This window comes from Agromyces sp. NPDC029043 (assembly GCF_055564615.1).
Genome location: NZ_JBVHVX010000006.1, coordinates 1 through 56,005, shown reverse-complemented (window position 1 = coordinate 56,005; position 56,005 = coordinate 1). Strand labels below are relative to the sequence as shown.

General features: G+C 72.5%; 52 protein-coding genes and 1 pseudogene (1 of these 53 cut by a window edge). 17 read left to right on the top strand and 36 right to left on the bottom strand.

Features of this window, described 5'->3' with window-relative positions:
* The 3 genes and pseudogenes from ACZ4TW_RS09640 to pip form a co-directional block, all read right to left on the bottom strand.
* Positions 1-597 carry the 5' portion of an alpha/beta hydrolase gene (locus ACZ4TW_RS09640; RefSeq protein ID WP_465542420.1) on the bottom strand. 162 nt of this gene lie to the left of the window's left edge, so only the first 597 of its 759 coding nucleotides appear in the window; the start codon lies at positions 595-597; the stop codon falls past the left edge of the window.
* Positions 597-1,475, bottom strand: coding sequence for a KPN_02809 family neutral zinc metallopeptidase (gene ypfJ / locus ACZ4TW_RS09635; protein ID WP_465542418.1), 879 nt, complete (start codon positions 1,473-1,475; stop codon positions 597-599). The genes ACZ4TW_RS09640 and ypfJ overlap by 1 nt, the downstream gene beginning before the upstream one ends.
* Before the next feature lie 515 nt (positions 1,476-1,990).
* Positions 1,991-2,941, bottom strand: a pseudogene (gene pip / locus ACZ4TW_RS09630) (prolyl aminopeptidase); the annotation flags it as partial.
* 257 nt (positions 2,942-3,198) lie between these two features.
* Between pip and ACZ4TW_RS09625 the strand changes: the two are divergent.
* Together ACZ4TW_RS09625 and ACZ4TW_RS09620 are read left to right on the top strand one after the other, a co-directional pair.
* Positions 3,199-3,693: a DUF427 domain-containing protein gene (locus tag ACZ4TW_RS09625; protein WP_465542416.1), complete on the top strand. Its 495-nt coding sequence runs from the start codon at positions 3,199-3,201 to the stop codon at positions 3,691-3,693.
* A gap of 45 nt (positions 3,694-3,738) precedes the next feature.
* Positions 3,739-4,752, top strand: a complete 1,014-nt coding sequence (locus ACZ4TW_RS09620) for a malate dehydrogenase (protein WP_465542414.1) — start codon at positions 3,739-3,741, stop codon at positions 4,750-4,752.
* Between the two features lie 20 nt (positions 4,753-4,772).
* On the opposite strand, the gene ACZ4TW_RS09615 is transcribed toward ACZ4TW_RS09620, so the two are convergent.
* From ACZ4TW_RS09615 to recQ, 4 genes are all read right to left on the bottom strand, one after another.
* Positions 4,773-6,890, bottom strand: coding sequence for an acyl-CoA dehydrogenase family protein (locus ACZ4TW_RS09615; protein WP_465542412.1), 2,118 nt, complete (start codon positions 6,888-6,890; stop codon positions 4,773-4,775).
* Positions 6,891-7,071: 181 nt separating this feature from the next.
* Positions 7,072-7,503 (bottom strand): hypothetical protein, encoded by a 432-nt coding sequence (locus tag ACZ4TW_RS09610; RefSeq protein ID WP_465542410.1) that lies wholly within the window; start codon positions 7,501-7,503, stop codon positions 7,072-7,074.
* 4 nt (positions 7,504-7,507) lie between these two features.
* Positions 7,508-7,930: a hypothetical protein gene (locus ACZ4TW_RS09605; protein WP_465542408.1), complete on the bottom strand. Its 423-nt coding sequence runs from the start codon at positions 7,928-7,930 to the stop codon at positions 7,508-7,510.
* Between the two features lie 122 nt (positions 7,931-8,052).
* Entirely contained in the window at positions 8,053-10,092 is a 2,040-nt protein-coding gene (recQ, locus tag ACZ4TW_RS09600; RefSeq protein WP_465542406.1) for a DNA helicase RecQ, read from the bottom strand.
* A gap of 161 nt (positions 10,093-10,253) precedes the next feature.
* Here recQ and ACZ4TW_RS09595 point away from each other — a divergent pair, with 161 nt between their 5' ends.
* Entirely contained in the window at positions 10,254-10,955 is a 702-nt protein-coding gene (locus ACZ4TW_RS09595; protein WP_465542404.1) for an SDR family NAD(P)-dependent oxidoreductase, read from the top strand.
* A 24-nt stretch (positions 10,956-10,979) separates the two neighbouring features.
* Here the strand turns inward: ACZ4TW_RS09595 and ACZ4TW_RS09590 are convergent, their stop codons facing one another.
* The 4 genes from ACZ4TW_RS09590 to ACZ4TW_RS09575 form a co-directional block, all read right to left on the bottom strand.
* The gene (locus tag ACZ4TW_RS09590) at positions 10,980-11,672 is read right to left on the bottom strand and encodes a copper resistance CopC family protein (RefSeq protein WP_465542402.1); all 693 of its coding nucleotides are present in this window, start codon (positions 11,670-11,672) and stop codon (positions 10,980-10,982) included.
* 1 nt (position 11,673) lies between these two features.
* Positions 11,674-12,417: a YcnI family copper-binding membrane protein gene (locus tag ACZ4TW_RS09585; RefSeq protein WP_465542400.1), complete on the bottom strand. Its 744-nt coding sequence runs from the start codon at positions 12,415-12,417 to the stop codon at positions 11,674-11,676.
* Positions 12,418-12,519: 102 nt separating this feature from the next.
* Positions 12,520-13,137, bottom strand: coding sequence for a hypothetical protein (locus ACZ4TW_RS09580; RefSeq protein ID WP_465542398.1), 618 nt, complete (start codon positions 13,135-13,137; stop codon positions 12,520-12,522).
* Between the two features lie 81 nt (positions 13,138-13,218).
* Positions 13,219-15,252: a bifunctional metallophosphatase/5'-nucleotidase gene (locus ACZ4TW_RS09575; RefSeq protein WP_465542396.1), complete on the bottom strand. Its 2,034-nt coding sequence runs from the start codon at positions 15,250-15,252 to the stop codon at positions 13,219-13,221.
* A gap of 235 nt (positions 15,253-15,487) precedes the next feature.
* On the opposite strand from ACZ4TW_RS09575, the gene ACZ4TW_RS09570 reads away from it, so the two are divergent.
* A complete protein-coding gene (locus ACZ4TW_RS09570; RefSeq protein WP_465542394.1) occupies positions 15,488-16,435 on the top strand; it encodes an EamA family transporter in 948 nt (315 codons plus the stop codon).
* Positions 16,436-16,510: 75 nt separating this feature from the next.
* Here ACZ4TW_RS09570 and ACZ4TW_RS09565 read toward each other — a convergent pair whose 3' ends face one another.
* The 9 genes from ACZ4TW_RS09565 to ACZ4TW_RS09525 all read right to left on the bottom strand — a co-directional run bounded on the left by ACZ4TW_RS09565 (position 16,511) and on the right by ACZ4TW_RS09525 (position 25,184).
* Positions 16,511-19,081: a DEAD/DEAH box helicase gene (locus tag ACZ4TW_RS09565; RefSeq protein ID WP_465542392.1), complete on the bottom strand. Its 2,571-nt coding sequence runs from the start codon at positions 19,079-19,081 to the stop codon at positions 16,511-16,513.
* 190 nt (positions 19,082-19,271) lie between these two features.
* Entirely contained in the window at positions 19,272-20,045 is a 774-nt protein-coding gene (locus ACZ4TW_RS09560) for a DUF1353 domain-containing protein (protein WP_465542390.1), read from the bottom strand.
* Between the two features lie 65 nt (positions 20,046-20,110).
* Complete coding sequence (locus tag ACZ4TW_RS09555; protein ID WP_465542388.1) at positions 20,111-21,031, bottom strand: AEC family transporter; 921 nt, start codon at positions 21,029-21,031, stop codon at positions 20,111-20,113.
* Positions 21,032-21,116: 85 nt separating this feature from the next.
* Positions 21,117-22,106, bottom strand: a complete 990-nt coding sequence (locus ACZ4TW_RS09550) for an aldo/keto reductase (RefSeq protein ID WP_465542387.1) — start codon at positions 22,104-22,106, stop codon at positions 21,117-21,119.
* Between the two features lie 123 nt (positions 22,107-22,229).
* On the bottom strand, positions 22,230-23,090 hold the full coding sequence (locus tag ACZ4TW_RS09545) for a PhzF family phenazine biosynthesis protein (protein ID WP_465542386.1): 861 nt from the start codon (positions 23,088-23,090) through the stop codon (positions 22,230-22,232).
* Positions 23,091-23,157: 67 nt separating this feature from the next.
* The gene (locus ACZ4TW_RS09540; RefSeq protein WP_465542384.1) at positions 23,158-23,679 is read right to left on the bottom strand and encodes a metallophosphoesterase family protein; all 522 of its coding nucleotides are present in this window, start codon (positions 23,677-23,679) and stop codon (positions 23,158-23,160) included.
* 115 nt (positions 23,680-23,794) lie between these two features.
* Positions 23,795-24,247 carry a VOC family protein gene (locus ACZ4TW_RS09535; protein ID WP_465542382.1) on the bottom strand — a complete coding sequence of 151 codons (453 nt, stop codon included), beginning with the start codon at positions 24,245-24,247 and terminating at the stop codon, positions 23,795-23,797.
* Between the two features lie 107 nt (positions 24,248-24,354).
* Positions 24,355-24,840 (bottom strand): SRPBCC family protein, encoded by a 486-nt coding sequence (locus tag ACZ4TW_RS09530; protein WP_465542380.1) that lies wholly within the window; start codon positions 24,838-24,840, stop codon positions 24,355-24,357.
* Positions 24,837-25,184, bottom strand: coding sequence for an ArsR/SmtB family transcription factor (locus tag ACZ4TW_RS09525; RefSeq protein ID WP_465542378.1), 348 nt, complete (start codon positions 25,182-25,184; stop codon positions 24,837-24,839). The genes ACZ4TW_RS09530 and ACZ4TW_RS09525 overlap by 4 nt, the downstream gene beginning before the upstream one ends.
* A gap of 217 nt (positions 25,185-25,401) precedes the next feature.
* Here ACZ4TW_RS09525 and ACZ4TW_RS09520 point away from each other — a divergent pair, with 217 nt between their 5' ends.
* Together ACZ4TW_RS09520 and ACZ4TW_RS09515 are read left to right on the top strand one after the other, a co-directional pair.
* Complete coding sequence (locus tag ACZ4TW_RS09520) at positions 25,402-25,857, top strand: VOC family protein (RefSeq protein WP_465542376.1); 456 nt, start codon at positions 25,402-25,404, stop codon at positions 25,855-25,857.
* A 106-nt stretch (positions 25,858-25,963) separates the two neighbouring features.
* Complete coding sequence (locus tag ACZ4TW_RS09515; RefSeq protein ID WP_465542374.1) at positions 25,964-26,284, top strand: DUF7882 family protein; 321 nt, start codon at positions 25,964-25,966, stop codon at positions 26,282-26,284.
* Positions 26,285-26,330: 46 nt separating this feature from the next.
* Here ACZ4TW_RS09515 and ACZ4TW_RS09510 read toward each other — a convergent pair whose 3' ends face one another.
* The 4 genes from ACZ4TW_RS09510 to ACZ4TW_RS09495 are packed head-to-tail and all read right to left on the bottom strand — an operon-like array spanning position 26,331 to position 27,812.
* Positions 26,331-26,720: a TFIIB-type zinc ribbon-containing protein gene (locus tag ACZ4TW_RS09510; protein ID WP_465542372.1), complete on the bottom strand. Its 390-nt coding sequence runs from the start codon at positions 26,718-26,720 to the stop codon at positions 26,331-26,333.
* A gap of 31 nt (positions 26,721-26,751) precedes the next feature.
* Positions 26,752-27,441 (bottom strand): UdgX family uracil-DNA binding protein, encoded by a 690-nt coding sequence (locus ACZ4TW_RS09505; RefSeq protein ID WP_465542371.1) that lies wholly within the window; start codon positions 27,439-27,441, stop codon positions 26,752-26,754.
* Between the two features lie 9 nt (positions 27,442-27,450).
* Positions 27,451-27,594 (bottom strand): hypothetical protein, encoded by a 144-nt coding sequence (locus ACZ4TW_RS09500; RefSeq protein WP_465542369.1) that lies wholly within the window; start codon positions 27,592-27,594, stop codon positions 27,451-27,453.
* A gap of 14 nt (positions 27,595-27,608) precedes the next feature.
* A complete protein-coding gene (locus tag ACZ4TW_RS09495) occupies positions 27,609-27,812 on the bottom strand; it encodes a cold-shock protein (RefSeq protein WP_092668238.1) in 204 nt (67 codons plus the stop codon).
* A 335-nt stretch (positions 27,813-28,147) separates the two neighbouring features.
* Between ACZ4TW_RS09495 and ACZ4TW_RS09490 the strand changes: the two genes are divergently transcribed.
* A complete protein-coding gene (locus tag ACZ4TW_RS09490) occupies positions 28,148-28,966 on the top strand; it encodes a sulfite exporter TauE/SafE family protein (RefSeq protein WP_465542367.1) in 819 nt (272 codons plus the stop codon).
* A gap of 54 nt (positions 28,967-29,020) precedes the next feature.
* Here ACZ4TW_RS09490 and ACZ4TW_RS09485 read toward each other — a convergent pair whose 3' ends face one another.
* Genes ACZ4TW_RS09485 through ACZ4TW_RS09475 form a run of 3 tightly spaced genes read right to left on the bottom strand, consistent with a single transcriptional unit; the run spans position 29,021 to position 32,181 of the window.
* Positions 29,021-30,433, bottom strand: coding sequence for a hypothetical protein (locus tag ACZ4TW_RS09485; protein WP_465542365.1), 1,413 nt, complete (start codon positions 30,431-30,433; stop codon positions 29,021-29,023).
* Complete coding sequence (locus ACZ4TW_RS09480) at positions 30,423-31,142, bottom strand: TIGR03943 family putative permease subunit (RefSeq protein WP_465542363.1); 720 nt, start codon at positions 31,140-31,142, stop codon at positions 30,423-30,425. Before ACZ4TW_RS09480 ends, ACZ4TW_RS09485 begins: the two co-directional genes overlap by 11 nt.
* 4 nt (positions 31,143-31,146) lie before the next feature.
* Positions 31,147-32,181, bottom strand: a complete 1,035-nt coding sequence (locus tag ACZ4TW_RS09475) for a permease (protein WP_465542362.1) — start codon at positions 32,179-32,181, stop codon at positions 31,147-31,149.
* A gap of 41 nt (positions 32,182-32,222) precedes the next feature.
* Here ACZ4TW_RS09475 and ACZ4TW_RS09470 point away from each other — a divergent pair, with 41 nt between their 5' ends.
* The gene (locus tag ACZ4TW_RS09470) at positions 32,223-32,759 is read left to right on the top strand and encodes a GNAT family N-acetyltransferase (protein WP_465542360.1); all 537 of its coding nucleotides are present in this window, start codon (positions 32,223-32,225) and stop codon (positions 32,757-32,759) included.
* A gap of 230 nt (positions 32,760-32,989) precedes the next feature.
* Complete coding sequence (locus ACZ4TW_RS09465; protein ID WP_465542358.1) at positions 32,990-34,012, top strand: TerC family protein; 1,023 nt, start codon at positions 32,990-32,992, stop codon at positions 34,010-34,012.
* A gap of 9 nt (positions 34,013-34,021) precedes the next feature.
* On the opposite strand, the gene ACZ4TW_RS09460 is transcribed toward ACZ4TW_RS09465, so the two are convergent.
* Both ACZ4TW_RS09460 and ACZ4TW_RS09455 read right to left on the bottom strand, forming a co-directional pair.
* Positions 34,022-35,281, bottom strand: coding sequence for an RNA polymerase sigma factor (locus ACZ4TW_RS09460; protein ID WP_465542356.1), 1,260 nt, complete (start codon positions 35,279-35,281; stop codon positions 34,022-34,024).
* The gene (locus tag ACZ4TW_RS09455) at positions 35,278-35,661 is read right to left on the bottom strand and encodes a YciI family protein (RefSeq protein ID WP_465542354.1); all 384 of its coding nucleotides are present in this window, start codon (positions 35,659-35,661) and stop codon (positions 35,278-35,280) included. The genes ACZ4TW_RS09460 and ACZ4TW_RS09455 overlap by 4 nt, the downstream gene beginning before the upstream one ends.
* A 231-nt stretch (positions 35,662-35,892) precedes the next feature.
* On the opposite strand from ACZ4TW_RS09455, the gene ACZ4TW_RS09450 reads away from it, so the two are divergent.
* The 6 genes from ACZ4TW_RS09450 to ACZ4TW_RS09425 all read left to right on the top strand — a co-directional run bounded on the left by ACZ4TW_RS09450 (position 35,893) and on the right by ACZ4TW_RS09425 (position 46,466).
* The gene (locus tag ACZ4TW_RS09450; protein WP_092675329.1) at positions 35,893-36,066 is read left to right on the top strand and encodes a CsbD family protein; all 174 of its coding nucleotides are present in this window, start codon (positions 35,893-35,895) and stop codon (positions 36,064-36,066) included.
* A gap of 229 nt (positions 36,067-36,295) precedes the next feature.
* Positions 36,296-38,029, top strand: a complete 1,734-nt coding sequence (locus ACZ4TW_RS09445; RefSeq protein ID WP_465542351.1) for an ABC transporter ATP-binding protein — start codon at positions 36,296-36,298, stop codon at positions 38,027-38,029.
* Complete coding sequence (locus ACZ4TW_RS09440; RefSeq protein ID WP_465542349.1) at positions 38,026-40,161, top strand: ABC transporter ATP-binding protein; 2,136 nt, start codon at positions 38,026-38,028, stop codon at positions 40,159-40,161. The genes ACZ4TW_RS09445 and ACZ4TW_RS09440 overlap by 4 nt, the downstream gene beginning before the upstream one ends.
* Before the next feature lie 183 nt (positions 40,162-40,344).
* Positions 40,345-43,515, top strand: a complete 3,171-nt coding sequence (locus ACZ4TW_RS09435) for a M14 family metallopeptidase (RefSeq protein ID WP_465542348.1) — start codon at positions 40,345-40,347, stop codon at positions 43,513-43,515.
* Positions 43,516-43,625: 110 nt separating this feature from the next.
* On the top strand, positions 43,626-44,978 hold the full coding sequence (locus tag ACZ4TW_RS09430) for an MFS transporter (RefSeq protein WP_465542346.1): 1,353 nt from the start codon (positions 43,626-43,628) through the stop codon (positions 44,976-44,978).
* Between the two features lie 87 nt (positions 44,979-45,065).
* Positions 45,066-46,466 carry a maltokinase N-terminal cap-like domain-containing protein gene (locus ACZ4TW_RS09425; protein WP_465542344.1) on the top strand — a complete coding sequence of 467 codons (1,401 nt, stop codon included), beginning with the start codon at positions 45,066-45,068 and terminating at the stop codon, positions 46,464-46,466.
* Between the two features lie 60 nt (positions 46,467-46,526).
* On the opposite strand, the gene ACZ4TW_RS09420 is transcribed toward ACZ4TW_RS09425, so the two are convergent.
* The 7 genes from ACZ4TW_RS09420 to ACZ4TW_RS09390 all read right to left on the bottom strand — a co-directional run bounded on the left by ACZ4TW_RS09420 (position 46,527) and on the right by ACZ4TW_RS09390 (position 54,652).
* Entirely contained in the window at positions 46,527-46,994 is a 468-nt protein-coding gene (locus ACZ4TW_RS09420; RefSeq protein WP_465542342.1) for a methyltransferase family protein, read from the bottom strand.
* 194 nt (positions 46,995-47,188) lie between these two features.
* On the bottom strand, positions 47,189-48,919 hold the full coding sequence (locus tag ACZ4TW_RS09415; RefSeq protein WP_465542340.1) for an acyl-CoA dehydrogenase family protein: 1,731 nt from the start codon (positions 48,917-48,919) through the stop codon (positions 47,189-47,191).
* A 54-nt stretch (positions 48,920-48,973) separates the two neighbouring features.
* A complete protein-coding gene (locus tag ACZ4TW_RS09410) occupies positions 48,974-49,510 on the bottom strand; it encodes a GNAT family N-acetyltransferase (RefSeq protein WP_465542338.1) in 537 nt (178 codons plus the stop codon).
* 61 nt (positions 49,511-49,571) lie between these two features.
* Positions 49,572-52,592 carry a DEAD/DEAH box helicase gene (locus ACZ4TW_RS09405; protein ID WP_465542337.1) on the bottom strand — a complete coding sequence of 1,007 codons (3,021 nt, stop codon included), beginning with the start codon at positions 52,590-52,592 and terminating at the stop codon, positions 49,572-49,574.
* Between the two features lie 52 nt (positions 52,593-52,644).
* On the bottom strand, positions 52,645-53,118 hold the full coding sequence (locus ACZ4TW_RS09400; protein WP_465542335.1) for a GyrI-like domain-containing protein: 474 nt from the start codon (positions 53,116-53,118) through the stop codon (positions 52,645-52,647).
* Between the two features lie 10 nt (positions 53,119-53,128).
* Positions 53,129-53,836 carry a hemerythrin domain-containing protein gene (locus ACZ4TW_RS09395; protein WP_465542333.1) on the bottom strand — a complete coding sequence of 236 codons (708 nt, stop codon included), beginning with the start codon at positions 53,834-53,836 and terminating at the stop codon, positions 53,129-53,131.
* 120 nt (positions 53,837-53,956) lie between these two features.
* Positions 53,957-54,652, bottom strand: coding sequence for a nucleoside/nucleotide kinase family protein (locus ACZ4TW_RS09390; protein WP_465542332.1), 696 nt, complete (start codon positions 54,650-54,652; stop codon positions 53,957-53,959).
* A 162-nt stretch (positions 54,653-54,814) separates the two neighbouring features.
* On the opposite strand from ACZ4TW_RS09390, the gene ACZ4TW_RS09385 reads away from it, so the two are divergent.
* Both ACZ4TW_RS09385 and ACZ4TW_RS09380 read left to right on the top strand, forming a co-directional pair.
* Complete coding sequence (locus ACZ4TW_RS09385) at positions 54,815-55,249, top strand: hypothetical protein (protein ID WP_465542331.1); 435 nt, start codon at positions 54,815-54,817, stop codon at positions 55,247-55,249.
* A 35-nt stretch (positions 55,250-55,284) separates the two neighbouring features.
* Positions 55,285-55,893: a DUF4232 domain-containing protein gene (locus ACZ4TW_RS09380; protein WP_465542330.1), complete on the top strand. Its 609-nt coding sequence runs from the start codon at positions 55,285-55,287 to the stop codon at positions 55,891-55,893.
* Positions 55,894-56,005 lie beyond the last annotated feature (112 nt).

The window sequence follows — 56,005 nt, the reverse complement described above, 5'->3', positions numbered from 1 at the left end:
AGCCGGCAGGAACTCGGCGCGTGCGGCGACCTCGTCGGGAGTACTCAGCCCGTCGTGCTCGGCCACGATCGACAGGGCGGCGAGGCCCGAGCCTGACAGGTCGTCCACGCAGTAGCTGCCGAACAGCATCACCCCGACCAACCCTGGCTCGTCGTCGGCCGCGGCCGCCGCTGCGAGCTGGCAGGCTCGCACCCCGCCGAGTGAGTGACCGCCGACGAACCAGCGGTCGACCTGCGGCGCCTGGGCCGTGAACGCCGCGAGCGGACGCGAGTCGAAGAACGCCAGGTTGAGCGTGGGCTTGGTGATGACCACGGTCATCCCGGTCGCCTCGACCACGCCGCTCAGCTTGTACAGGTAGGCCGACGGTTCGACCTTCGCACCTGGGATGAACACGAGCCCCTCGCCGCTGCCGCCCGACGCCGGCTCGATCACGAACGACGAGTCCGTCGTCGTGATGGTCACGGCATCCGACCGCCACGCGTCGAGGGACGCCTCGCGGTCGCCGGCGAAGATGAGGTGCGCGTACACGAGGAACGCGACCACCGTGAGCACCAGTGCGCCGGCGACGCCGATCAGCACGGCGCCGACGCGACGCATCAGAGGTCGTTCCCGCTCACGCTGAACGTGTCGCAGGCGCCGACGCCCTGCTCGTAGCCGGCCTCGAACCACCGCACCCGCTGCTCGCTCGAGCCGTGCGTGAACTGGTGCGGGGTCACCTGGCCCTGCGTGGCCTCCTGGATGCGGTCGTCGCCCACCGCCGCGGCTGCGCTCAACGCCTCGGTGTACTGCTCGGGCGTGATCTCCTCCAGGAAGGGAACGCCCTCGGGATCGTCGGTGTCGGAGGCGCCGGCCGCCCACGCGCCGGCGAAGCAGTCGGCCTGCAGCTCGACTCGCACGGCGTTGGACGTCGGACCGGTCTGCCCGTCGCGCGTCGATTCGAGGATGCCCGCGAGGTTCTGCACGTGGTGCCCCCATTCGTGGGCGACCACGTACATCTCGGCGAGCGGGCCGCTCTCTGCTCCGAAGCGCTGCTCGAGCTGGTCGTAGAACGACGTGTCGATGTAGATCGTCTGGTCGGGCGGGCAGTAGAACGGCCCGGTCGCCGATGAGGCGTTGCCGCATCCGGTCGCCACCGACTGGCTGAAAAGGATGAGGTCCTGCGGACCGGTGTAGTCGAGCCCGATCTGCGGTCCTGCCTCCACCCAGTAGTCCTCGAGGGATGCCGCGGCGCCCTTCATCCGGCAGTCGATGCGCTGGTTCGCATCCTCGCCGGTGGTGCACTCCTCCAGCGCGGTGTCCGGCCCCGCCGGCTCCGACTGGCCTCCGCCGATGATCCCCGTCAGGTCGACGCCAAGGAACTGCGAGAGCAGCACCAGCGCCAGCGCGCCGAGACCGCCGCCGACGGCGATGCCGGTCGTGCGGCCGCGTCGCGAAGTCTTGCCGCCACTGATGTCGGAGTTCGGGTTGAACGTCATGACCCGACGCTACTCCGCTCGCGCCGCGGCGACATCCGACTTCCGTTCGGACGTGTCGGGCGCTACGCTTCCCGGTCGCCTCGATTCAGCGGAGCGGGCTCGTCCTCGTCGTCCTCGTCGTGGTCGTCATCGTCGTCGTCGTCTTCGTCGTCTTCGTCGTCTTCGTCGTCTTCGTCGTCTTCGTCGTCTACGTCGTCTTCGTCGTCTTCGTCATCGTCGTCGTCGTCCGCGTCATCGTCGTCCGCGTCGTCATCGTCATCGTCATCTTCGTCGTCGCGGTCCCCGTCGTCGCGGCCGTCGCCCTCGCCATCCGCATCGCCGGATTGCCGGTCGCCCGCCTCGGGGTCCTCTGCGTCCTCGGCCTCCGCCCCGGCGGCTTCCGCGTCTTCGGAGTCCGCGTCGGAGCCCTCCGCGCCGCCGGTCGTGGTCGCATCCGCGTCGTCCTCATCGATCCGGTCGCCGACCTCGCCGACCTCGCCGACGGGCGGGGCGATCCCGGCGCCCTCAGGAGGCGCGGCGAACCGGTCGGTCGCGGCGATGAGCGCATCGAGGATCCCGGGCTCGTCGAACGCGTGCCCGGCGTCGTCGATGATGCGCAGGTCGGCCTCGGGCCACGCCCGGTGCAGATCCCACGCGGTCATCATCGGCGTGCACATGTCGTAGCGCCCCTGCACGATGACGGCGGGGATGGAGCGCAGCCGGTGCGCGTCGCGGATGAGCTGCCCCTCGTCCCACCAGCCGCCGTGGCGGAAGTAGTGGTTCTCGATGCGCGCGAACGCGGTCGCGTACTCGGGGGCCGTGAATCGCGCAATGGTCTCGGCGTGGGGCAGGAGCGTGATGGTCGACGATTCCCAGCGCGACCACGCGATCGCGGCGGGCTGGTGCACGGCGGGGTCGGGGTCGGACAGGAGCCGGTGGTACGCCTCGATGAGGTGGGCGCGCTCGCCCAGGGGCACGGGAGCCAGGAACTCCTCCCACAGGTCGGGGAAGATCGCCGACACGCCGCCCTCGTAGAACCAGTCGAGCTCCTGCCGGCGGAGCGTGAAGATGCCGCGCAGCACGAGTTCCGTCACGCGCTCGGGATGGGTCTCGGCGTAGGCGAGCGCGAGCGCGCTGCCCCAGGAGCCGCCGAAGACCTGCCAGCGATCGATGCCGAGGTGCGCGCGGAGCCGTTCCATGTCGGCGACGAGGTGCCAGGTGGTGTTCGCCGAGAGGTCGGCGCCCGGCTCGGATGCGTGCGGGATCGAGAACCCGCACCCGCGCTGGTCGAACAGCACGATGCGGTACCTCGACGGGTCGAACAGGCGACGGTGCGCCGGTGTGGTGCCGCCGCCGGGACCACCGTGGAGGAAGACGACGGGCTTGCCCTCGCGGTTGCCGGAGACCTCCCAGTAGATGTGCTGTCCGTCGCCGACGTCGAGCATGCCCGTCTCGAGCGGCTCGATCTCCGGATACAGATCCCTCATGGCAACCCCTCCGCGTTCACGCCCCCTCCTGCACACGCTATCGACGGCCGGATGTCGCGCAACGGGGGGGGGGCGCCGGGGGGGGGGGGGGGGGGGGGGGGGGGGGGGGGGGGGAGTGGGGGGGGGGGGGGGGGCCCTCCCCCCCCCTCCCCCACCCCCCTCCCCCCCCCCCCCCCCCCCCCCCCCCCCCCGGGGGGGGCCGCGGCCCGCGGCGTCCGGTTCGGCGTGCTCTCAGGCGCGGGTCCTACCGTGCCGCCATGCGACCGACTCCGGATCCACTCGGCCCGGGGCAGGAGTCCGTGTGGGACTACCCCCGCCCGCCGCGCATCGAGCGCGTCGACGCACGTGTCACGATCGACCTCGGCGGTCGGCGCGTGGTCGACACGCGCGATGTCGTGCGGGTGCTCGAGACGAGCCATCCGCCGGTGTACTACCTGCCGATCTCGGCGTTCGTCGACGGCGCGCTGTCGCCGGCCGCGGGCGCGTCGTACTGCGAGTTCAAGGGTGCCGCGCGCTACCTCAGCGTGCACGGCGGCGGGCGGACCGCGGCGCGTGCGGCCTGGAACTACCCCGATCCGTCGCCGGGGTTCGAGCAGCTGCGCGACCGCGTCGCCGTCTACGCCGGCTCGATGGATGCGTGCACCGTCGACGGCGAGCTCGTCGTGCCGCAGCCGGGCTCGTTCTACGGCGGCTGGATCACCTCCCGCGTGGCCGGTCCATTCAAGGGCGGCCCGGGCAGCATGGGGTGGTGACGGCGCCGGATGCCCTCGGATGGGCGCCGGGCGTAGGCTCGCCCCATGAGCCGCACACCGGTCACCGTCACGATCACCGGCGCCGGCGGGCAGATCGGCTACGCGCTGCTGTTCCGCATCGCGTCGGGCGCGATGCTCGGCGCCGACACGCCCGTGCGCCTGAACCTGCTCGAGATCCCGCAGGGCCTGCGCGCCGCCGAAGGTGCGGCACTCGAGCTGCAGGACTCGGCGTTCCCGCTGCTGACGCACGTCGAGATCACCGACGATCCCGCGGTGGCCTTCCGCGACGCGAACCTCGCGCTGCTGGTCGGCGCGCGCCCGCGCGCGGCGGGCATGGAACGCGCGGACCTCCTGCAGGCGAACGCCGGGATCTTCGGCCCCCAGGGGCAGGCGATCAACGAGCACGCCGCCGACGACATCCGCGTGGTCGTGGTCGGCAACCCGGCCAACACGAACGCGCTCATCGCCGCGTCGAACGCGCCCGACGTGCCGAAGGACCGCTTCACGGCGCTCACCCGGCTCGACCACAATCGCGCCCTCGGGCAGCTCTCGGCCGCGTTGCAGGCCCCGGTCGGGGGCATCCGCGGCGTGACGATCTGGGGCAACCACTCGGCGACCCAGTTCCCGGATGTCGCGCACGCGACCGCCGACGGCGACTCGGTGCCGGCGCTGCTCGCCGCCCGGATGGGCGGCGCCGACGCCGCACGGTCGTGGCTCGAGGACCACTTCATCCCGCGCGTCGCCAAGCGCGGTGCCGAGATCATCGAGGTGCGCGGGTCGTCGTCGGTCGCCTCGGCCGCCGCAGCCACGATCGACCACGTACGCGACTGGGTGCTCGGCACCGACGACCGCGGGTGGACCAGCGCCGCGATCTGGTCGAACGGCGAGTACGGCCTCGCCGAGGGCGTCATCTCATCGTTCCCGGTCGTCGCCGAGGACGGAACGTGGAAGGTCGTCGAGAAGCTCGGGGTCGACGACTTCGCGCGCCGGCGCATCGAGCGGTCGGTCGCCGAGCTCGTCGACGAGCGCGAGGCGGTGCGATCGCTCGGCCTGATCTGAGCGGCCCGCGCGGCTCGGAGCTAGCGGGTCGCCTTCTCGGGCATCGGGAGCGTGCCCGCCTCGCGCTGTGCGGCGAAGTAGGCCCGCGCCTCGTCCTGGCGCTCCTGCTCGGCCCCTGTCGCGATCGATGCCCGGAGGTGCTCGGGCGCGAAGCCGAACGCGTCGACGAGGTCGAGCGCATAGGGGCGCAGGCGCTCGACGAGCCGGTCGATGTAGGCCGACACCGCCTGCGCCCGCTGCGGCGACAGGCGACCGTGGATCAGGTACCACGCGAGGTGCTTCTCCAGCAGGCCGAGGCCGAACAGGTCGCGCAGCCACGTGAGCACCTGCCGGGTCCCGGCGTCCTCGGTGCGGGCGAGTCCGCGCGTGAACGCCTCCCACTGGAGCAGCTCGGCGTGCGCGCGCGCCGCCTCGATGAGCTCGTTCTGGTTGCGGTTGAACAGGGCGGCCGCCTCGGCCTTCGAGAGCTTGCGCATGTCGCGCAGGCGGCCGGCGATCTCGGCGATCATCGCCTCGACGCGGTCGGTGAGGAGCTCGCGCTGGGTCTCCTCCTCGCGGAGCTCGTGCACCGAGCGGGCGGTCGAGCCGAAATCGGCGATGGTCTGGGCGAGCCGGCGAAGGCCCGTGCCGTGGTAGGCGCGATCCGCGGTCTGCGAGACCACGAAGCGCGCCATCGCACCGGCATCGGCCTTGGCGAACTGCTTCGAGTAGTCGGTGAGCAGGCGCTTGGCGACCAGCTGCAGCAGCACGTTGTTGTCGCCCTCGAACGTCACGTAGATGTCGAGGTCGTGGCGCAGGCCGACGATGCGGTTCTCGGCGAGGAAGCCCGCGCCGCCGGTGGCCTCGCGCGCCTCCTGCAGGGTCTCGAGGGCGTGCCACGTCGAGAGCGGCTTGAGCGCGGCGGCGATGGTCTCGAGGTCCTGCCGGTCGTCGTCGGTGTCGGCCTCCCCGGAGAACACGGCGTCGAACTTCCGCAGGAACTCGTCGTGCGCGAAGTACTGGGCGTAGGTCGTGGCGAGCTTCGGCAGCAGCCGGCGCTGGTGGCGCTGGTAGTCCAGCAGCACCTCCTCGTCGGTGTCGCTGCCCGCGTTGAACTGGCGACGCTGCGTGCCGTAGGTGATCGCGATCGCCAGGCCCATCGCGCTCGCGAGGGTCGCGGCTCCGTCGAGCGAGACGCGGCCCTGCACGAGCGTGCCCAGCATGGTGAAGAACCGCCGGCCCGGGCTCGCGATCGGGCTCGAGTAGGTGCCGTCTGGCGCGACGTCGCCGTACCGGTTGAGCAGGTTCTCGCGCGGGACCCGCACGTTCGTGAAGTGCAGCCGGCCGTTGTCGATGCCGTTCAGGCCGCCCTTCAGCCCGTCGTCCTCGCCGCCGACGCCCGGGAGGAACGCGCCCTGCTCGTCGCGCAGCGGCACGTAGAACGCGTGCACGCCGTGGTTGACGCCCTTCGTGATGAGCTGCGCGAACACCACGGCGGCGATGCCGTGCAGCGCCGCGTTGCCCAGGTAGTCCTTCCACGCGCCACGGAACGGCGTGTGGATCACGAACTCCTCCGTCTCCGGGTCGTACGTGGCGGTCGTGCCGATCGAGGCGACGTCGGATCCGTGACCGGTCTCGGTCATCGCGAACGCCCCCGGCACCTCGAGCGACATGATGCCGGGCAGGTACCGCTCGTGGTGCGGCGTCGTCCCGAGGTGGAGCACGGCGGAGCCGAACAGCCCCCACTGCACGCCGGACTTGATCTGCAGGCTCGGGTCGGCCAGCACGAGCTCCTCGAACGCGGCGATGTTGCCGCCGTGGTCGTCCTGACCGCCGAGCTCCTTCGGGAACGCCTTGTGCACGGCGCCGGACTCGACCAGCAGCTTCAGCTGGCCGAGGACGCGCTCGCGGTGCTCGGCCATCGACTGGCCCTCGATGCGCTGGAACGCGGGGTCGGCGGCGCGCTCACGCGCGGCGAGCCGGGCCTCCGCCCACGTGCCGAGCAGCTGGCGGCCGAGCGCGGCCACGTCGACGACGGGCGCGGCGTTCGAGTCGATCGGGGTGTTCGCCGGCGTCGCCTCGGAGGCGCGCGAGGCGCTGCTCGGGCGCTCGACCTTGGGCGCAGGAGTGGAATCGGTGCGGGATGCCGTGTCGACCATCGTCGGTTCGTCCTTCGTACGCGGATCAGGGCTCGACCCCACGGTATGGCGGCCCGCTGCGGGGGCCGAAACCGTCCGTCAGCGGCCTACAAACCCGCGTTCGCGCCATCCGGCGGGCATTGTGGGAACCCACAAGGCACGCCGCGCCGAACGTTGGAGGATCGACAAGACGCGGCCGGGGTCACCGCGTCGGCTGGTCGGGCGCGAGGTTGCGGAAGAACCTCGTGGACTCGGCCGACCAGAGCAGCACGATGACCGCGAGTGCGACGAGGGCGCTCACGATCTCGTTCGTCGCGCTCGACGGGTTGGCGATGGCGGCGCTGACCGATCCGGCGATCGAGATCAGCTCGATGGCCGTGATGGCGATGCGCGCGACGGGGTTGCCGCGCATGAGCCCGAACGCGATCACCGCGGCGAGTGCGCCCACGAGCAGCGAGACCGAGCCCATGACCGCCCAGGTCGTGCGAGTCGCCTGGTCGTCGCCGCCGATGGTCGCGCCGATGAGCAGGACGAAGCCCGCGAGCAGGTCGAGTGCCGCGTTCACCCACACCAGGGCCCCGACCACGGTGACCGCGGTCGGTCGAGTCGCGCGAGTGAGGTTCCGATCGCTCATCGCGTCACGAGACGGCAGCCGAGTCGAAGAAGCGGCTCGCCTTCGGCGTCCAGAGGAGGATCAGCAGGACGACCGAGACCGCGAGGCCGAGCCACTCGCCGATCACCGACGGATCGCCCATGTACGCGACCGCCAGGAACAGCGACCCGAGGATCGAGAGCACCTGGAGCACGGTGACGATGAGCCGGGCGGGGTTGCTCCCGCGGAGCAGGCCGCCGCCGAGCACCGCCGTGATGAGGCCGACCACGATCGATCCGATCGCTGCGGTGATGAGCCCGCCGGAGCCGCCGTAGCTCGCGACGGCCTCCGCATTCGGCAGGCGGAAGAACAGGAGCACGCCGGAGATCATGTCGATCGCACCCGCGATGAACGCGAGCCCTCCGATGAGGGTGATCGTGACCGGGCGATTCACCTGGGGTGTGGACATGTCGGCTCCCTCTTCACGTCCGCGCGACCGCGGCTCTTGGCGCGAGGCTAGCGAGCGGGTGCGCGGTGCCGCAGTCCGAAGGTCCCATGCGGCGAGCGCCCGCGATGGGAGGCGGGCGTCGCTCAGCCCGCGTGCTCGCCGACGACCCGGACGAGCGCGTCGCCGTACGCCTCGAGCTTCTTCGCGCCGATGCCGGAGATGCCGTCGAGCTCGCTCCGGCTCGTCGGGCGTCGCGCGGCGACGGCGCGCAGGGTCGCGTCGCCGAAGACGATGTAGGCGGGCACGCCCTGCTCGCGCGCCTCGCCGGCGCGCCACGCGCGCAACGCCTCGAACAGCTCGGCGTCGGCCGGCTCGAGGTCGGCCGCGGGCGGCGTCGCCGCGCGGGCCGAGCGCGAGGAGCGGACCGGGCGCTCGGGCTCGGTGCGGAACGCGACCGTGCGGTCGCCCGAGAGCACGCCGGCCGAGGCATCGGTCAGCGCCAGTACGCCGTACTCGCCCACCGACTGGAGCAGGCCCTGGGCGAGCAGCTGGCGGATGACGCCGCGCCACTGCGCCTCGGAGAGGTCGGCGCCGATCGACCAGGTGGCCAGCCGGTCGTGACCGTACTGCTCGACGCGGGCGGTGCGCCTGCCCCTGAGAATGTCGACGAGGTGGCCCGCCCCGAAGCGCTGGTTGCGTTCGCGCTGCAGCCGCACGATGGTCGACATGACCTTCTGCGCGGGCACCGTGCCATCCCACGACTCCGGCGGTTCGAGGCAGGTGTCGCAGTTGCCGCACGCGCCGCTCTGCTCGCCGAAGTAGGCGAGGAGGTTCTGGCGCCGGCATTGCACGGTCTCGCAGAGTGCGAGCATCGCATCGAGGTGCGACGCGAGCCGACGTCGATGCGCGAGGTCGCCCGGGCTCTCGTCGATCATGCGTCGCTGCTGCACGACATCCTGCAGGCCGTAGGCGAGCCACGCGGTGGCGGGCAGGCCGTCGCGACCGGCCCGGCCGGTCTCCTGGTAATAGCCCTCGACCGACTTGGGCAGGTCGACGTGCGCGACGAAGCGCACGTCGGGCTTGTCGATGCCCATGCCGAAGGCGATCGTCGCGACGACGACCACGCCGTCGTCGCGGAGGAATCGCTCCTGCGTACGGCGGCGCGTCTCGGCGTCGAGGCCCGCGTGGTATGGCATCGCGTCGACGCCGTTGGCCGCGAGGAACGACGCGAACTTCTCGGTGCTCGCGCGCGAGAGCGCGTAGACGATGCCAGCCACCGGGTTGCCGTCGGCGTCGCGGCCCTCGGTGCGGACGAAGTCGAGCAGTTGCCGCCGCACGTCGAGCTTCGGCGCGATCCGGTACTGGATGTTGGGCCGATCGAAGCTCGAGACGAAGTGCCGGGCCTCGCCGAGCGAGAGCCGGTCGGTGATCTCGCGGTGCGTGGCCTCGGTCGCGGTCGCGGTGAGCGCGATGCGCGGCACGTCGGGCCAGCGCTCGGCGAGCTCGGCGAGCGCGAGGTAGTCGGGCCGGAAGTCGTGGCCCCACTGGGCCACGCAGTGCGCCTCGTCGATGGCGAACAGTGCGATCGTGCCCCGCTCGAGGAAGCGCTTGGTCTGCTCGGACCCGAGCCGCTCGGGTGCGACGTAGAGCAGGTCGAGCTCACCCGCGACGTAGGCACGCTCGACCTGCGCGCGCTCGGCCGGCGACTGCGACGAGTTCAGGTAGCCCGCCCGGACCCCGTTGCGGACGAGGGCGTCGACCTGGTCGTGCATGAGCGCGATCAGCGGCGACACCACGACACCCGTGCCCTCGCGCAGCAACGACGGGACCTGGTAGCAGAGGCTCTTGCCGCCGCCCGTGGGCATGAGCACGACCGCGTCGCCGCCGCCGGCGACGTGCTCGATGATCGCGGCCTGCTCGCCGCGGAACGCGTCGTACCCGTAGACCGTGCGGAGCGCGTCGAGCGGTGACGCGAAGCGCGCGGGTGCCGCGGACGGCGCCCCGAAGGGGTGCGGCACCGACCCGCCCGGCGCACGAGGCGTGACGGATGCGTCGTTCCACTGCGCCTCGGACGGCGGCGGCGGCGCCCACTCGTCGTCGGGCGGAACGAGCTCGTCGGGGTCCCACGGGGCGTCGCTCCACGCATTCACGGAGGCCGCCGAGGGCTCGTCGTTCCAGGTCACCCGTCGACCCTACCCGGCGGCGGCGACAGCCCGGCTGGAGGGATGACGCGGCCGATCCCGAACCTTCGGGCGCCGACCCATGTTGAGGAACGGTGGGCGGGCGGTGCGAGACTGCTGTGAACACCCGCGCGGCGGCATCCGCTCGATCTACCCTCGGCTGCATGACGCAGATCGATGGCAGCCGCGCACTCGTGATCGGCGCGACCGGCGTGCTGGGGACGCTGGTCGCCGCGCGGCTTTCGGCGGGCGGCGCCCGCCTCGCGCTCAGCGGGCGCGACGAGGCGAGACTCGCCGAGCGGTCGTCGCACGGCGCCGGCATCCCGGCGGACCTCACCGACCAGGACGCCCCCGAGGCCATCGTGCGCCGCGCGACCGAGGAGCTCGGCGGCATCGACGTGATCGTGCTCGCCGCCGGGGTCGTCGGCTTCGACGCCGTGGCCGCGACCGCGCAGGAGGATCTCGAGACCCTGTTCACCGTGAATGCCCTCGCACCCATGCGCATCGTCTCGGAGGCCCTGCCGGAACTGCGCGCGTCGGCCGAGGCGGGGCGCGAGCCGGTCGTCGTCGCCCTGACGGGGATCGTCGCCGAACTGCCGACGGCGGGCCTCGCGAGCTACTCGGCGTCGAAGGCCGCCCTCGCGGCCTACCTCACCGCAGCCGGCCGGGAACTGCGTCGCACCGGCATCCGCCTGCTCGACGCACGCCCCGGCCACACCGAGACCGGGCTCGCCGGCCGGCCGCTGTTCGGCACCGCGCCGAAGTTCCCGCAGGGCCATGACCCGGCCGCGGTCGCCGACCGGCTCGTCCGCGCCATCGCCGACGGCGAGACGGCGCTGCCGCCGGGCGCATTCACCGGAACCTGATCCAGGATGTGCCGCCCGGCGGCGTCAGTGCTCCTCGGAGCGTTCCCCCTCCGCCGAGGGGTCGGGCTCGGCGCCCTCGACCTCGCCGACGTCGGCCGGCTGCGGCCTCCGGCGCGTCAGCGCGAACGCGGCGAGCGCGGCCGCGACGAGTGCGACGAACGCGCCGACGACCCAGAGCAGGTCGCCGAGCCCACCGGTTGGCGCGGCATCCGCCTCTTCCCCGGCGTCACCCGGCTCACTCACGGCGTCGTCCGGCCCAGCCGACTCGCCGCCGCTCGTCGAGCAGGCCGCCTCGCCGGCGCCCTCCGCGAGCGGCTCGCCCGCGTCCGGGGTCCAGGTGAACGCGAACTCGCCCGTGATCGGGTGCCCGTCGGCCGACACCACGCGCCATGCGACCGTGTACTCCCCCTCGGGACCGAGGTCGGCCGGCACGCTCGCGATGGCGCCGTCGACCGCGGGGCACGCGGTCGCGTAGTGCAGGCCGTCGGGTCCGACCACGTCCATCACCGTCGCGCCCTCCACGTCGAGCAGGGCGTCGCTCGTCTCGAGCCACACCTCGTCGGGCTGGGCCGTGACCGTCGAGTCCGCCTCGGGCGACTCGGCGATGACCGTGTTGTGCGCGAGCGCCGGCGCGACCGGACACGCCAGAACGCCGACGGCGATCGCGAGCACGCCGGCCGCACCGAGCGACGCCCGGCGAAGGTGCGAGGCGGGCATGTCAGGCCTTCGATCCGCGGCGCGCGACGATCGCGACGACGAGGCCGGCGGCCCCCACGGCGAGGCCGGCGATACCGACCACGCGGGCGAGCGTGTCGACCGCCGCATCCGTCGATTCCGTCGCCGCGGTCTCTGTCGCCTCGGTCTCGGTCGCCTCGGCCGTCTCGTCGGACGCCGTCTCGGCGTGGCCGTGACCGTCACCCTCGGCGGCCGTGACCTCGATGGCCGGTGCGGGGTGCTCGGGCTCGGAGCCGTCGGCGCCCGGCGACTCGTTCCAGGCGGTCTCGCCCTCGACGCAGGCCTGCAGTACCGGGAACTCGAGGCGTTCGCCCGCGCCGTCCTCGGGCAGCAGGACCTGGATCTGGAAGGTTCCGCGATAGCCCTCGGGGATCGGCGTCTCGGCCGTGTAGACGACCTGACCGACGCGTTCGGAGACGGCGTCGCCGTGGGCGCCCTCGACGGGTTCGTCGAGCGCGACCATGACCTTCTCGACGGTCCATCCGGCGTCGAGCGTCGGCGTGACCGAGAGGATCTGCTCGGGGATGTCGACCGTGAAGGACGTCGTCGGCGAGCCGTCGCAGCCGTGGCCCGAGGCGAACTCGAGCACGGCGTACGAGCCGGCCGCGGTCGATCCGGGCGTGACGGTCACGTGCGCGTTCGCGGCGACGGGCGCGGCGAGGGCGAGGAGGGTACCGGCGCCGAGGGCGGTCGCGGCGACGATGGCGGAGCGGCTGAGGGTGTGCATGGGTCTCTTCTCGTACGGGTGCACGGACGCGCGGCCGGGAGTCGGCTCAGGTGATCGGGCGCGTCGTGCGTGCGGATGCGGTGTGGTCGGGGTCGCGGCCGCTCAGGCGGCGGACGACGCCGCCGGCGGACCGCGGTGACGCAACGAGGAGAGGACGAGGATGGCCGGGTTCGGCGGCGCCGCATGGCGGACGGCCGGGCGCACGAGGCCCGGCGCCGTCGGGACGGGCAGGCCCCGCAGCACCGACGCCAGCAGTCGCACGCCGCGCAGCAGCGTGCCCGAGGCGAGCGCGACCGCGCCGACCGCGCGCTCGTGCATCGCGAGCATCGCGACGGTGAGGGCGGCCGCAGCGAGGTGCGCGACCGGCATCACGACCGCGTGCCCGTGGTCGAGCGTCACGACGGCGAACTCGATCGGCGCGGAGGCCGGGTGCGCCGCATGCGGGGCGACGGATGGCGCGGCAGCGGCGCCGCCCGTGCCGAACGCGTAGAGCAGGTGGAGGGCGGCCTGCGCGGCGAGCGCCGCCGCGGAGGCGCGGAGCAGCGACATCCGCTCGCCGACCAGCACCATCGCGAGCGGCACGGAGAAGGCCAGCGACAGCGCGAGCGCGAGCGTACCCGGCGGCGTGCCGCCGCCGAGGGTGTGCGCGAGCGAGGCGACGAGCGTCGCGAACGCGGCCACGGCCGCGCCGCGCATCGCGCGAGCACCTCTGGGATTCACGCCACCAGCCTAATCGTCGCCGGGCGCGGGGACGGCCCCGGGCTCGCGCCCGGGGCCGTCCCTCGTCGGTCGAGACTCAGCTCAGAGCGGCAGCGTGAACGAGCTCGTCGTGCCGGTCGGGGTGGTGATGACGAACCGCGTGTCGGCGGTCGCGCCCGTCGGGATCGCGAACGTCACCGTCGCTCGGCCGATCTCGTCGTACACGTCGTTCGGAGCGGCGGGGAAGGACGGGTCGACCGCGGTCGTGGCCAGCACGGTTCCGTCCTCCAGCGCGACGGTCACGGTGCCCGCCTTCGGGTCGGCCGCCGTGCTGAAGTCGAGCGACGAGAGGTCGATCGTGGCCTGAGCCCCGGCAACGCTCTCGATGTCGACGCCGACTGCGCGCTGGGCGTAGTCGGGCGACGCGCTGCCGAACGTCTGGAAGTAGTCGACCATCGCCTCGAGGTCGATCTTGCCGCTGTCGGCCTTCGTCGCCTTCACCTCGTCGAGTGCGAACGTGGTGAAGTTGTCGCCACCGGCACCGAGGAACGAGTTCGCTCCGACCGTGTACGTCGCCGCCGGGTCGAGCGGCACGCCGCCGAGGAGGATCTCGGTGATGTGCTCGCCTTGGGCCGCCGTCGGGTCGTACGTGTAGCTGAGCTCCTCATTGACGCCGAGCTTGAGGAACGGACGCGACGCGCCGGCCGGCTGCCATTGCTCCTCCAGCACCGCCTTCACCTGTGCGCCGGTCATCTCGACCGTCACGAGGGTGTTTGCGAACGACTGCACGTTCGCGGCCTCCCGGTAGGTGGTGTCGCCGGCGTTGATGTTGGCGCGGATGCCACCCGGGTTCATGAACGTGATGTCGACGCTTCGCGTGCCGTCCTCGTTCAGGGCCCAGAGCTGCACGTCGGCCACGAAGTTGCCGATGGTGGACTCCCCGCCGCGGTTCTCCACGAGGGCGGGCTGGCCGTTGACGAGGCCGGGGCGCTGGGCCCGGTTGAACGCACCGGTCGCCTGGCCGATCACGACGTTGCCGAGCTCGTCGGCGACCGCGGTGGCTTCGGCGACGATCGGCACGATGTCGGGGTCGGGCTCGAACAGCCACGCCGTCACGTTGTTGTTCGCGTCGAACGCCGTGGCCATCGTGTAGAGCGTGTTCTCCATCCGTGCGATCTTGCCGCTCTTGACGTTGAACGTGATCTCCATGTTGCTGAAGCGCTCGCCGTACTGGCCGCTCGAGATGACGGGACGACCGTCGATCACATGGTTGTAGGGCAGGTGCGTGTGGCCGGAGACGATGGCGTCGATGTCCTCGTCGGCGCCGAGCACGATCTGGCCGAAGCGGGTCTCGGGGTCGGTAGCCGATTCCACGCTCGTGTCCACGGCACCCTCGTGCACGAGGAGCACGACGATGTCGGCCTCTCCGTTGCTCTCGTCGCCATCGCTCAGCTGGTCGGCGACGCGGTTAGCCGCCTCGACCGGCGGACCGACCTCGATGTCGGCGATGCCCTCGGGGCTGACGAGCGAGGGAAGCTCGTCGGTCACTGCGCCGACGAAGCCGAGGCGCACGCCGTCGAACTCCTCGATCCAGTACTCCGGCAGGGCCGGCTCGCCGGTCTCCTTGTCGTACACGTTCGCGCCGAGGTACTCCCAGAGGGCGAGGGGCATGACCCGGTCGGTGAGGTCGGCGAAGCCCTTGTCGAACTCGTGGTTGCCGACGGCGCTGACGTCGAGGCCCGCGGCGTTGAGCGTCTCGATCGTCGGGACGTCGTCCTGGATGAATGACGTGAACGTCGAGGCGCCGATCATGTCGCCGGCTGCAGCGAACACCGTGTTCGGGTTCGCGGCGCGGAACGAGTCGACCGCGGTCGAGAGCCTCGCGATTCCGGCGGCGGTACCCGACTGCTCGATGCGGCCGTGGAAGTCGTTCACCGTGACCAGGTTGATGTCGACGAACGCCTTCGCCTTCCCGGCCTCGGGCGGCAGCCCACCCTCGGGAATCGCCTGCGCGGACGCCACACCGCCCAGGGTGAGCGCTGCGGCGGTCGCGGCGGCGAGCGCGCCGGCCGCGACCCGACCACGGGTACGGGCCGTGGCGCGGGGTGCCTCCGCGCCGGGGGAACGTTGCTGCATTGCGTGATCTCCTCTGCAAGACGGATGCCGGAGCCTGCCTGCCCCCCGGCGTCGCATGCGTCGCCCCTCGGGCCGGGCGACACTCATGGGCAGCATAGGCGTCGGTCTCGGGCCGGGGAAGGGTCTGAATCGACTCGTCATCTGCGGTTCAACGATTCGGCCGATTTTGCTCATATGAGCAACCGCCCTCGCTCAGATGAGCAGCGATCCGGGGGTCGGGATAGGCTCTGCCGCGATGCTCACGGCCGTCTTCTCGCTCACCGGCGCGCTCGTCTACGGCGCCGCCGACTTCCTCGGCGGCCTCGCGGCGAAGCGGCTCAGCGCGGTCCTCGTGAGCGCGCTCGCCGCGGTCTCCGGTCTGGTCGTGATGCTCGCTGTTTCGCTCCTGCTCGACGCGCGCTGGCACGCGTCGGATCTCGCCTGGGGTGCCCTCTCGGGGGTGGTCGGGTCCATCGCGATCGCCCTGCTGTACGCGAGCCTCGCGATCGGGCCCATGAGCATCCTCTCGCCGCTGACCGCGCTCATGTCCGCCGTCACGCCCATGGTCTGGGGCACGCTCGTGGGCGCGGAGCGGTTCGGCCCGCTCGGCCTCTGGGGGCTCGGCCTCGCGCTCGTCGCGGTGGTGCTCGTCGGCTTCGTCCCCGAGCGCGGTGCCGTGCGACCGAGTGCGAAGGGCCTCGCGCTCGCGGTGGGGTCCGGTCTCGCGATCGGCGGCTACTACATCGTCATCTCGCACACCTCGGACGAGTCGGGCGTGGCGCCGCTCGTCGCCAACCGCGTGGTCTCGGCCACGCTGCTGTTCGCGGCCGTGGCGGTGCTCGCCGTCGGCGCGCGGGTGCGCAGGCGGTCGGCCGTCGCGGTCGCTGTCCCCGACGGGCCTCCGGTCCCCGTCACGGGTGGCACGGCCCCCGCCGCTGCCCAGGGCCGCGCCACCCGGCTCACTCCGGCACGCGCGGCCGTCGTGCTCGCGCTTGCGGGCGGCGTCCTCGACGCCGTCGCGAACACCCTGCTCCTGCTCGGCATCCGCGCGGGCGACCTCGCGGTCGCGGCCGTGATCGGGGCGATGTACCCGGCGGGCACCATCATCCTCGCCGCGATCGTGCTGCGCGAACAAATCGCCCCGGTGCAGTGGGCGGGCCTCGCGCTCGCGCTCGTGGCCGCGGCGATGCTCGCACTCGCATAGGGAAACGGACCGGGGACTGGCCCGCGCCGGTGGTCGAGCACGCCGCGACCCTGGCGAGGCCCGACCCGCGACCGGCTACAGGCGCACGACCTCGGTGATCCGCACGACCGCCGTGCCCTCCTCGGCCGAGGCCGCGAGGTCGACCTCGCCTCGGATCCGCCAGTCGTGGTCGCCGGCCGGGTCGTCGATCGTCTGCTCGACGCGCCACACGCCGGATGCGGCATCCGACTCGTCGATCGTCACGAGCCGCGGCGAGCGCGCCGGTCCGCCCGTGCCGATCGAGTCGTGCTCGGCGTAGTACGCGTCGAGCGCCTCGGGCCACATCGGGCCGGGATCGAGCTGCACGAGTTCGTCCTCGTGGTCGAGCGCGGCGAGCTGCACGCGCCGGAACAGCTCGTTGCGCACCAGCACGGTGAACGCGCGCCGGTTCGTGACGACCGACGGGGGCGCGGGCGGCACCACGGGCGCCTCGTCCTCGGGCAGGTGGGCGGTCGGATCGACGAGCTCGGCCCACTCGTCGACGAGGCTCGAGTCGACCTGCCGCACGAGCTCGCCGAGCCACTCGATGAGGTCGAGCAGGTCCTCGTCCTTCGCCTCGTCGGGCACCGTCTGCCGGATCGCCCGGAACGCGTCGGAGAGGTAGCGCAGCACGAGCCCCTCGCTGCGGGCGAGCTGGTAGAACGACACGTACTCGCCGAACGACATCGAGCGCTCGAACATGTCGCGCACGACCGACTTGGGGCTGAGCTCGAAGTCGCGCACCCAGGGCTGGCTCGACGCGAACGTCTCGAAGGCGTGGCGCAGCAGTTCGTCTAGCGGCTTCGGCCAGGTGACCTCCTCGAGCAGCGCCATCCGCTCGTCGTACTCGACGCCGTCGCGCTTCATCGCGGCGACCGCCTCGCCGCGCGCCTTGTACTGCTGTTGCGACAGGATCGGCCGCGGGTCGTCGAGCGTGGACTCGATGATCGAGACGACGTCGAGCGAGTAGTGCCCGGTGCCCTGCTCGCTCGTCGCGGGATCGAGCAGCTCGATCGCGGCGAGCGCGAACGGTGAGAGCGGCTGGTTGAGCGCGAAGTTCGGCTGCAGGTCGACCGTGAGCCGCAGCTCGACGCCGAGGCCGCTGCCCGCGCCATCCGTCGGAAGCAGCTCGACGACGTCGGCGTCGCGCAGGGTGCGGAGGATGCCGAGCGCGCGGCGGGCGAGCTCGTACCGCCGGGCGCGCGGCTCGTGGTTGTCGAAGACGAGCGAGCGGATGGCGCCGGCCACGTCGCCGCCGCGACCGATGACGTTGATCAGCATCGCCGCGGTGAGCGTCAGCTGCGGCACGAGCGGCTCGGGCTCGGCTCCGACCAGTCGTTCGAACGAGCCCTCGCCCCACGTCACGAACCCGGCCGGGGCCTTCTTTCGCACGACCTTCTTGAGCTTCTTCGGGTCGTCGCCGGCCTTGCGGATCGCGGTCTCGTTCTCGATCTCGTGGTCGGGTGCGAGCACCACGACGTTGCCGGCGACGTCGTAGCCGGCACGGCCCGCCCGCCCGGCGATCTGGTGGAACTCGCGCGCGGTGAGCTGGCGCATCCGCTGGCCGTCGTACTTCGACAGCGCCGTGATGAGCACCGTGCGGATCGGCACGTTGATGCCGACGCCGAGCGTGTCGGTGCCGCAGATGACGCGCAGCAGGCCCCGCTGCGCGAGCGTCTCGACCAGGCGTCGGTAGCGCGGCAGCATGCCGGCGTGGTGCACGCCGATGCCCGCGCGCACGAGCCGCGAGAGCGTCTTGCCGAAGCCGGTCGTGAAGCGGAACCCGCCGATCGCGTCGGCGATCTCGTCACGGCCCTCGCGGCTCACGACCCGGATCGAGGAGAGCGCCTGCGCCCGTTCCATCGCGGCGGCCTGCGAGAAGTGCACGATGTAGACGGGCGCCTCACGGGTCGCGATGAGGTCCTCGACGGTCTCCTGCACGGGCGTCTTCGCGTACGAGAAGTGCAGCGGCACCGGGCGCTCGACGCCCGTGACGCGCGCGGTGTCGCGGCCGGTGCGGCGCGTCAGGTCGTCGGCGATCGACGTGACATCGCCGAGCGTCGCCGACATGAGCACGAACTGGGCGTGCGGCAGCGTGATGAGCGGCACCTGCCACGCCCACCCGCGGTCGGGGTCGCCGTAGTAATGGAACTCGTCCATCACCACCTGGTCGACGGGCGCGGCCGCGCCCTGCCGGAGCGCGAGGTTCGCGAGGATCTCGGCCGTGCAGCAGATGATCGGCGCATCCGCGTTCACCGAGCTGTCGCCCGTGACCATGCCGACGTTCTGCGGACCGAAGATGTCGACGAGCTGGAAGAACTTCTCGCTGACGAGCGCCTTGATCGGCGCGGTGTAGTAGGTGCGACCGGCCGGGCGACCCGCGTCGCGGTCGGCGGCGGTGCGGGCGACGGATGCCGCGTGCGCGGCGACCGCGACGAGCGACTTGCCCGTGCCGGTCGGGGTGGACAGGATCACGTTCGACCCGGAGACGATCTCGATGACCGCCTCGTCCTGGGCGTCGTACAGGCGGAACCCGCGACCGGCGGCCCAGTCGACGAACGCGTCGTACATCGCGTCGGCGTCGTACGGTCGCGGGGCGGCGTCGAGGAGGGTGAGGGTCGCGGTCATCCGTTCGAGTCTGCCGCATGCACGCATGAAGCGGGGGAGCCGGCCTGCGCTGCCCTTTCGGGTGGGCATCCTGCGCGGCCGGCTCTCCGGTCGTGCCGCGGTGACAGTTCCCCCTGCGTGTCCGCGGTGTTCGACCGAGGTCAACGCTACGGATGCCGCGACGCGGGCGGATCAGGGACAACCCTGAACCTCAGCTGTGGGGCGGCTCCGTGCGACCCGGGGAAGCGTCATCCGGCAGCGAGATCGTGGGCCGGATGACATCGACGGGGTCGCCGCCCGTGACGAGCTCGACGACGGCCTCGACCAGGCGGAACGGCACGAGGGCGGCGAGCTGGAGCACGAGCAGCGGCCCGAACGCGGCGAGCGAGTAGGTGAGCACGAGCACGAGCTGAGCCATCCGCCCCCAGGGCAGCGACGCCGCAGCCGGGACGGCGGCCAGCGCGAGCCACCACGGCCCGGCGACGATCGCGAGCACGATCGCCGCGAGCGCGAGGAGCACGCCGAGCCCGACCTGCGCGAGCAGCACCCAGCCGAGCACGCCGCCGTACACGCGCTCGCGGTCGGCGGAGACCCACGCCCACATCAGCCGCGCCCGGAGCCGCGGCACGCCCTGCTCACGGAGGGCGGTGTGGAACACGCGGTCGTCCTCGCGGCGCTGCGCCAGCGCGGCGGGGCGATCGCCCAGCTCTTCGGCGACGCGGGAGCGCGCGTCGTGCAGGATGGCGGGGGCGGACTGGCGCCCGTAGCTCGCGATCATGCCCCACAGCGGGCTCGGCACCGAGGCGAGGTCGGTCTCGCCGTGCGGCAGGGGCCGCTCCCCCGCCGCGGGCGCGCGGTAGCGGCGGCCGCTGACGGGATCGAGGTAGGCGATGGCCTCGCGGACCTCGAATCGGGCGGCGTCGGCCGGTCGCTGGGCGAGCGCGATCGCCTCGAGCGGGGTTCCGTCGTCGTGTTCGAACGGCACGTGCGCCTCCTCGGGTCGGTGACCATCCTGCCGCGCCCGGCCGTCGCGCGGCGTCGCACGCGCGCTCAGCCGAGCAGCAGCGAGACGGCGAACAGCACCGGCACCGAGCCGACCGTCGTGAGGAACACGGTGTCGCGCGCGACGATCTCGGCGATCTCGTACTTCTGGGCGAAGTTGAAGACGTTCTGCGCGGTCGGCAGCGCCGCGAGCACGGTCACCGCGTAGAGCTCGCGCCCGTCGAGCCCGAAGACGAACGCGCCCACCGCCCACGCGACCGCGGGCATCGCGAACAGCTTGAGCACCGAGGCGACGAGCACGTCGCGCAGCCCGGTGCCCGGTTCGAACATGCGCTGCCCGTGCAGCGAGAGCCCGTAGGCGATGAGCATGAGCGGCACGGCCGCCTGGCCGATGAGCTGCACGGGGTCGAGCAGCATCGCGGGCAGCTCGATCCCCGACACGGAGACGAGCACGCCGAGCAGCGACCCGATGATGATCGGGTTCGTGAAGGTCGAGCGCAGGATGCCGCGGACCGACGTGCGTCCCTCGACGGTCGCGCCGAGCACGGCGAGCGCGACCGGCGCGAACAGGAGGAGCTGCAGCAGCACGACGGGCGCCGAGTACGCGGCATCCCCCAGCAGGTAGAGCGCGATCGGGATGCCGATGTTGTTGCCGTTGACGTATCCCGCCGCGAGTGCGCCGATGGTCGTGCGCGCGACGCCGCGGCGCAGCAGCAGGAGTGAGACGACCGAGAACACGAGCATCATCGCGGCCGCCGCGATCCCCGAGACGGGCAGCAGCGCCGAGAACAGCGCGCGCACGTCGGCCGTCGCGAGCACGGAGAACAGCAGGAACGGCGAGAGCACGTTGAAGTTCAGTCGCGCGAGCACGGGCCGTGCGTTCGGGCCGAGCACGCCCGTGCGGCCTGCGACCCAGCCGACGAACACGGCCAGTGCGATGACCGCGAACCCGGTGAGGATGTCGATCACGCGTCACCGCCTGCCGGCTCGGCCGGTGCGGGGTCCGGGGGTCCCGCGGGGATCGCCCTCGATCCGACGCGGGCTGCCCGGCGGGTCACCAGCGGTGATGCACCGACGCGCGGATCTCGCGGTCGTAGAGGTCGCGCACGGCGGCGTCGAACGAGTCGGGCAGCTCGAGCGAGCCCGCGGCCGCGTTCGCCCGAGCCTGCTCGGGGTTGCGGGCGCCGGGGATCACCGTCGAGACGCCCGACTGCCGGGCGATCCAGGCGAGCGCGACCTGGGCGGGCGTGGCATCGGGTGCCGCTTCGGCCGCCAGCGCGGCGAACTCGGATGCCGCGCGCACGCCCGTCGCGTAGTCGACGCCCGAGAACGTCTCGCCGACGTCGAACGACTCGCCGTGCCGGTTGTAGTTGCGGTGGTCGTTCGCGGCGAACTGCGTGTCGAGGGTGTACTTGCCCGAGAGCAGGCCGCTCGCGAGCGGCACGCGCGCGATGACGCCGACGCCGTACTGCTCGGCGACCGGCAGCACCTCCTCGACGGGCTTCAGCCGGAACGCGTTGAGGATGATCTGCACGGTTGCGACGTTCGGGCGGGCGATCGCCGCGAGCGCCTCCTCGACCTTCTCGACGCTCACGCCGTAGGCGGAGATCGCACCCTCGGCGACGAGCGTGTCGAGCGCGTCGTAGACGGCGTCGTCGGTGAACACCGACGTCGGCGGGCAGTGCAGTTGCACGAGGTCGAGCGTGTCGACGCCGAGGTTGCGGCGCGACCGGTCGGTCCAGGCGCGGAAGTTCTCCAGGACGTAGTTGCCGTGCTCCTGCGGCATGCGGCGGCCCATCTTCGTCGCGACCGTGACGCCCGAGCCGGGATTCGCGGCCAGCCAGCGGCCGATGAGCGACTCCGATCGGCCGTCGCCGTAGACGTCGGCCGTGTCGAAGACCGTGACGCCCGCCTCGTGCGACGCGTCGAGCACCGCGAGCGCGTCGGCCTCGTCGACCTCGCCCCAGTCGGCGCCGAGCTGCCAGGTGCCGAGTCCGATGACCGAGACGGTGCGGCCGGTGCGGCCGAGGGTTCGGGTCTGCATGGAGCTCCTCCGTCGGGTTCCGAGGGCGCAGGTGCGAAGCGGATGTCGCGGTGCGCCGCGCGAACGAGCCTAACCCGGGCTGCGGCATCCGCTTTCCCCCTTGCGCGGCCGTGGGGAGGGTGCTCAGCCGATCGGCACCGCCGCACCGCTGACGACGATGCCGCCGCGCTCGGGGATATCGACGACGAGCTCGCTCGGGCGGCCGACGTGCCGCCCCTGGTGGATCACCACGCGCGCGGGCGGCGTCACGGCGCCGAGCCCGCGCAGGTATCCGCCGACGGCCGCGGCGGCGGCGCCGGTGGCCGGGTCCTCGGTGATGGTGCCGACCGGGAAGATGTTGCGCGCCTCGAAGCGCAGGCCGCCGTCGACGTCGTCGGTCAGGCGGCGCAGCACCGCGATGGTCGCCGGCCAGCCGTGCTCGTCCATGAGTGCGCGTGCCCGTGCCGGGTCGAACGCGAACCCGTCGAATGCGGCCGCGTCGGCGACGACGAGCACCGGGTGGCGGTTGCCGGCGAAGGCGATGCGCGGCGGATGGCGCTCGTCGAGCGCGCCGGCCGAGAGGCCCGTGAGCTCGAGCAGCGCATCGAGCACGCCGTCGGGCATGGGCTCGACCGACGGCTCGACGCTCGTGAAGGCGGCGCGCAGCGCGCCATCCGCCTCGATCGTCTCGATGGCGACCTCGCCGACCGGGGTCGCGAAGCGCACACGACCGGCACCCTGGCGTTCGGCGATCGCGACCGCCGTGGCCACGGTCGCATGTCCGCAGAACGGCACCTCGGCGACGGGCGAGAAGTAGCGGATGTCGCGCGCTCCCGCCGTCTCGCCCGTGACGAACGCCGTCTCGGCGTAGCCGACCTCGCCCGCGATGCGCAGCATGTCGGCGTCGTCGAGCCCGCCGGCGTCGAGCACGATCCCGGCGGGGTTGCCGCCCGAGGGGTCGGTCGTGAAGGCGGCGTAGCGGAGGATCTCGGCTGCGGAGTTCACCCGCCCATCCTCGCTCCGTCCGGCGGGTGCCGTCGCGGTCCAGTCGGGCTTCGGTGGCCTGATCGCCTCAGCGGGCCGGGTCGCGCCACCCGGGGTCGACCGGCACGAGGCGCACGTCCACGAGTCGCCCCTCGTGCGTGGCCGCGGTCATGAAGGTGCCGACGGGCTGGCGTCGGCGGTCGGTGGGCGAGCCCGGGTTGAGCAGGCGCAGGCCGCTCGGCGCGACGGTGTCCCACGGGATGTGGCTGTGCCCGAACACGAGCACGTCGACGTCGGGGAAGGCGGCGGCGATGCGGGCGTCGCGACCGGCGGCCGACCCGGTCTCGTGGACCACGGCGAGGCGCACGCCGTCGATCTCGGCGCGCGCGACCTCGGGCAGCCTGGCCCGCAGCGCCGGCCCGTCGTTGTTGCCGTACACCCCGATGAGCCGGCGCGCCCGCGCCTCGAGCGCGTCGAGGGTCGCGACATCCACCCAGTCGCCCGCGTGGATCACGACGTCGGCGGCGTCGATCGCGGCCCAGAGCTCGGGCGGCAGGTCGCGGGCCCGCTTCGGCAGGTGCGTGTCGGAGAGGAGGACGAGCGTGCTCACGCCTCCATCCTCCAACGCCGCCCCGTGGTCCAGCAGGCGCGCAGCGGCGTACCGAGACCCGTGAACGCGGATCGATCTCGAGACGCTCCTCCGGCGCTGCTCGACCACCGGCGCGTCAGCCGGCGGCGTCAGCCTCCTGCTCGGCACCGAAGCGCTGGCGCGCCTCGACCGGGATGAGCGGATGCGTCGCCCGCGCGCGGATCTGCTGGACGGCCCACGTGTTGCCGTCGGGATCGGCGAAGCCGAAGAACGTGCCGCCGTCGCGTGGGTCGATCACCTGGATCGGGCCGGCGTCGACGCCGCGACCGACGAGCTCGGCCCGTGCGGCCTCCGCGTCGGCGACCACGAGCTGCACGCCCTTGAGCGAGCCCGGTTCCATCTCGCTCTGCGCGGGGAGCGTGCCGATCACGATCGAGCAGCCCGAGCCCGGCGGCGTGAGCTGCGCGAACCGGTGCGGGCCGGCGTGCGTGTCGTGGTCGAGCGCGAAGCCGACCCGGTCGCGGTAGAACTCGATCGCCCGGTCGATGTCGGCGACGGGCACGATGACGACCTCGAGGGTCCAGTCCATGGGATTCTCCGTTTCCATTGGGCCGCGAGGTGACGCGAACGGGTGCTCGTCGGCGATCGACGAGCCGTTCCCGTCATCTCACGGCGCGGGGTGAGCGGGGGTCGGGGTCAGCGGGCCAGCAGCGCATCGAGTCGCGCGTACCCCTCGACGACGCCGCGCTCCATGCCGCTCTCGACCATGGCGTCGCGGGCCTCGACCGTCGGGAAGACCGAGTGGCCCCGCAGCCTCGTGCGGCCGTCGCCGAGGTCTTCGAACGTCATCGCGTCGAGGCTGACGACATCGGGCGCGCCCTCGAACTCGAAGGTCTGCACGGCGAGCTCGTTCTCGCGCACGGTGTGGAACGTGCCGTTGAACGCGTACGCCTGGCCCTCGGGGTCGCGGTGCACGTAGCGGTAGCCGCCCTGCGGACGGAAGTCCCACCGTTCGACGGTCATCTCGTACCCGTTCGGGCCGAGCCACTGCCGCACGAGGTCGGGGTCGCGGTGCGCCTCGAACACGGCGGCGACGGGCGCGTCGAAGATGCGCTCGATGTCGACGAAAGGCAGCCCCGCAGGGGCGGTGATGGTGACCGGGTTCGCGGTCTCGGTGGTCATGATGACTCCTTCGGGTCGGTGCCGGCGAGCAGCGCGTCGAGCCGTCGGTACTGCTGCTCGTGGATGAGGCGGTAGCGGTCGATCCACTCGGTGAGCGTCTCGAGCGCAGCCGCGTCGAGGTGCACGGGGCGACGCTGCGCGTCGCGGGTCCGGGTGACGAGTCCGGCGGACTCGAGCACCTGGATGTGCTTCGACACCGCCTGCTTGGTGATGTCGAACGGTTCGGCGAGTTCGTTGACCGTGGCCGATCCGCGACTGAGCCGCGCGACGATGCCGCGCCGCACGGGGTCGGCCAGCGCCATGAAGGCGCGGTCGAGCCGTTCGTCGGCGGCGCTCGAGATCATGATCAACCAATCATTTGATCAACGTGTTGGTTGTCAATGTACGCTGGCAACCGCCGGGCGTCAAGGGGTGCGAGGCAGCGGATGGCGCGACATCCGCTCGCCCGACCGCGCTGGCGGCGCCGACCGCACGACCCCCTCGCGCCCGTGCCCTCCGGCGCGGCAGAATCAGCGCGGCGGCATCCGACCCGCCGCCCGCGCTTCGACCGAGGAGACCAGCATGCCCGTGCGACTCAACCCCTACCTCAGCTTCCGCGACGAGGCCCGTGCGGCCATGGAGTTCTACCACTCGGTGTTCGGCGGCGAGCTCACCCTGAGCACGTTCGGCGAGTTCGACGCGAGCGAGGACTCCGCCGAGGCCGACAAGATCATGCACGGACGCCTCGTGGCGGACGGCCTCGAGCTGATGGGCGCCGACACGCCCAACGAGCTGCCCTACGAGGCGGGCACGAACTTCGCCGTGTCGCTGAACGGCGGACCCGACGACGAGGCGGCGCTGCGGGGCTACTGGGAGGCGCTCGCCGAGGACGGCGACGTGACGATCCCGCTCGAGCGCTCGCCCTGGGGCGACGTGTTCGGCATGCTCACCGACCGGTTCGGCGTGCAGTGGATGGTGGACATCGGTCAGCCGGTACCGCCGTCGGGACCGGCGGAGTCCGTTTCCGACGACGAATAGCCGGAATCGGAACCTGTTCCACAATTTTCGCTAGACAATCTAGTTACGCGATAATCTCCCCTCATCGATGCCGCCACCCGCGGCCAGGGCACGACGAGGGGACACGATGGGACAATTCGTCTACGGGACCGCCGGCCACCGCTACGAGGTCGACGACACCACGCTGCGACACCTGCGGGCCGCCATGATCGCCAAGCTGCGCCGGACGGAGCCGTTCGCCCTGACGCTGCGCGGCCCCGGCACCGGCGGCGCCGCCGAGACGCTGTGGATCCAGCCCTCCATCGCACTGCGGTTCATGTTCGACGCCGAGGAGACCGGAACGCTCGACCGCGAGCGGCTCGAGAAGCTCGTCGCCGCGGCGAACTCGGCCGGCGGCATGCACATCGACCTCGCACCGGCCGAACGGCGACTGGCGCTCGCGAGCTGACCGCCCGACCGTCGGCGAAGCCCACGACGGAGTGCCGGAACGCGCGTCAGTCGAAGAGCTCGGAGAGCCAGTTGTCCTTCTTCTTCTTGCGCGGGTAGCCCTGGTCGTAGCCGCGGTCGTCGTACCGGCGATCGTCGTACCGGCGGTCGTCATAGCCGCGCGTCGCCTGCCGGAGCACGTCCATCGGGTTCACCGGATAGCCCTGCTGCTGCGGGGTGGGCTGCTGCGGCGCGACCTGCGGCGCCGGGGCGGCCGGCGGCGCCTGGGGCGCGGACTGGGCCGCGGGCGGCGCACCGAACTCGCGCCCCGCGCGCTCGATGATCTTGTCGAGCTCGCCACGGTCGAGCCACACGCCGCGGCACGTGGGGCAGTAGTCGATCTCGATGCCGCTGCGCTCGCTCATCACGAGCACGGCGCCGTCGTTGGGGCACTGCATGCTGACTCCTTCATCCGGGTGCCCGGCGAGCCTATCGGTGCGAGCTGCGTGCGACCTCGGCGGCCGCCGACAGGTCGTCGACGAGTCGGTCGAACGCGGCCTCCCGCGCCGGGGCCTCCCGCACGCGCAGCACCGCCGACGGATGCTCGGTGACGACGGCGGGCGCGGCGAGCGCCGCACCGCGCGCGTCCTCCGTCAGCACCCGACCCCGCACCTCGCCGATGCGGACCTCGCCGCCGAGCACCGCCCGCGCGGCCGTCGCACCCAGGCAGACGACGACGCGGGGCTGCACCACCTCGAACTCGGCCTCGAGCCACGGATGGCACGCCACGACGTGCCCGACCGCGGGCTTGGCGTGGATGCGGCGCTTGCCGCGCTGCTCGAACCGGAAATGCTTGACGGCGTTGGTCAGGTAGGCGTCGCCACGGCGGATCCCCGCCGCCTCGAGCGCGCGACCGAGCAGCAGCCCGGCCGGTCCGACGAACGGCTCCCCCTCGCGGTCCTCGCGATCGCCCGGCTGCTCGCCGACGAGCATGATCTCGGCGCGCGCGGTCCCCGACGAGAAGACGACCTGCGTGGCGTCGCGGTACAGCTCGCAGCCGCGGCACTCCGGTGCGGCGGCGCGCAGGCCGTCGAGGTCGGGGTGATCGGGAACCCACGCGTCGGCGCCGGGTCGCTCACCGGCGCCACCGGGGCGCTTCGCTTCACCGGATGTCGCCATGGGGCGAGGCTACGTGGCGGTGCGCGCGCCGCCCAGTCGCTTGCCCCGGATGCCCTCGGGTGGTAGCCGCACCTGCGCGGCATCCGGAACCCCGGAGACGGCGAACGCCGGGCCGGACCATGCGGTCCGACCCGGCGTACGGGTGCGGGCCATCGGCCCGCGTGCGCTCAGATCGCGCGGATGTTCTCGGCCTGCAGGCCCTTCTGGCCCTGGACGACCTCGAACTCGACGTTCTGGCCCTCCTCGAGCGAGCGGTAGCCGCTGCCCGTGATGGCGCTGAAGTGCGCGAAGACGTCGGGGCTCCCGTCGGAGGGAGCGATGAAGCCGAAGCCCTTTTCGGCGTTGAACCACTTGACGGTTCCGGTTGCCATGCTGGTATTTCCTTCGTTCGTACTGGGCCGAACGGTTCGGCCCCTCACGTTCGGCCGGGCGGCCGTCCGCAGCCCGTCGGCGGATGCCGTGCGGGCGATGTCCGTGGGTCGCCGCGCCTCGCGCGCCGTCGCCCTCGGTCTCGGGTCATGCCATGCGGATCGTGCCGCCTCCGGGCAATCAGTCGTGAAGCGGGCGGGCGCCCGCAGGTGGAGGAACCCCGATTCTAGCCCACACCCGCGCCGGAAGGGCAGGTGTGTCCACAGGTGTCACCACACGGGCGCACATGGGGACTCCTCCGATGGGTCCGATGCGGGCGCATCGGTAGGGTGAGCGGGTGACCACGCCCCCCGCCGCCACGCCGCACTCCGAGCGACCCCGCGCGGCCGCGTGGCGCTTCGCGCTCGTCGGCGTGATCGGCGGCGTGCTCTCGGGCATGTTCGGCGTCGGCGGCGGGATCGTGATGGTCCCGCTGCTGATCCTCCTGGCGGGCATGGACCAGCGGCGCGCGTCGGCGACCTCCCTTGCGGCGATCGTGCCGACCGCCGTCGCCGGCTCGATCGCGTACCTCGTGAACGGACAGGTCGACCTGGTCGCCGCAGCGCTCGTGGCGATCGGCGGCATCGCCGGCGGATGGATCGGCGCGAAGCTGCTCGCCCGCCTCCCCCTCGAGTGGCTTCGGTGGCTCTTCATCGCACTGCTGGTCGTCGTGGCCATCCGCCTCGCGGTCGCCGCGCCCGACCGGGCCGCCGACCCGGTGCCGCTCGAGATCGGCCCGGCGCTGGGGCTCGTCGCGCTCGGCCTCGTGGTCGGCATCGCCTCGGGGCTCTTCGGCGTCGGCGGCGGGCTCATCATGGTGCCCGCCTTCATGACCCTCTTCGGCCTGGGCGACCTCATCGCGCGCGGCACCTCGCTCGTCGCGATGATCCCCACGGCCGTGAGCGGAACCCTCACGAACGTGCGCAGCGGCCTCGTCGACCTGCGCGCGGCACTGATCGCGGGCATCGCGGCGACGCTGGGGGCGCTCCCCGGCGTGGCGCTCGCGTTCCTCGTCCCGCCCGAGCTCGGCGGCTGGCTGTTCGCGGCGCTGCTCGTCGTCGCCGCCGTGCAGCTCGCGGTGCGGGCCATCCGCGCGCAGCGTTCGTCGCGATCGTGAGCGCCGACGCGGTCACCGCGCTCGGCGTGGCCCTGGGTCGCTGAGCCGAGCGCCTCAGCGGCACCAGTCGGTGAGCCCGCCCGGCAGCGAGAGCACCACGCGTCCGTCGGCGAGGTCGACGAGCGTCGTGAGCGTGCCCCTCGTCCAGGGCTCGCCGGGGTAGCCGTCCTCCTCGGCGACGACGCCGGCGGTCTCGACCGCGACGAGCCGGCCGCCGGGCGCGAGGCAGTACTCGAGCATGCGGCTGCCCGACGGCGGGGCGTACGCGATCGAGGTGCCGGCGGCATCCGCCCGGGCCAGCAGGGACGCGAACCCGCTCTCGCCGTCGAGGAGCAGCACGTCGACGAGGTGCGCGCCCTCGGCGTCGAGCGAGGTGACGCGACCGGGGTACGCACCCTCGGGCAGGTCTGCGGCCGGCAGCTCGAGCGTCGTCGATTCGCCCGTCGCGAGGTCGAGCGTCGCGCCGCGGTCGGGGTCGGCCACGACGAGCGTGGTCGTGCCCGGAAGCGCGCCGCGCAACTCGGCGTGCGAGCCGAGCGGCGCGGGGGGTGCGGCCCCGAGCGGGTCGACGAGGAACATGGCGCCGTCGCGGTCGTGCACGACGACCGACGGCGAGCCGGGCACGAACATCCAATCGGCCACGAGCATGGGCCGCCCGTCGAGGCCGAGCACGGGTTGCGGCGTGCCGCCCGGCGCGCCCGAGACATCGACGAGGTACAGCGTGCTCGTCGCGGCGTCGGCGGCGCCGGCGACGACGAAGCCGATCCGGGGATGCGTCGTGGATCCCGCGATCGAGGTCACCGTCCCCGGCTCCGGCAGGGCGAGCGGCGCCGGCGGATCGGCCTGCCCGGCGGTCGCGAATCGGAGCCGGGTCGAGTCGTCGGGCAGGAGCTCGACCGCGGCGACCACGTCGCCCGCGTGCGCGAACGACCGGATGCGCGGCGCAGCCAGCACGACCTCGGGCTCGCCGCCTCCGGTCGAGGCGCGGACGATCCGGTCCTCGGCGCCGTCGGCGCTCCGCCGCTGCAGCACGTGCAGCGTCTCGGCCTCAGTCGTGAAGGCGTGCTCGAGCGTCGCCGCCGGCCCGCCCCCGGCCGCGGTCACGCCGTCGACCTCGACCGAGTACGCCTGGGACGGCCGGAGGGGCGCGTCGAACGTGACGCGCACGACCTGGTCGTCGACCGCGACGGAAGCCTCGGCCGCGGGTTGGACGCGCAGCGATCCCACCTCGCCGACCGGCTGGTTCAGTCGGAACGCGACGGTCGCCCCCGCGAGCCGCGTGGCATCCGATGTATCGGCCGCCGCCTCGAGCACGCGCGGCCCGCGGAAGGCGTTCGCCGCGCCGAGCGCGACGACCAGCACGACGAGCGCGGCGACCACGGCCCCCACGAGCCGGGCGAACCGGCGCGCCTCGTGCGCCTCCCGGCGCGCGGGCGAGGCCGCAGACGACGTGGCGTCAGAAGACATACGGCTGCTCCGGCTGCTCGGTCGGCTCCACCGACTCGGGCACGAGCACGAGCGAGGCGCCGCCGTCGGGGTCGTCGGCGAGCCGTCCGCTCGCCGAGATCCACTGGTCGGCCTCGAATCGGTCCTGCCAGCCCGGCAGGTGCACGGGGACCCCGACGGGCTGCGCGTCGACCGCGCAGCACGTGACCGTGAACCGCGCGACGTAGAACACGTCGTCGGAGTCGCCGGACGGGAGCACGAACCCGGTGACCTCGATCGGGTCGGCGAAGTCGGCCGGGTCTGGGTTCTGGCGCAGCAGCAGCGCCCAGTCCTTCACGGTGAACGTCGACGGGTCGCCTCCCACGAGCTGCGGCACCGAGTCGCCGACGGCGGCGGCCGCGTTCAGCTCCCGCTGCGACGCGGTGGCGCTCGAGAGCGTCGCGGGCGGCAGCACGAGCAGGGCGACGGCGGAGGCCACGACGACGAGCACGCCCGCCGCGGTCCCGATGCGGCGGCGAGCGGATGGCGCGGCGTGGGCGTGCTCGTCGCCTCGCGCCGTCGGGACCACGGCGAACGCCGCCACGAGGAACACCACCGCGATCAGGGCCATGATCACCGTGAAGACGAAGTACCGCGGGTGGATGTACAGCCCCAGCCGGCCGGTCGCAGCGAGCCAGGCCGTCGCGACCACGCCCAGCGCGGCGAGCGCGACGCCCTTCCAGCGATCCACGAACTCACGCAAGCGCATTCACCCCCAGCCCGATCGCGGCCGCGGCGAGCGCGACGACGAGCGAGACCTGCACGAGCGTGCGCCCCGTGAACGTCGTGCGCATGAGCGCGAGCATCTTGATGTCGATCATCGGCCCGAACAGCAGGAACGCGATGATCGCGCCCGGCAGGAACGTCGAGCCGAACGCGAGGATGAAGAACGCATCGACGTTCGAGCAGATCGAGATCACGAACGCGAGCGCCATGAGCGCGAACACCGACCAGATCGCATCCTGGCCGAGGCCGACGAGCACGTCGCGCGAGACCGCGACCTGGATGGCGCCCGCGATCGCCGACCCGACGAACAGCGCCGGCAGCATCGCCGAGGCCTCGTCGGCGAACATGCGCACCGCGCGGCGGGGCTTCGGCTCGCCGTCGTGATCGTGGTCGTGCGCGCACGCCGCCTGGAAGCCGGGCGTGAGCATGCGCTGCGGCTCGGGGTGGCGGCTCAGCATCCAGCCGACGAGGTTGGCGATGAGGAACCCGCCGACGATCCGCCAGGCGAGGATGCCGTCCTCCCAGCCGAACGCCTGGTAGGTCACGATGATCGTGACCGGGTTCAGGATCGGCGCGGCGAGCAGGAACGTCATCGACTCGCCCACCGAGAGGCCGCGGAGCATCAGGCCGCGCGCGAGCGGCATGTTGCCGCACTCGCACACGGGCAGCAGCACGCCGAGCAGCGACAGCGCCGCGCGGCGCAGCCACGGCGTGCGCGGCAGGCGGCGCAGCAGGAAGTCGGAGGGCAGCAGCAGCTGCACGCCGATCGAGAGCACGATCCCGAGGAACACGAACGGCAGGCTCTCGATGACGACGCTGATCGCGAGGGTGATGCCGTCGCGGAGCCCGTCGCCGAGCGCCTCGCCCGTCTCGGCGGGCGCGAGCACGCGTATCGACAGGAGGAGCAGCAGCACGCCGGCGCCGATCGCGAGCCCGGTCCCCCGTCTGCGGCGCCCGACGGCTCGCCGGCGCGGCGACTCGATCGTGGGGGCGGTCGGGCTCATCGCCTTCTAGGGTACGCGGGCGGTGCGGCAGGATCGTGCCCATGAGCGACGCGACCGTCCACCCGCCGACCCTCGACCCCGACCCGCGCCATCCGTCGCTATCGTTCCGGCGCGCCGACGTGGCCGATCACGCGCGCGTGGTCGCGGTGATCCCCACGTGGTGGGGCCTGCCCGGCACCGCCGACCTCGGGCGGCTGCTTCCCCGGCTCTTCTTCCAGCATTTCGCCGACACGTCGACGATCGTCGAGGATGCCGCGGGCGAGCTCGCCGGCTTCCTCATCGGATTCCGCTCGCAGTCGCAGCCGCAGGTCGCGTACATCCACTTCGTCGGCGTGCGGCCCGACCTGCGGCAGTCGGGCCTGGCGCGCACGTTGTACGAGCGCTTCTTCGCCGCGATGCGCGCGAGCGGATGCCGCCGCGTCGACGCCATCACGGGGCCCGTCAATCGGCGCTCCCAGGACTTCCATCGCGCCATGGGCTTCGAGTCGACCGGCGACGCCGAGATCGACGGCGTGCTCGCCTGGCGCGACTACGACGGGCCCGGCGAGCACCGGGTCGCCTTCACGCGTCGGCTGTAGCGGCAGCCCCGCGCCATCCGCTCGCCTTCGAAGTCGCTGTGAACCCGCCCGGGCCATGCCGAGACGGCGTGCGCCGACCCGGCCCGTCGTGGTGCGATGGAGGAGGAGGGGAGTAGTCCCCGCGGGATGCGTCGCCATTCCGGGCCCGCCGACCGGGCCCCGGCGCATCCGAGCCGATCGCTCGGACGAGACCTCCGGTTGCCATACGACCTGACAACTGGAGGAAGACGATGGACGTCCCCCTGTACGCCTGGTTCGCCGTGCTCGCCGCGATCGTGACGATGCTCGCGATCGACCTGTTCGCCCACCGCAGGGCCCACGCCATCGGCGTGCGCGAGGCGCTCGGCTGGTCGGTCGTCTGGGTGCTCGCCGGCATCACGTTCGGCATCGTGGTGTGGAACGCGTGGGGCGCCGAGTTCGGGCAGCAGTACTTCGCCGGCTACCTGATCGAGAAGTCGCTCGCGGTCGACAACGTGTTCGTGTGGGCGATCATCTTCGCCTCGTTCGCGGTGCCGCGCGAGTACCAGCACCGCGTGCTGTTCCTCGGCGTGCTCGGCGCGCTCGTGCTGCGCGGGCTGTTCATCGCCGCGGGCGCCGCGCTCATCGAGAACTTCTCCTGGGTGCTCTACGTGTTCGCTGCGTTCCTGATCCTGACCGGCATCCGGATGCTGCTCACGCGCAACGAGCACGTGCACCCCGAGCGGTCGCGGACGCTCCGGCTGTTCCGGCGGTTCGTGCCCATGACCGACGCGTACCACGGGCAACGATTCCTGATCCGGCGCGCCGGCGTCGTGGTCGCGACGCCGCTGCTCGCGGTGCTGGTGCTCGTCGAGGTCACCGACGTGATCTTCGCGGTCGACTCGATCCCCGCCATCTTCGCGGTCACGAGCGAGCCGTTCCTGGTGTTCACGGCCAACGCCTTCGCGATCCTGGGCCTGCGCGCGATGTACTTCCTGCTCGCCGACCTCATCCACCGCTTCCGCTACCTCAAGCTCGGGCTCGCGCTCGTGCTCGTCTGGGTCGGCGTCAAGATGGCGCTGCTCGACGTGTTCTACATCCCGACGCCGGTCTCGCTCGCGGTCGTCGCGGCGATCATCGGGGTGTCGATCGGCGCGTCGCTCATCGCGACGCGGGGCGAGGGGCGGCACGCGGTCGAGGCGGCGCCGGCCGGCGCGTTCCGGGTCGCGAGCGCGTCCGAGCTCGCGGCCGCCGAGCCGGTGTTCCGGCGGTCGCGGGCGCTCACCCGCTCCTGATGCGGCGGGTCAGGCGCCCGAGGCCTTCGCCTCGAGGTAGCGGCGCTCGGTCGCGTTCAGCGCGAGCCGGGCAGCCACGGCGAACTCGGCGCGCGCCTCGAGGTCGCGGCCGGCCCGCGCGAGCAGGTGCGCGCGCACGGCGTGCACGCGGAAGTGCCCGGCGAGCGCCGGCTCCAGTGCGACCGCCTCCAGCTCGCGCAGGCCCGCCTCCGGCCCGTGCACCATCGCGACCGCGACGACCCAGCCCAGCTCGACCATCGGACCCGGCCCGACCCGGCGCAGCAGTTCATACAGCGCGAGCACCTGGGGCCAGTCCGTGTCGTCGGTCGAGGGCGCCTCCGCGTGCAGCGCCGCGACCGCGGCCTGCAGCTGGTACGGGCCGGGGGCGGATGTCGCGAGCGCGCGCTCCACGAGCGCCGTGCCCTCCGCGATGAGCGCGCCGTCCCACCGCGACCGGTCCTGCTCGTCGAGCGGCACGAGCACGGGCGGCGCGCCCGGCGCGTCGACGCGGAGCCGCGCCGGCCGCCGCGACTCGGTCAGCAGCATGAGGGCGAGCAGCCCGTCGACCTCGCCGCGCCACCGCGCGTGGGGCGGCGCCACCGCTCCCAGCAGGTGCGTCAGCCGGATCGCCTCGGCCGACAGGTCGGCGCGCGCGAGCGACTCGCCCGCGCTCGCCGTATGACCCTCGGTGTACATGAGGTGCAGCACCTGGCACACGGCGGCGACTCGGTCGGGCAGCTCGTCGGCCCGAGGCATCCGGAACCGCCCGCCTTCGGCGCGGATGCGCGCCTTGGCGCGCGAGATGCGCTGCGCCACCGTCGCCTCGGGAACCAGCAGGCCGCGCGCGATCTCGGCCGTGGTGAGCCCGCCGACCGCGCGGAGGGTGAGCGCGAGCTGCGCCGGACGCCGCAACGCGGGGTGGCAGCACAGCAGGAACAGCGTGAGCGAGTCGTCGCGGTCGGAGGAGTCGCCGCCCTCCGCGGGTTCGAGCAGCGCGTCGCGTTGCTCGCGCGCGCGCCGCGCGGCATCCCGGCGCACCGCCTCGACGTACCGCCGGTGCGCGACCGTCACGAGCCAGGCCAGCGGCTGGTCGGGCGGCCCGTCCCGTTCCCATTGCACGGACGCCGCGACGAGCGCCTCCTGCACGGCGTCCTCGCTCGCGTCGAAGTCGCCCGTGCGCCGGACGAGCACGGCGAGGGCCGAGGGTGCGGCCTCGCGAAGCGTCGCCTCGATCTCGCGACGCCGCACCCCCGGTACGGACGCGGTCACGCCACCGACGTCTCCGCCGACGCGTCGACGGCGAGGATCGGGTGGACCTCCACGCCGCCCCACGACGCCTCGGGCAGGCGACCCGCGATCTCGACGGCGCGCTCGAACGAGGCGACGTCGACGAGGTAGTACCCGCCGAGGAACTCCTTCGTCTCGGCCAGGGGCGCATCGCCGGCCACGGGCCCGTGATCGCCGACGGTGATCGTCTTCGCGGCCTCGGGGCCGACGAGCTGCTCGGCGTCGACGAATTCGCCGGCCTCCTGGAGGTCGTCGGTGAGCTGCAGGTACACCTGCATGCCCTCGGTCTGCTGCTCGGGCGTGAACGAGTTCCACTCGGCGCGCCACTCGGGATTCGACTTGATGAGGATGAGGTACTTCACGGCGTCGCTCCTTGCTTCGCTGCCGGCGGGAGGCGGTTGCGCTCCCATCAGTATGTCGAGGCCGCGCGCCGGTTCTCGACACGATTCGGCGAACTCGTGCGGGCCGGCGGGCGCGTTTAGCAGAGCGGTTCCCGCGTGGCAAGGCCTGTCGCCGCATCCGGGCACCGGCCTACCGTGGTCTCGACGGCGCATCCACGAGGTGCGACGAAAGGGATCGAATGGGGGATCCGCATGGGTGACAACGACAAGATCCAGCACAAGGCCGAAGAGCTCGGCGGCAAGGCCAAGGAGGCACTCGGAGACGCGACCGACAACGAGCGTCTCGAGGCCGAGGGCCGCGGCGAGCAGACCGAGGCCAACCTCAAGCAGGCCGGCGACAAGGTGAAGGACGCCTTCAACTCGTAGCCGGTGTTCGGCGGATGGGGCGCGTACCGCGGGGGTGCGCGCCCCATCGTCGTGTTCGGGGGATGCCGCTGGACCGAGCCGGCCCGCCGGACGATCGCCTCCGTTTGGGATTGCGCCCTGAGCGATATCCGCCTCGCGGCGGATGTCGGTGGGGTGCGCTTGGATGCAGACTGTACGGGCGCGTCGTCGCGCCCACATCCAGCCACCTCGTTCCGTCGCGGAGATCCCAATGCTCGGTCGATTGCTCATCCGCTACCTGAAGCCCTACCGCTGGCTCCTGGTCGGCGTGCTCGCCTTCCAGGTCGCCTCGGTCGCCGCGACGCTCGCCCTGCCGCAGCTCAACGCCGACATCATCGACGAGGGCGTGTCCAAGGGCGACACCGCGTACATCTGGTCCACCGGCCTGCTCATGCTGGCCATCTCGCTCGGGCAGATCACCGCCGCGATCATCGCGACGTACTTCGCCGCCAAGGTGGCAATGCGGGCTGGGCGCGACATCCGCAACGACGTCTTCGGCAAGGTCAGCGGGTTCTCCGAGCGCGAGGTCTCCCGCTTCGGTCCCGGGTCGCTGATCACGCGCAACACGAACGACGTCCAGCAGGTCCAGATGCTCGCGATGACGGGCGCCACGATGCTCGTCAGCGCTCCGCTCATGGCGATCTTCGGCATCGTCATGGCGCTCCGGCAGGATGTGGGGCTGAGCTGGCTGATCTGGGTGTCCGTCGTCACGATCCTCCTGGTGGCGGGCATCGTGATCAGCCGGATGGTGCCCCTGTTCCGCAACTACCAGAAGCGGCTCGACACGGTGAACCGCGTGCTCCGCGAACAGCTCACGGGCATCCGGGTGGTCCGCGCGTTCGTTCGCGAGCCAATCGAGCGGGAGCGGTTCGAGGTCGCGAACCACGACATCATGGATGTCGGCCGGCGCGTCGGCACGCTGTTCATCACGCTGTTCCCGCTGTTCATGCTCGTGCTCAACGTGACGGTGGTCGGGGTGATCTGGTTCGGCGCGTCCGAGGTCGAGTCGGGCAACACCGAGGTCGGCACGTTGTTCGCATTCATGCAGTACGTCGGGATCATCCTCGGCGGCGTGCTCATGGCCGCGTTCATGACGATCATGATCCCCCGTGCCGCCGTGTCGGCCGAGCGCATCGCCGACGTGCTCTCGACGGAGTCGACGCTGCCGCGGCCCGAGCGGCCGATCGGCGCGTTCCCCGAGCAGGGCACGGTCGAGTTCCGCGAGGTCTCGTTCCAGTACCCCGGGGCCGAGCACGCGGTACTCGAGGGCGTGTCGTTCCGCGCCGAGCGCGGTGAGACCATCGCGATCGTCGGCTCGACCGGCGCCGGCAAGACCACGCTGGTCTCCCTGATCCCGCGACTCTTCGACGCGACCGGCGGTGCCGTGATGGTCAATGGGATCGACGTGCGCGAGGCCGATCTCGAAGCCCTGTGGAAGACCATCGGACTCGTGCCGCAGCGGCCGTTCCTGTTCTCCGGCACCGTGGAGTCGAACCTGCGCTTCGGTCGCGAGGAGGCGACCGACGCCGAGCTGTGGCACGCGCTCGAGATCGCGCAGGGCCGCGACTTCGTCGCCGAGATGGAGGGCGGCCTCGGCGCGCGGATCGCCCAGGGCGGCACCAATGTCTCGGGCGGCCAGCGCCAGCGGCTCGCGATCGCGCGCGCGATCGTGCACCGGCCCGAGATCCTCGTCTTCGACGACTCCTTCTCGGCCCTCGACCTCACGACCGATGCTCGGCTCAGGCAGGCGCTGTGGCGCGAGCTGCCCGACGTGACCAAGGTCGTCGTCGCGCAGCGCGTGTCGACCATCACCGATGCCGACCGCATCGTCGTGCTCGACGACGGCCGCGTCGTCGGGCTCGGCCGCCACGAGGAGCTCGTCGAGACGTGCCAGACCTACCGCGAGATCGTCGAATCCCAGCTCGGAGTGGAGGCCCAGGCATGAGCGGCGAGTCGAATGCGCCCCGGGGCCGTCGCGCCGCCCGCCTGCCCGAGGCCGCGCCGGGCGTCACCCCGGCCGCCGAGCTCACGCTCGACGAGATCGAGGAGCAACAGCTCGCCGAGGAGGCGCGCGTCAACTCGGGCGACTGGAACGCGATCGCCCCCGGCAAGGCGCAGGACTTCGGCCGCAGCTTCCGCCGCATGATCGGCCTCCTCGCGCCGTGGAAGTGGTCGTTCGCGTTCGTCTCGCTGCTCGGCGCGATCGGCGTGGTCCTCACCGTGATCGCCCCGAGGGTGCTCGGCGAGGCGACGAACGTCATCTTCGAGGGCTTCATCTCGCTGCAGCTGCCTCCGGGGGTCACGCAGGAACAGGTCGTCGAGCAGCTGCGCGCCACCGGCCAGGACGACCTCGCGAACATCGTCGGCGCCGCGAACCTGACCCCGGGCGAGGGCATCGACTTCGTGCGGCTCAGCCAGCTCGTCATCATCGTGCTGCTGCTCTACGTCGTGGCCTCGATCCTGTCGTGGATCCAGGGCTACGTGATCAACGTGATCATGGTGAAGGCCATGTACGGCCTGCGCGAGCAGGTCGAGGCGAAGATCCACCGCCTGCCCCTCAGCTACTTCGACCGCACCCAGCGCGGCGAGCTCATCTCGCGCGTCACCAACGACATCGACAACATCACCCAGACGATGCAGCAGTCGCTCTCGAGCGCGCTCACGAGCATCCTCACGGTGATCGGCGTGCTCGTGATGATGTTCTCGATCTCGTGGCAGCTCTCGTTGGTCGCGCTCATCGCGCTGCCCCTCATGGCCGTCATCTTCGGCATCATCGGCCCGAAGTCGCAGGCCGCGTTCGGCATCCAGTGGAAGAAGGTCGGGCGGCTCAACGCCCGCGTCGAGGAGTCGTTCTCGGGCCACGCGCTCGTCAAGGTCTTCGGGCGCGAGCGGGATGCGAGCGAGAAGTTCCGCGCCGAGAACGAGGAGCTCTACGAGGCCGCGTTCAAGGCCCAGTTCCTCGCCGGCATCATCATGCCGGGCATGATGTTCGTCGGGAACCTCACCTACGTGGGCATCGCCGTGCTCGGCGGACTCATGGTGGCGAGCGGCCAGCTCCGGCTCGGCGATGTGCAGGCATTCATCCAGTACTCGCAGCAGTTCACGCAGCCGCTCTCCCAGCTCGGGGGAATGGCCGCGGTCGTGCAGTCCGGCACCGCGTCGGCCGAGCGCGTGTTCGACCTGCTCGACGCCGACGAGCAGGAGCCCGACGCCGCCGACGCACCCGCGGTCGTCGAGGGCCGCGGGGTCATCGAGTTCGAACGCGTGTCGTTCTCGTACACGCCCGACCGTCCGCTCATCCGCGACCTGTCGTTCCGGGTCGAGCCCGGGCAGACCGTCGCCATCGTCGGCCCGACGGGCGCCGGCAAGACGACGCTCGTGAACCTCATCATGCGGTTCTACGAGCTCGACGGCGGCCGCATCCTCATCGACGGGCAGGATATCTCCGAGCTCACCCGGCACGACGTGCGCGCCCGCACCGGCATGGTGCTGCAGGACCCGTGGCTGTTCGGCGGCTCGATCCGCGAGAACATCCGCTACGGGCGCGAGTCGGCGACCGACGACGAGATCGTCGCCGCTGCGAAGGCGACCTACGTCGACCGGTTCGTGCACTCGCTGCCCGATGGGTACGACACCGTGCTCGACGAGGAGGCGTCGAACGTCTCCGCGGGCGAGAAGCAGCTCATCACGATCGCACGCGCGTTCGTGGCGCAGCCGAGCGTGCTCATCCTCGACGAGGCGACCTCCTCGGTCGACACCCGCACCGAGCTGCTGCTGCAGCACGCGATGGCCGCGCTCCGCCAGGGCCGCACGTCCTTCGTGATCGCGCACCGGCTCTCAACCATCCGCGACGCCGACCTGATCCTCGTGATGGAGCACGGCGACATCGTCGAGCAGGGCACGCACGACGAGCTGATCGCGGCGAAGGGCGCGTACTTCCGCCTGTACAACTCGCAGTTCGAGCAGGCGGCCTACGACCTCGACGCCGAGTCGGCCGGCGACGATGCGGGCACGGGCGGCCCGGTGACCGAGGCGGTCGCGACGACGAGCGAGGGTGCCGACGCGCGCGTCGACTGAGCACGAGCACCACGCTGCGGTCGTGCCGTGCTCGGCGCGCTGCCCGCGGCCAAGCGTCCTGCCAGGCCATCGCCTTCGGGGACGTTCGGCCGCGAGCGGCGTGGATTCTCCGCTTCCTCTTGACCTCCCTCGAACGGGCGGAGAAAGATGAGCCCCGTTCATGCCTGAACCGAGGGGGGTTCCATGTTCCGTCGACTCGCTGTCGCCACTGCCGCTGCCGCACTGGTCGTCTCGGGGGTGAGTGCCGCACCAGCGATGGCGAGTCCACCCCCATCAGGCGACCCTGGAGCTCCGGCCGTCGCCGTGTACGAGGGCACCGTCGACGCCGACGGCCTGCGCGCGATCGCCGAGCTCGGCGTCGACCGGGCCGAGGGCGAGCTCGTCGTGGAGCCGACGGCGGACGGCACGCAGTTCACGGTCGGCGTGATCCTGCCGGCCGCCCAGGCCGACCAGCTCGCGGCGCAGGGCATCGAGCTTTCGCCGAAGACCGACGGCCGGCAGCAGCTCCGGTCGTTCGAGGCGCAGGCCGAGCCCGAGGGCGTGTTCCGTACGTACCTCGGTGACGGCGGCATCCAGGAGGAGCTCGCCGCGCAGGCCGCTGCCTACCCCGACATCGCGGAGCTCGTCACGTTCGGCGAGACCTGGGAGGGAACCGACATCCAGGCCGTTCGGGTCACCCGCAACCCCGGCAAGGTGGCGGACGGCACGCGGCCCGCGACCGTCTTCCTCGCCGCCCAGCACGCACGCGAGTGGATCACGCCGGAGATGGTGCGTCGCCTGCTGGACGAGGTGCTGACCTCGTACGGCAGCGACCCGAAGATCACCCAGCTCGTGCAGACGACCGAGATGTGGTTCATCCCGGTCGCGAACCCCGACGGGTACGACTTCACGTTCACCGAGGGACAGCGGCTGTGGCGCAAGAACCTGCGCGACAACAACGGCAACGACGAACTCGACTCCGGCGACGGCGTCGACCTCAACCGGAACTTCGAGACGCGCTGGGGCTACGACAACGAGGGCTCGTCGCCGAACCCGGTGAGCCTCACGTACCGTGGGCCCTCGCCCGGCTCGGAGCCCGAGACGCAGGCGCTCGACGAACTGTTCGCCGCGATCACCCCGCAGTTCCTCATCAACTACCACTCGGCGGCCGAACTGCTGCTGCACGGCATCGGATGGCAGGTGGCCACGCCGTCGCCCGACGATGTCATCTACGAGGCCATGGTCGGCGACGACGCGCACCCCGCGGTGCCGGGCTACGACCCCGACATCTCGGCGGAGCTGTACACGACCAACGGCGACACCGACTCGCACATGCAGGAGGCGTACGGCACGCTCGGCTTCACGCCCGAGATGTCGACCTGCCTCGCCGCGGTCGCCGCCGACCCGGCCGATGACTGGACGGAGGAGGACTGCAACCCGGCGTACCAGGGCTTCGACTTCCCCGACGACGAGGCGCTGATCCAGGCCGAGTTCGAGAAGAACATCCCGTTCGCCCTCGCGGTCGCCGAGTCGGCGCTCGACCCCGACGACCCGGTGTCGGTCGTGGACCGCGACGCCGAGGACTTCCGCATCGACAGCTTCGAGGTCTCCTACGGCGACCCGCAGCCGGTCGCCGTCACCGCCAAGCGCGCACTGAAGGGCAAGAAGCTCTTCTACTCGATCAACGGCGGCGACCCCGTCGGCGCGGACCTCACCGAGTGGAAGGGCGGCGAGCGCTACGGCTTCGAGAACGACGACTACTACGCCGAGTACCGCGGCCTCGTCCGCGGCGCGAGCCCGGGCGACTCGGTCGAGGTGTGGTTCGCCGGGACCACGACGGCCAAGGACGTCGGCGCCGGCAAGGCGGGCCGCGTCGAGAGCGAGCACTTCACCTACGAGCTCGTCGAGGACGCCGACCACTCCGTGCTCGTCGTCGCGAACGAGGATTACACCGGGTACAACCCGGAGACGGCGCCGCGCAACGACGGCCCGAAGTACCTCGACGAGCACATCGCCGCGCTCGAGGCGAACGAGGTGACGCCGTCGGTCTGGGATGTCGACGCACGCGGCGTTCCGCACCACCTCGGCGTGCTCTCGCACTTCGACGCCGCCCTCTGGTACCTCGGCGACAACCGCCTGACCCAGGAACAGGAGGACGTGCTCACCCAGTACGGCACGGCGCAACTGCCCGACCTCGCCGTGGCCGAACGACAGCAGTACCTCACGATCGCCATGCGCGATTGGCTGAACGAGGGCGGCAAGGTCGCCTACGCGGGTGAGACGACGGCGTACTACGGTCTCGGCGGCGACCTGTTCGGCGGGATCTACTACGGTCTCGACGGCGCGCCGGAGGAGGACTGCGTGGTCACGTCGGATCCGTTCGCCGATTGCCTCCTGCTCGCCGACGACTTCACCCAGTACTGGATGGGCGGCTACGCCCGTCAGGATTCGGGTGAGCAGGACGGCACGGATGGCACCGCCCCGCCGTTCGACGGCCTCGAGCTCGGATTCGGCGGACCGGCGACGGTCGACAACCCGATCGACGAGGCGGGCGCGTTCGTCGTGACGAGCGACGTGCTCCCTGTCGACGAGTTCCCGCAGTTCGCGAGCGAGGGCGTTGCCGAGTACCCCGACCCGTTCGCGGCGATCGAGGGCGACTGGGCGGCGGCCGCCGGCCACGTGGACGACGGCTACCAGCGGCTCGGACGGACGTACGACCTGACCGGCTTGACGGCGGCAGACAGCCCCGCGTTCGAGGCGCAGATCGGGTTCAGCACCGAGCCGAGCTACGACAACGTCATCGTCGAGGTGCGCCCGGTCGGAACCGACGACTGGACGACGCTCCCCGAGGCGGGCGGCGCCACGACGTCGACCGTGCCGGCGGAGTGCTCGGCCGGCTTCCTCCTCGAGCTGCACCCGTGGCTGGAGCACTACCTCACGCCGGGCAACCCGTGCCTCAACACGGGTGAAACCGGCGAGTGGCACCGGCTCACCGGCTCGTCCCCCTGGATCCCGGTGTCGTACGACCTGTCCGACTACGCGGGAAGCCAGGTGGAGGTCGTCGTGAGCTACGTGACCGACCCCGCCTCGGGCGGCCTCGGCGTCATCCTCGACGACACGAAGCTGGTCACCACGTCCGGCACATCGCAGGCCGAGGGCTTCGAGCAGGGCCTCGGCGCCTGGCAGGTGCTCGGGGCGCCCGAGGGCAGCCCGGAGAACTTCTCCGACTGGGAGCGCTCGGACGGCCTCGCGGAGCTCGCCTCCGTGACGGCCACCGAGGACACGCTGCTCTTCGGCTTCGGCCTCGAGCAGCTCGCGACCGACGAGGAGCGCGCCGAGGTCGTCGGCCGCATCCTCGCGCACTTCGGCGGCTGACGCGCACCGCCGAACCGCAACGGATGCCGCACCGCGGGCTCGCCCGCGGTGCGGCATCCGCCTGTCCGGGCGGGCGCGCCATCCGCGCCAGCAGGTAGCCTCGAAGGGACGTGACGAGCCCTGCCCCCATCCCCATCGCCCCGACGTGGCGCCTCTGGCTGCTGTGGGGCGTCGGGGTCGCGGCGTACATCCTCTCGGTCACGAACCGCTCCTCGCTCTCGGCGGTGGGCGTCGATGCGGCGGTGCGGTTCGACGCCGACGCGTCGACGCTGTCGATGTTCGCGGTCATCCAGCTGGCCGTGTACGGGGCGATGCAGATCCCCGTCGGGCTGCTGCTCGACCGGTTCGGCGCGCGCCCGATCATCACGATCGGCATGGCGCTCATGGCGATCGGGCAGCTGGTGCTCGCGTTCGCCCCCGACGTGGGCTGGGCGATCGCGGCCCGCATGCTGCTCGGCGCCGGCGACGCCGCGGTGTTCCCGAGCGTGCTCCGTGTGATCGCGGTGTGGTTCCCGGAACGGCGGGCGCCGTTCATGGTGCAGCTCACGGGCCTCGTGGGCCAGTCGGGTCAGATCCTCGCGGTGCTGCCGCTCGCCGCGCTGCTGCACGCCACCAGCTGGACGGTCGCGTTCGGCTCGCTCGCGGGACTCGGCGTGCTGTTCACGGTGCTCACGTTCGCCGTGATCCGGAACCGGCCGGCGGGCCGCACGGCCGACGTGTCGGTCGACACGCAGACGGGCGCGATGCACGTGGTGCGTTCGTCGGCCGACCTGCGCCAGGGGTTCCGCGAATCGTGGGGGCACCCCGGTACGAGGCTGGCGTTCTGGTCGCACTTCACGACGCCGTTCTCGGGCACGGCGTTCGTGCTGCTCTGGGGGTTCCCGTTCCTGACGATCGGGCAGGGCCTCACGCCGGCGATGGCCTCGCTGCTGTTCACGGTCTACGTCGTGTTCGGCGTCCTCGTGGGGCCCGTCATCGGGGCGCTGTCGAGCCGGCACCCGCAGAACCGATCGCGCCTGCTCGTGCTGCCCGTGATCGCCATCCAGGCGGCCGGATGGCTCGCCGTCATCCTGTGGCCGGGCACCGCGCCGCTGTGGCTGCTGTTCGTGCTCGCATTCGCGATGAGCACGGGAGGGCCGGGCTCGATGATCGGCTTCGACCACGCGCGCACGTTCAACCCGAGCCACCGGCTCAGCACGGCGACGGGCATCACGAACGTCGGCGGGTTCTTGGCGGCGCTGCTCGCGATCCTGTTGATCGGCATCGCGATGGACGCGCAGGGCGCGGGCACCCCCGAGACATACACCCTCGACGCGTTCCGGTTCGCGTTCCTGACGCAGGTGCCGCTGTGGTTCATCGGGACCCTGTTCATCGTCATCGAGCGCAAGCGCACGCGCGTGCACATCGGGCTCGACGAGCCGCGCTCGCGGCGCCGCGACAGGGGCGCGGGCCGGCTGGGCTGAGCGGATGGCGCCGCGCCCGACACCCGCGCGCGTCACAGTCCGCGTCGCTCCTCGACTTCGGGTGCGGCCCGCTCTACTGTTCGAACCATGGACAGCGCCGTGCCCGCGATCGCCGAGTGGATGCCGGCGCAGCGCTGGTACGGCGGCAAGGGCCACGCGCCGCGGCTGCGGCGCATCGGCGCGTGGGAGCTGCCGTCCGCCGATCCCGGCGCGCGCGTGCTGTCGCTGCTGCTCATGGACGACGCGACGGATCCGGCCGTGCTGTACCAGGTGCCGGTCGTGGAGCGGGCGGCGGCCGCGCCGGAGGCATCCGCTCACCTGATCGGCGTGCTCGACGACGGCACGCACCTCTACGACGGACCCCACGACGCGGCGTTCACCGACGCACTGCTCGGCCTCATCCTTCGCGAGGGCCGGGCGGTCGCGCACGGCGCGACCGCGGCCGGGCACTACTCGGGCACGCCCGGTGCTGCGGCGCCGGCCGCGCGCGTGCCCGCCTCGGTGCTCGGCGGCGAGCAGTCGAACACGTCGATCATCTACCGGCCGGATGGCGCGGCGCCCGTGATCTGCAAGGTGTTCCGGCAGCTGCACCACGGCGACAACCCCGACGTGACGCTGCAGACGGCGCTCGCCTCGTCGGGGTCGCCGCACGTGCCGCCGAGCGTGGGCGACGTCGTCGGCGAGTGGGACGACGTGGGTCGGCCCGACGGACGCGCGCGGGGGCATCTCGCGTTCGCGCAGGAGTTCCTGCCGGGCGTCGAGGACGCCTGGCGCGTGGCGCTGCTCGCCGCGGCCTCGGGAACGTCGTTCGTCGACGACGCCCGCGCGCTCGGGGTGGCTGTCGCAGAGGTGCACCGCTCCCTGGGGTCGGCGTTCCCACGGGAGCGCGCGTCGAGCGAGCTCATCGCGGCGACCGACGAGGCGTGGCAGCGTCGTCTCACGATCGCGGTCGCGGAGGTGCCCGCGCTCGAGCCGCACCGCGCCGAGATCGAGGCGTACTACGCGCGCGCCCGCTCCGGTGCCTGGCCGCAGCTGCAGCGGATCCACGGCGACCTGCACCTCGGGCAGGTGATCCTGTCGCCGGAGCGCGGCTGGCTGCTGCTCGACTTCGAGGGCGAGCCGATGCGGCCGATGTCGGAGCGGCGTCGCCCCGACCTGCCTGTGCGGGATGTCGCCGGCATGCTGCGCTCGTTCGACTACGTCGCGGGCGCGACCGAGATCGTGCATCCCGAGCGTGCGGCCGAGGCCCGCGCATGGGCCGCGTCGGCTCGGCAGGCGTTCATCGACGGGTACATCGCGGCATCCGGCACCGACCTCAGCAAGTACCGCGACCTGCTCGCCGCGTTCGAGCTCGACAAGGCGGTGTACGAGGCGATCTACGAGACGCGGAACCGGCCCGACTGGGCGCCGATCCCGTTGCGCGCGATCGAGCAACTGCTCGCGGCCGGGCCGCTGCAGGGCTCGGTGGTGGAGGAGCGCCCGGCGTGACCGTCCGCGCGTCGGGACCGGCGGGACCGGCGCCCGTCGGACCCCGGTCCCGTGCGCTCGTCACCGGATGCCGCGCCGCCAGAGCAGCAGCGGTGTTCGGGCGGCGTACTCGCGGTACTCCTCGCCGAATCGGTCGAGGAGCCGTCGCTCCTCCACGCGCGCCTTGATCACCAGCACGACGAGGAGGAGCACCCACAGCACGAGCAGATCGGGGCGGGCGTGCCAGACCACCCACCCCGCGGCCGCGATGAGCAGACCGACGTAGATCGGATTGCGGGTCAGCCGGTAGGCGCCCGACGTGCGCAGCGGCGCCCCCTCGCGCGGCGAGACCCACGGCACGAGGTCGCGGCCGAGCGCGGCCGTGCCCGCGCCGGAGAGCACGAGCCCGGTGACCACGAGCAGGACCGCCAGCACGGTCGCCTGCTGCCCTACCCACAGCGGGTCGGCCGGAACGGCGAACGGCAGCACGACCAGCACGGCCAACAGTGCGACCTGGGAGACGACGAGCCAGTTCGCGCGATCCTTCACGCATCCATTCTGCCGCCGGACGGTCGGCGCATCCGGGTCGATGGTTTCCAGATCGCTCGTGTCAGCCTCGCCTCACCTGAGGGCCCGCTCACACGAACAAGACGCAGACATCCCCAGACGCGACCTTCCGGACGGCCCGTTTCAGCCCCGCCTCATTTGAGGGCCCGCTCACACGAGCGAAACGGACGGCGCCGTCAGGCTCGCGCGAGGATCGGGGCGAGCTCGATACCGGGAGGGAGCGCGCCGTACATCGAGCCCCCGTCGCCCTCGATCCGGGTGCGGACGAACGCGTCCGCCACCGCCGTCGGCGCGTGCTGCACGAGCAGCGACGCCTGCAGCACGAGCGCGAGGCGCTCGGCGAGTTCGCGGGCGCGGAGCGCCGCCGTCGCGGCATCGGCTCTGGCCAGCTCGAGGACGACCGCCTGCGCCTCGGCCATCTCGAGGTCGAGCGCGGGGTGCGCCCCGGTCGCATCGACGACCACGCCGAAGAACGCGTCGAACGCCGCGGGCTCGCGCTCGAGCACGCGCAGCACGTCGAGCGCGACGACGTTGCCCGAACCCTCCCAGATCGCCAGCAGCGGCTGCTCCCGGTAGCGGCGCGCGAGCGGGAATCCCTCGGTGTACCCGTTGCCGCCCAGGCACTCCAGCGCCTCGGACGCGTGACCCGGCCCGCGCTTGCAGATCCAGTACTTCGCGACGGCCGTCGCGAGGCGCCGGAACGCGCGCTCCGCGTCGGACGCATCGTCGTCGTAGGCGCGCGCGAGGCGCATCGCCGTGATCGTCGCCGCCTCGGACTCGAGCGCGAGGTCGGCCACGACCGCCGCCATCGCCGGCTGGTCGACGAGGAGCGCGCCGAACGCCCGCCGGTTCCTGACGTGCCACGCCGCCTCGGCGACCGACTGGCGCATGCCCGCGGCCGTGCCGATCACGCAGTCCAGGCGCGTGCGCGTGACCATCTGGACGATGGTCGCGACGCCGCGGCCCTCCTCGCCCACGAGCCATCCGTCGGTCGCATCGAGCTCGACCTCGCTCGACGCGTTCGAGCGGTTGCCGAGCTTGTCCTTCAGCCGCTGGATGCGGAACGCGTTGCGCGTGCCGTCCGGGAGCACCCGCGGCACGAAGAAGCACGACAGCCCGGCCGGCGCCTGCGCGAGCACGAGGAACGCGTCGCTCATCGGCGCGCTGCAGAACCACTTGTGGCCCGTCAGCCGGTACCGGCGACCCCACGAGCCGTCGTCGCCGGTCGGCTCGGCACGCGTCGTGTTGGCGCGCACGTCGGATCCGCCCTGCTTCTCGGTCATCGCCATGCCGATGAGCGCCGACGCCTTGCCCGGATCGCCCACCAGCCGGGGCTCGTACTCGCGGCTCAGCAGCCGCGGCATCCATTCGTCGCGCAGCGCCGGCGCCGCCTGCTCGAGCACGGGAACCGCCGCGTGCGTCATCGACACCGGGCACGCGTGGCCGGGCTCGACCTGCGCGAACAGGAGGAACGTCGCCGCGCGGTCGACGTTCGCGCCGGGCCCGGGCGACGCCCACGCCGACGTGTGCGCGCCGCGCCCGACGGCCTCGCGCATGATGCGGTGGTACGACTCGTCGTAGTCGACCTCGTCGATGCGCCGCCCCCACCGGTCGTGGGTGCGCAGCTCGGGCGGGCGCGTGTTCGCGAGCTCGGCGTCGCGCTGGAACGCGGCCGACCCGACGAGCTCGCCGACCTGGTGCAGCGCCGGCGCGGCGCCAGCCGCACCGTCGCCTGCCGGGGTGACGGGGCCGCCGCCCGACCCGGCCGTAGCACCGGCGCGCCCGCCCGACCCGCCGGGGGCGGCACCGCCCCATCGCGCGACGGCCTCGACGAGCGGGACGTTCGCGGCGAACTCATCGACGCCCACCCGCGGCGGCGCCTGGTTCTCGACCTCGTGCGTGATCATCGTCGACCTCCGCGTCCATTCCACACCCGGCGCGCCCGCGGTGCACGGGCCGCGTCACCCGTCGTCGGCGAGCCGCTGGAACAGCACGTGGTCCTGCCACCGGCCGGCGATCTGCAGGTAGCGCGGCGCGTATCCGATCCGCTCGAAGCCGTTCTTCGCGAGCACGCGCTGCGAGCCGGCGTTGTGGGGCAAGGTCGCCGCCTGCACTCGATGGAGCCCGAGCTCGCCGAACGCGAGGGCGAGCGTCGCCCGCACCGCCGAGGTCGCGTAGCCGCGCCCGTTCGCCGACGATGCGACCCAGTAGCCGAGGTTGGCCGAGAGGAACGGTCCGCGCATGATGCCGCTGAGGGCCATCGACCCCACGATCGCGCCATCGTCGTCGAGGATCACGAGCGGCAACGACTCGCCCGCGGCGTGGAGCCGCAGCGACGCGGCGATGATCTCGGCTTGCCCCGCGACGGTCACGAAGCCGTCGGGCCGGAGCGGCTCCCACGGGGCCAGGAACTCCTGCTCGCGCGTTCGCACGGCCGACAGTGCCTCGGCGTCGCCCGGTTCGATCAAGCGGACACGTGCGGGTTCGGGGGCGGCCACGATTCGAGGCTACCCACGCCGAACGCCGGGGCGCCACGGCGCAGGTCAGCCGTGGAGCAGGTCAGCCGTCGAGCAGGTCGCGCAGGTCGGCGGCCGTGATCGCGCCATCCGCCCCTGCCGCGGCCCCGCCCTCGGGCCCCGCGTCGAGCACGGACGCCGCAAGCTCGCCCTTGCGCGCCTTGAGCGCCATCACCTTCTGCTCGATCGTGCCCGCGGCGACGAGCCGGTAGACCATCACCTGCCGGCGTTGCCCGATGCGGTGCGCCCGGTCGACGGCCTGCGCCTCGCTGGCCGGGTTCCACCACGGGTCGAGCAGGAACACGTAGTCGGCCTCGGTGAGGTTCAGCCCGAAGCCGCCCGCCTTGAGGCTGATGCAGAAGACGGATGCCTCGCCCGAGCGGAACCGCGCGATCTCCTCGTCGCGGCGACGAGCGGGCGTCGACCCATCGAGATAGGCGAACGGCACTCCCGCGGCATCCAGCCGACCCGCGACGCGGCCGAGGAACGACGTGAACTGGCTGAACACCAGCGCCCGATGCCCCTCGGCGAGCACGTCGTCGAGCTGCTCGAACAGGGCGTCGAGCTTGGCCGACGGGACGCCGGCGTGCCGTTCGGCGTCGACGAGCGACGCGTCGAGGGCGAGCAGTCGCAGGAGCGTGAGCGAGCGGTAGACGATGAACCGCTGGCGGTCGAGGTCGTCGATCAGGCCGAGCAGCTTCTGCCGCTCGCGCTGCAGCACGACGTCGTACAGCCGGCGGTGCTCGGGCGCGAGGTCGACCTCGAGCACCTGCTCCTGCTTGGGCGGCAGCTCGGGCGCGACCGCCTCCTTGGTGCGGCGCAGCACGAGCGGACGGATGCGGCGCCGCAGGCGCTCGAGCCGTTCGACGTTGCGGTCGTCCTCGATGGGGCGCCGGTACCGTTCGTCGAACGCGCGGCGAGACGGGAACAGGCCCGGCGCCACGATGCGCAGGATCGCCCAGTGCTCCCCGACGTGGTTCTCGAGCGGGGTGCCCGTGACCGCGAGGCGGAACGGCGCACGGATGGCGCGGGTCGCCTCGTGCACCTTCGTTGCCGGGTTCTTCACGAACTGCGCCTCGTCGAGGATGAGCCCGCCCCACTCGAGCTCGGCGAACGCCTCGGCCTCGAGCCGCAGCACCGCGTACGTGGTCACGACGACGTCGGCGTCGACCGCGACATCGGCGAGCGATCGGCGGCGGGTCGCCTGCGTGCCCGAGACGGATGCCACGCGCAGCCCGGGCGTGAACCGCGCCGCCTCACGCGCCCAGTTCGAGGCGACCGAGGTGGGCGCGACCACGAGGAACGGCCGGGGCGCATCGGCCCCACCCGCGTCGACCGCGTGCTGGATCAGCGCCAGGCACTGCACGGTCTTGCCGAGCCCCATGTCGTCGGCGAGCACCCCGCCGAGGCGGTTCGCCCAGAGGTACGCGAGCCACCGGAACCCCGCGAGCTGGTACGGGCGCAGCGGCAGCGCAAGGCCGGCGGGCGGGCACAGCTCGTCGACCCGCCCGTCTTCCAGCGCCGCGACGGTCGCGCGCCACGAGACCGCGGGCTCCGCGACATCGGCCAGGTCTTCGAAGTCGACCCACAGGCTGGTGCGGCTGCGGTGCACGGGCAGTCGGCCGGTCTCCCACTCGGCGAGGTCGCCGGCCTCCTCGATGAGGTCGCGGAGTTCGGCGAACACGGGCTGCGTGAGCGAGAGGTAGGACTTGTCGACCAGCAGCATCCGCTTGCGCCCCTGCGCCAGCGCGCGGAACAGCCGCATGAACGGCACGGCCTTGCCGCCGACGGTGATCACGACCCCGAGGTCGAACCAGTCGGCCCGATCGGACTCCACCGCGGTCACGCGCACCTCGGGGCGGGCGGTCGCCTCGCGGTAGTCGGGGCGTTCGCCGCGCACGTCGATCCGGAACACCGCGCGCGGCGAGCGCGTCGCGAGCGCCTCGAGCCGTGGCATCCGCTCGGCCGTGAACCGCGCCGCATCGACACCGCGCAGCACGACCGCATCGAGCGGCACCCAGCCGAGCTCGTCGGCGACGCGGGCGAGCAGGTCGTCGTCGAGCTCGGGGTCGTCGACGGCGGCGGATGGCTCGACCGGGATCGCGCGCCCGTCGGCGTGCTCCCAGCGCCACGCGAGTCGCAGCACGTCGCCCGGCTCGAAGCGCGCGTCGAGCACGAGGATCGCGGGCGGCAGCGGCGGCGGGGTGAAGCTGCCGTCGCGGCTCGTCACGGCGAGCGAACGGGCGAGCGCGTGGAAGTGGGACGCCCTGAAGTCGGCCACCTCGGCCGCGGGCACCCGGATCGGGTCGGGCGCGGCCAGCACGCCCCCCTCGGTGTGCCCGAGCCCGCGGCCGGCGAGGGGCGCCAGCTCGATGAGCCCGGCCTCGAAGTCGAAACGGTAGACGCCGTGGGCGGCGACCGGCCGGGCATGCTCGAGCGCGTGGTCGTCGGCGTCGAGCGTCAGGGTCGGCGTGAGCGTGAGTGCGCCGTCGGCCGCGACGGCAGCGTCGAGCCCGATGGCGGCGCCGCCGTGCAGGACGACGTGGGGCGTGGCATCCGACCCGACGAGCGCGATGCCGAGCCGGCCCGCCTCATCGAGCAGCGCCCAGAGCAGCGGGCTCTCGAAGTCGTCGATCGTGATCCATTCGGAGCCGTAGAGGTGCACTGACGGCCCGGCCCCCTTGAGCATCGCGAACTGCGCGAACCATCGCGACTGCGCCGGGTCGACGCCGGCCGCCGAGGCCTGGAACCCGATGTTCTGCCAGGTGAGTCCGCCCTTGATCCACGCGCCGCGCGAGCCCGGCGTGACCGGTCGCACCGCGAGCCGGTCGACGGCGACCGCGCGCCGAGCGGGCTCGTCGCGCGGGCCGCGCCACTCGCCGTTGCGCCGGTGCACGCGCCGCCGCAGCTCGAACTGCAGCCCGAGCCGACGTGTCGCCGGGCGCCCGGCGGCCGACGCCCCATCGGTTCGGTCGGTGGGCGCTCCTCCGGGCGAGCCGATCTCGGCGAGCGCGCTGCGCCAGTCGCGCGCCGCGCCGGCGGGCGGCAGCGGATCGGCGGGCATGCCGACCATGCTCGCATGCGCCGCTGACAGCGCGCGCGGCGCCGACCTGCCCTCAGGCGGCGGGCTTCAGCGGGCAGAACACGACGGTCTTCACCTGCTCGTCGGGCGTGCCCGGCGGGCTCCAGTACTCCTCCCACATGGTGGACTCGTCGATCTCGCGTCCGTGCAGCGCCATCGCGGCGGCGATCGCGTCGTACGCCTCGGAGATCGTCGCGTAGGGGCCGATGTGGACCGTGCTGGCGACTTCGCCCTCGGGCAGCTCGTCGGGCACGACCTCGCCCTCGGGCTCGATCGCGGACGGGACGATGAACCCGGCGGCGACCCGCAACGAGCCCGACGCGGGGTCCATCTCGGTGTAGCGGCCGATCGCCGGGCCGTCGCCGAGGAGGCCGCGCGGCCCGAGGACCGAGGCGACGCGCTCGAACGCGGAACGCATGAAGTCCGGGATCTCGTCGAACGTCGTGCGGGTCTGCACGACCGCCGCATCCTTGCGGGGTACCAGGGTCACCTGCACGTCGTGGTCCATCGACATCCCCTCATCTCGTGCCGGTCAGCTGCGCGCGGTTCGCCTCGTAGTCGCGTCGGCCGATCAATCGCCACGCCCACCGCGCCGGCGCGGGCAGGTGCTCGTGCAGCCACTCGTCGCCGCCGTCGGGCTGCGCGGCCAGGATCGCTCCGACCTGCTGCCAGGTCTTGCCCTTCGGCGTGGCCTTGCGGCCGTGCACGGATGCCGCGTCGACCTCCTTCTGCGTCAGCACCGTCTCCATCACCGGCACGATGTTGGCCTCCTCGTCGGGCAGGTGCACGGCGAGGGCGCCGTTGACGCCGTCGAGTGCGGCGAGCACCGCCGCGGCATCCGTCGCCGTGCCCCGGGCCCGCCACGCGGGAAGCGCCGCGTCGAGCTCGCGCAGGTGCACGAGCATGACGGCGTGCTGCTCCTTCATGCGCTCCACGTGGCCGGCGCACGCGGGCGCGCGCTCGTCGAGCGTGTCCCAGAGGTGCTCGTCCTCGAACTCGTGGTGCGCGTGCAGGCTGACCGACAGCATCGCGAGGTGGTCGCCCACGGTGTCGGCGTGCGCGGCATCCCCATCGGTCACGCCGCGCACGAGCGCCGGGCCCTCGCCGAAGCTCGCACGGTACATGCGGTGGATCTCGACCATGCCGCGCGCATCGCAGGTCTTCGCAGGCGCTCCCCCGTTCGCCCCGGGCGGGTCGCCGCTCGGCGGCAGTGCGGTGGCGGCCATGTCGTGCTCCGATCGTCGGCGACGGATGCTGCTGCGCGCGACGTTACGACCCCACGCGCGCTGTGGCAAGACTCGCCCGGGCCCCTCATCGGGGGCGGCCCGTCCACCCGGCGGCGTGGGTCAGGCCCCGACCTCGACCGACCAGGTGACGCCGGAGATCACCATGTCGGCGCGGGCGACGGTCGGCTCGATCACCTGCGCGTTCGCGCCGTCGACCTCGAGCGCCCACGCGCGCGCCGCCTCGGGCGTGCGCCCCGACGCGGTGTGGCGCGCCACGAGGCGACGCACGCGCTCCTCCTCCGGCGCCTCGATGAACCACGCCTCGTCGACGAGGTCGCCGACGTGCTGCCACGGCCCCTCGTCGACCAGCAGGTAGTTGCCCTCCACGACGACGATGCGAGCGGATGGCTCGATCGCGATCTCTGCCGCCACCGGCTCGTCGACCGACCGGTCAAAGCCCGGCGCGTACACGATGCGGTCGGTCTCGGCCAGCACGCGGTCGAGCAGGTTCGCGAAGCCCCATCCGTCGAACGTGTCGATCGCGCCCTTGCGCTCGCGCAGGCCGAGCCGGTCGAGGGTCGCGTTCGCGAGATGGAACCCGTCCATCGGCAGGTGCACGGCGGTTCCCGCGCCATCCGTCGCCGTCAGCTCGGCCACGAGCGCCGTGGCCAGCGTCGACTTGCCCGCGCCGGGACTTCCGGTGATGCCGATGAGCACGCGGTGGCCGGATGCCGCGGCGAGCGCATCGCGCGCCATGCCGGCGAGCGCGGCCAGCGCGTCGGCCGTGCGCGGCGACGCGGGATCGGGTGAGGTCATACCCCCCAGCATGGCGCACGCGGGATCGAGCGGGAACGGATCGAGCAGGAACGGATCGGACGGGGACGCATCGAGCAGGAATCGAGAAGCGCGCGCCGCAGCATCCGCGTAGCGTGACGACCACGAGCCGATTCCGGGCTCACCATCGTGGAGGAGGACATCATGGCCGAGAAGACCGAGGGGCTGTCGGAGTTCGAGCGCGAGGCGGTCAAGGACCGCGCGAAGGAGCTGCGTGCCGAGGCGAAGGCGGGCAAGAACCGCGCCGCCGGCGAGAAGGTGATCCGCGAGGCGATCGACGCGATGGAGGGCGGCGACCGGGAGATCGGCGAGGGCTTCTACCGGGTCGTCTCGGAGGTCGCCCCGCAGCTGATGCCGAAGACGTATTACGGCATGCCGGCGTTCGCCAACGGCGACGGGAAGGTCGTCGTGTTCATGCAGCCGTCCGTGAAGTTCAAGGCGCGGTACTCGACGATCGGGTTCGACGACCGCGCCGCCCTCGACGACGGCGAGATGTGGCCGACGTCGTTCGCGGTGCTCGCGTGGACGCCGGCGGTCGAGGCGCGGCTCAGGGAACTCGTCGCCACGGCGGTCGGCTGAGCGCGGCCGCGCAGTGCAGCGCGTACCCTGACCGCATGGGGGGACGAACGATCGGTGCGGCCTGCGTCCTCGCCGCCGCACTGCTGATGACCGGATGCGCGGGTGGCGGGGCGACGCCCACCGCCTCGCCGACGACCACGACGACGCCGAGTCCGACGCCGACCTCGAGTCCGACGCCGACACCGACCGGCTCGGTCGATCCGAACGCGCCCGCCGGGCAGTGCGCCGACGATGCGCTGCAGGTGACGATCGAGGACCTGGGCAGCGGCGCCGGCTCGACGGGCTACGACCTGGTGTTCACGAATACCGGGAGCGAGTCGTGCGAGCTCCGCGGGGCCCCGGGCGTCTCGGTCGTCAACGACGCGGGGGTGCAGCTCGGCGAGGCCGCCGAACGCCAGGGCGACGAGGACCCGCCGACGCTGACGCTCGAGCCGGGCGGATCGGTCGCGGCGTCGCTGCAGGCGGTGAACATCGCGCCCGACGGCGGTCCGCTCGACGACTGCCCGGTGGTCGAGGGCTCGGCCTACCTCGTGTACCCGCCGCACAGCTTCACGGCCGTCGAGGTGACGACCGGCCAGCCGGTGCCGGCGTGCGAGAGCTCGACGTCGTTCCTCACCGTCGGGCCGGTGCAGGCGCGGAGCTGACGGGCGCGGCGCCGAGCGGCGGGGGGGGGGGGGGGGGGGGGGGGGGGGGGGGGGGGGGGGGGGGGGTGTTGGGGGGGGGGGGGGGGGTGGGGGGTGGTTTTTTGCCCCGGTG

Bases quoted from the DNA above. Each gene is read 5' to 3' on its own strand.
- ACZ4TW_RS09590 (WP_465542402.1), bottom strand. From the start codon at position 11,672: ATGCCCGCCTCGCACCTTCGCCGGGCGTCGCTCGGTGCGGCCGGCGTG.
- ACZ4TW_RS09435 (WP_465542348.1), top strand. From the start codon at position 40,345: ATGTTCCGTCGACTCGCTGTCGCCACTGCCGCTGCCGCACTGGTCGTC.
- ACZ4TW_RS09535 (WP_465542382.1), bottom strand. From the start codon at position 24,247: ATGGACTGGACCCTCGAGGTCGTCATCGTGCCCGTCGCCGACATCGAC.
- ACZ4TW_RS09615 (WP_465542412.1), bottom strand. From the start codon at position 6,890: ATGGTCGACACGGCATCCCGCACCGATTCCACTCCTGCGCCCAAGGTC.
- ACZ4TW_RS09510 (WP_465542372.1), bottom strand. From the start codon at position 26,720: ATGCAGTGCCCCAACGACGGCGCCGTGCTCGTGATGAGCGAGCGCAGC.
- ACZ4TW_RS09495 (WP_092668238.1), bottom strand. From the start codon at position 27,812: ATGGCAACCGGAACCGTCAAGTGGTTCAACGCCGAAAAGGGCTTCGGC.
- ACZ4TW_RS09485 (WP_465542365.1), bottom strand. From the start codon at position 30,433: ATGTCTTCTGACGCCACGTCGTCTGCGGCCTCGCCCGCGCGCCGGGAG.
- ACZ4TW_RS09570 (WP_465542394.1), top strand. From the start codon at position 15,488: ATGCTCACGGCCGTCTTCTCGCTCACCGGCGCGCTCGTCTACGGCGCC.
- ACZ4TW_RS09450 (WP_092675329.1), top strand. From the start codon at position 35,893: ATGGGTGACAACGACAAGATCCAGCACAAGGCCGAAGAGCTCGGCGGC.
- ypfJ (WP_465542418.1), bottom strand. From the start codon at position 1,475: ATGACGTTCAACCCGAACTCCGACATCAGTGGCGGCAAGACTTCGCGA.
- ACZ4TW_RS09385 (WP_465542331.1), top strand. From the start codon at position 54,815: ATGGCCGAGAAGACCGAGGGGCTGTCGGAGTTCGAGCGCGAGGCGGTC.
- ACZ4TW_RS09525 (WP_465542378.1), bottom strand. From the start codon at position 25,184: ATGATCTCGAGCGCCGCCGACGAACGGCTCGACCGCGCCTTCATGGCG.
- ACZ4TW_RS09575 (WP_465542396.1), bottom strand. From the start codon at position 15,252: ATGCAGCAACGTTCCCCCGGCGCGGAGGCACCCCGCGCCACGGCCCGT.
- ACZ4TW_RS09595 (WP_465542404.1), top strand. From the start codon at position 10,254: ATGACGCAGATCGATGGCAGCCGCGCACTCGTGATCGGCGCGACCGGC.
- ACZ4TW_RS09465 (WP_465542358.1), top strand. From the start codon at position 32,990: ATGGACGTCCCCCTGTACGCCTGGTTCGCCGTGCTCGCCGCGATCGTG.
- ACZ4TW_RS09515 (WP_465542374.1), top strand. From the start codon at position 25,964: ATGGGACAATTCGTCTACGGGACCGCCGGCCACCGCTACGAGGTCGAC.
- ACZ4TW_RS09620 (WP_465542414.1), top strand. From the start codon at position 3,739: ATGAGCCGCACACCGGTCACCGTCACGATCACCGGCGCCGGCGGGCAG.
- ACZ4TW_RS09625 (WP_465542416.1), top strand. From the start codon at position 3,199: ATGCGACCGACTCCGGATCCACTCGGCCCGGGGCAGGAGTCCGTGTGG.
- ACZ4TW_RS09400 (WP_465542335.1), bottom strand. From the start codon at position 53,118: ATGGACCACGACGTGCAGGTGACCCTGGTACCCCGCAAGGATGCGGCG.
- ACZ4TW_RS09395 (WP_465542333.1), bottom strand. From the start codon at position 53,836: ATGGCCGCCACCGCACTGCCGCCGAGCGGCGACCCGCCCGGGGCGAAC.
- ACZ4TW_RS09610 (WP_465542410.1), bottom strand. From the start codon at position 7,503: ATGAGCGATCGGAACCTCACTCGCGCGACTCGACCGACCGCGGTCACC.
- ACZ4TW_RS09415 (WP_465542340.1), bottom strand. From the start codon at position 48,919: ATGATCACGCACGAGGTCGAGAACCAGGCGCCGCCGCGGGTGGGCGTC.
- ACZ4TW_RS09405 (WP_465542337.1), bottom strand. From the start codon at position 52,592: ATGCCCGCCGATCCGCTGCCGCCCGCCGGCGCGGCGCGCGACTGGCGC.
- ACZ4TW_RS09605 (WP_465542408.1), bottom strand. From the start codon at position 7,930: ATGTCCACACCCCAGGTGAATCGCCCGGTCACGATCACCCTCATCGGA.
- ACZ4TW_RS09530 (WP_465542380.1), bottom strand. From the start codon at position 24,840: ATGACCACCGAGACCGCGAACCCGGTCACCATCACCGCCCCTGCGGGG.
- ACZ4TW_RS09505 (WP_465542371.1), bottom strand. From the start codon at position 27,441: ATGGCGACATCCGGTGAAGCGAAGCGCCCCGGTGGCGCCGGTGAGCGA.
- ACZ4TW_RS09550 (WP_465542387.1), bottom strand. From the start codon at position 22,106: ATGCAGACCCGAACCCTCGGCCGCACCGGCCGCACCGTCTCGGTCATC.
- ACZ4TW_RS09470 (WP_465542360.1), top strand. From the start codon at position 32,223: ATGAGCGACGCGACCGTCCACCCGCCGACCCTCGACCCCGACCCGCGC.
- ACZ4TW_RS09390 (WP_465542332.1), bottom strand. From the start codon at position 54,652: ATGACCTCACCCGATCCCGCGTCGCCGCGCACGGCCGACGCGCTGGCC.
- ACZ4TW_RS09565 (WP_465542392.1), bottom strand. From the start codon at position 19,081: ATGACCGCGACCCTCACCCTCCTCGACGCCGCCCCGCGACCGTACGAC.
- ACZ4TW_RS09440 (WP_465542349.1), top strand. From the start codon at position 38,026: ATGAGCGGCGAGTCGAATGCGCCCCGGGGCCGTCGCGCCGCCCGCCTG.
- ACZ4TW_RS09520 (WP_465542376.1), top strand. From the start codon at position 25,402: ATGCCCGTGCGACTCAACCCCTACCTCAGCTTCCGCGACGAGGCCCGT.
- ACZ4TW_RS09475 (WP_465542362.1), bottom strand. From the start codon at position 32,181: ATGAGCCCGACCGCCCCCACGATCGAGTCGCCGCGCCGGCGAGCCGTC.
- ACZ4TW_RS09425 (WP_465542344.1), top strand. From the start codon at position 45,066: ATGGACAGCGCCGTGCCCGCGATCGCCGAGTGGATGCCGGCGCAGCGC.
- ACZ4TW_RS09380 (WP_465542330.1), top strand. From the start codon at position 55,285: ATGGGGGGACGAACGATCGGTGCGGCCTGCGTCCTCGCCGCCGCACTG.
- ACZ4TW_RS09585 (WP_465542400.1), bottom strand. From the start codon at position 12,417: ATGCACACCCTCAGCCGCTCCGCCATCGTCGCCGCGACCGCCCTCGGC.
- ACZ4TW_RS09445 (WP_465542351.1), top strand. From the start codon at position 36,296: ATGCTCGGTCGATTGCTCATCCGCTACCTGAAGCCCTACCGCTGGCTC.
- ACZ4TW_RS09500 (WP_465542369.1), bottom strand. From the start codon at position 27,594: ATGGCCCGCACCCGTACGCCGGGTCGGACCGCATGGTCCGGCCCGGCG.